This window comes from Telluria sp. ZB2R32 (assembly GCF_059685715.1).
In genome coordinates this window covers 1084180-1131471 of sequence record NZ_JCASIG010000001.1, presented here as the reverse complement: position 1 = coordinate 1131471, position 47292 = coordinate 1084180, and the positions used below count along the sequence as shown (strand labels likewise).

The 47292-nt window shown below is 65.5% G+C and carries 49 protein-coding genes, 1 rRNA gene and 1 pseudogene (1 of these 51 only partly in view); 22 read left to right on the top strand and 29 right to left on the bottom strand.

Translation table 11 applies throughout. The features are described from left to right. Positions 1-97 (top strand): 5S ribosomal RNA (rrf, locus tag AC56LG_RS04985); the annotation flags it as partial. A 132-nt stretch (positions 98-229) separates the two neighbouring features. On the opposite strand, the gene AC56LG_RS04980 is transcribed toward rrf, so the two are convergent. The 7 genes from AC56LG_RS04980 to AC56LG_RS04950 all read right to left on the bottom strand — a co-directional run bounded on the left by AC56LG_RS04980 (position 230) and on the right by AC56LG_RS04950 (position 6168). Then, positions 230-574 (bottom strand): DUF1840 domain-containing protein, encoded by a 345-nt coding sequence (locus tag AC56LG_RS04980; RefSeq protein ID WP_497164999.1) that lies wholly within the window; start codon positions 572-574, stop codon positions 230-232. 74 nt (positions 575-648) lie between these two features. After that, positions 649-2202 carry a permease-like membrane multi-spanning protein gene (locus AC56LG_RS04975; RefSeq protein ID WP_497164998.1) on the bottom strand — a complete coding sequence of 518 codons (1554 nt, stop codon included), beginning with the start codon at positions 2200-2202 and terminating at the stop codon, positions 649-651. A gap of 8 nt (positions 2203-2210) precedes the next feature. Then, complete coding sequence (locus AC56LG_RS04970; RefSeq protein ID WP_497164997.1) at positions 2211-2942, bottom strand: ABC transporter ATP-binding protein; 732 nt, start codon at positions 2940-2942, stop codon at positions 2211-2213. Further along, positions 2942-3454: a hypothetical protein gene (locus AC56LG_RS04965; protein ID WP_497164996.1), complete on the bottom strand. Its 513-nt coding sequence runs from the start codon at positions 3452-3454 to the stop codon at positions 2942-2944. Before AC56LG_RS04965 ends, AC56LG_RS04970 begins: the two co-directional genes overlap by 1 nt. Positions 3455-3490: 36 nt before the next feature. Continuing rightward, positions 3491-5020: a YifB family Mg chelatase-like AAA ATPase gene (locus AC56LG_RS04960; protein WP_497164995.1), complete on the bottom strand. Its 1530-nt coding sequence runs from the start codon at positions 5018-5020 to the stop codon at positions 3491-3493. Between the two features lie 138 nt (positions 5021-5158). Beyond that, positions 5159-5671 carry an adenine phosphoribosyltransferase gene (locus AC56LG_RS04955; RefSeq protein WP_497164994.1) on the bottom strand — a complete coding sequence of 171 codons (513 nt, stop codon included), beginning with the start codon at positions 5669-5671 and terminating at the stop codon, positions 5159-5161. A 230-nt stretch (positions 5672-5901) separates the two neighbouring features. Continuing rightward, a complete protein-coding gene (locus AC56LG_RS04950) occupies positions 5902-6168 on the bottom strand; it encodes a hypothetical protein (RefSeq protein ID WP_497164993.1) in 267 nt (88 codons plus the stop codon). A gap of 29 nt (positions 6169-6197) precedes the next feature. On the opposite strand from AC56LG_RS04950, the gene AC56LG_RS04945 reads away from it, so the two are divergent. Beyond that, entirely contained in the window at positions 6198-8765 is a 2568-nt protein-coding gene (locus AC56LG_RS04945; RefSeq protein WP_497165026.1) for a M16 family metallopeptidase, read from the top strand. Between the two features lie 61 nt (positions 8766-8826). On the opposite strand, the gene AC56LG_RS04940 is transcribed toward AC56LG_RS04945, so the two are convergent. The 4 genes from AC56LG_RS04940 to AC56LG_RS04925 all read right to left on the bottom strand — a co-directional run bounded on the left by AC56LG_RS04940 (position 8827) and on the right by AC56LG_RS04925 (position 12900). Continuing rightward, the gene (locus AC56LG_RS04940) at positions 8827-9381 is read right to left on the bottom strand and encodes a DUF2239 family protein (RefSeq protein ID WP_497164992.1); all 555 of its coding nucleotides are present in this window, start codon (positions 9379-9381) and stop codon (positions 8827-8829) included. Between the two features lie 98 nt (positions 9382-9479). Further along, positions 9480-10022, bottom strand: coding sequence for an OmpH/Skp family outer membrane protein (locus AC56LG_RS04935; RefSeq protein WP_497164991.1), 543 nt, complete (start codon positions 10020-10022; stop codon positions 9480-9482). Positions 10023-10116: 94 nt separating this feature from the next. Next, complete coding sequence (locus AC56LG_RS04930) at positions 10117-12603, bottom strand: adenosylcobalamin-dependent ribonucleoside-diphosphate reductase (protein ID WP_497164990.1); 2487 nt, start codon at positions 12601-12603, stop codon at positions 10117-10119. Between the two features lie 42 nt (positions 12604-12645). Further along, the gene (locus tag AC56LG_RS04925; RefSeq protein ID WP_136222310.1) at positions 12646-12900 is read right to left on the bottom strand and encodes an accessory factor UbiK family protein; all 255 of its coding nucleotides are present in this window, start codon (positions 12898-12900) and stop codon (positions 12646-12648) included. 244 nt (positions 12901-13144) lie between these two features. Between AC56LG_RS04925 and AC56LG_RS04920 the strand changes: the two genes are divergently transcribed. The 5 genes from AC56LG_RS04920 to AC56LG_RS04900 all read left to right on the top strand — a co-directional run bounded on the left by AC56LG_RS04920 (position 13145) and on the right by AC56LG_RS04900 (position 18153). Further along, the gene (locus AC56LG_RS04920; protein WP_497164989.1) at positions 13145-13897 is read left to right on the top strand and encodes a TorF family putative porin; all 753 of its coding nucleotides are present in this window, start codon (positions 13145-13147) and stop codon (positions 13895-13897) included. A 13-nt stretch (positions 13898-13910) separates the two neighbouring features. Then, complete coding sequence (gene glnK / locus AC56LG_RS04915; protein WP_192053152.1) at positions 13911-14249, top strand: P-II family nitrogen regulator; 339 nt, start codon at positions 13911-13913, stop codon at positions 14247-14249. A 23-nt stretch (positions 14250-14272) separates the two neighbouring features. Beyond that, a complete protein-coding gene (gene amt / locus AC56LG_RS04910; protein WP_497165025.1) occupies positions 14273-15673 on the top strand; it encodes an ammonium transporter in 1401 nt (466 codons plus the stop codon). A gap of 173 nt (positions 15674-15846) precedes the next feature. Further along, positions 15847-17148, top strand: a complete 1302-nt coding sequence (gene gshA / locus AC56LG_RS04905) for a glutamate--cysteine ligase (protein ID WP_497164988.1) — start codon at positions 15847-15849, stop codon at positions 17146-17148. A gap of 132 nt (positions 17149-17280) precedes the next feature. After that, positions 17281-18153, top strand: coding sequence for an alpha/beta hydrolase (locus AC56LG_RS04900; RefSeq protein WP_497164987.1), 873 nt, complete (start codon positions 17281-17283; stop codon positions 18151-18153). 67 nt (positions 18154-18220) lie between these two features. Here AC56LG_RS04900 and AC56LG_RS04895 read toward each other — a convergent pair whose 3' ends face one another. Next, on the bottom strand, positions 18221-18934 hold the full coding sequence (locus AC56LG_RS04895) for a class I SAM-dependent methyltransferase (RefSeq protein WP_497164986.1): 714 nt from the start codon (positions 18932-18934) through the stop codon (positions 18221-18223). 179 nt (positions 18935-19113) lie between these two features. Here AC56LG_RS04895 and gshB point away from each other — a divergent pair, with 179 nt between their 5' ends. From gshB to AC56LG_RS04855, 8 genes are all read left to right on the top strand, one after another. Continuing rightward, a complete protein-coding gene (gene gshB / locus AC56LG_RS04890; protein WP_497164985.1) occupies positions 19114-20058 on the top strand; it encodes a glutathione synthase in 945 nt (314 codons plus the stop codon). A 1-nt stretch (position 20059) separates the two neighbouring features. Continuing rightward, positions 20060-20461 carry a PTS sugar transporter subunit IIA gene (locus AC56LG_RS04885; protein ID WP_497164984.1) on the top strand — a complete coding sequence of 134 codons (402 nt, stop codon included), beginning with the start codon at positions 20060-20062 and terminating at the stop codon, positions 20459-20461. A gap of 88 nt (positions 20462-20549) precedes the next feature. Further along, positions 20550-20819: an HPr family phosphocarrier protein gene (locus tag AC56LG_RS04880; protein WP_192053164.1), complete on the top strand. Its 270-nt coding sequence runs from the start codon at positions 20550-20552 to the stop codon at positions 20817-20819. Positions 20820-20854: 35 nt separating this feature from the next. Then, positions 20855-22624, top strand: a complete 1770-nt coding sequence (gene ptsP, locus AC56LG_RS04875) for a phosphoenolpyruvate--protein phosphotransferase (RefSeq protein WP_497165024.1) — start codon at positions 20855-20857, stop codon at positions 22622-22624. Between the two features lie 25 nt (positions 22625-22649). Then, a complete protein-coding gene (gene metX, locus AC56LG_RS04870; protein ID WP_497164983.1) occupies positions 22650-23840 on the top strand; it encodes a homoserine O-succinyltransferase MetX in 1191 nt (396 codons plus the stop codon). Next, positions 23837-24451 (top strand): methionine biosynthesis protein MetW, encoded by a 615-nt coding sequence (gene metW / locus AC56LG_RS04865; protein WP_497164982.1) that lies wholly within the window; start codon positions 23837-23839, stop codon positions 24449-24451. Before metX ends, metW begins: the two co-directional genes overlap by 4 nt. A 130-nt stretch (positions 24452-24581) precedes the next feature. Beyond that, the gene (locus AC56LG_RS04860) at positions 24582-25466 is read left to right on the top strand and encodes a M48 family metallopeptidase (protein ID WP_497164981.1); all 885 of its coding nucleotides are present in this window, start codon (positions 24582-24584) and stop codon (positions 25464-25466) included. Then, entirely contained in the window at positions 25467-26390 is a 924-nt protein-coding gene (locus tag AC56LG_RS04855) for a pseudouridine synthase (protein ID WP_497164980.1), read from the top strand. It abuts the gene before it with no gap. Between the two features lie 3 nt (positions 26391-26393). Here the strand turns inward: AC56LG_RS04855 and AC56LG_RS04850 are convergent, their stop codons facing one another. Beyond that, complete coding sequence (locus tag AC56LG_RS04850; RefSeq protein WP_497164979.1) at positions 26394-27164, bottom strand: exodeoxyribonuclease III; 771 nt, start codon at positions 27162-27164, stop codon at positions 26394-26396. Positions 27165-27247: 83 nt separating this feature from the next. Between AC56LG_RS04850 and pyrE the strand changes: the two genes are divergently transcribed. Continuing rightward, the gene (gene pyrE, locus AC56LG_RS04845; protein ID WP_497164978.1) at positions 27248-27907 is read left to right on the top strand and encodes an orotate phosphoribosyltransferase; all 660 of its coding nucleotides are present in this window, start codon (positions 27248-27250) and stop codon (positions 27905-27907) included. A 39-nt stretch (positions 27908-27946) separates the two neighbouring features. On the opposite strand, the gene AC56LG_RS04840 is transcribed toward pyrE, so the two are convergent. The 9 genes and pseudogenes from AC56LG_RS04840 to gatC all read right to left on the bottom strand — a co-directional run bounded on the left by AC56LG_RS04840 (position 27947) and on the right by gatC (position 34886). Then, positions 27947-28513 (bottom strand): HipA domain-containing protein, encoded by a 567-nt coding sequence (locus tag AC56LG_RS04840; RefSeq protein WP_497164977.1) that lies wholly within the window; start codon positions 28511-28513, stop codon positions 27947-27949. A 28-nt stretch (positions 28514-28541) separates the two neighbouring features. Continuing rightward, positions 28542-28691: pseudogene (locus AC56LG_RS04835) on the bottom strand (HipA domain-containing protein); the annotation flags it as partial. 35 nt (positions 28692-28726) lie between these two features. Beyond that, positions 28727-29014, bottom strand: a complete 288-nt coding sequence (locus tag AC56LG_RS04830) for a helix-turn-helix domain-containing protein (RefSeq protein ID WP_497164976.1) — start codon at positions 29012-29014, stop codon at positions 28727-28729. Between the two features lie 144 nt (positions 29015-29158). Continuing rightward, positions 29159-30091: a phosphatidate cytidylyltransferase gene (locus AC56LG_RS04825; protein WP_497164975.1), complete on the bottom strand. Its 933-nt coding sequence runs from the start codon at positions 30089-30091 to the stop codon at positions 29159-29161. A gap of 10 nt (positions 30092-30101) precedes the next feature. After that, a complete protein-coding gene (locus tag AC56LG_RS04820) occupies positions 30102-30710 on the bottom strand; it encodes a lysophospholipid acyltransferase family protein (protein WP_497164974.1) in 609 nt (202 codons plus the stop codon). Beyond that, positions 30707-31330 (bottom strand): CDP-alcohol phosphatidyltransferase family protein, encoded by a 624-nt coding sequence (locus AC56LG_RS04815; protein WP_497164973.1) that lies wholly within the window; start codon positions 31328-31330, stop codon positions 30707-30709. The genes AC56LG_RS04820 and AC56LG_RS04815 overlap by 4 nt, the downstream gene beginning before the upstream one ends. Before the next feature lie 222 nt (positions 31331-31552). Continuing rightward, positions 31553-33013, bottom strand: a complete 1461-nt coding sequence (gatB, locus tag AC56LG_RS04810; protein ID WP_497164972.1) for an Asp-tRNA(Asn)/Glu-tRNA(Gln) amidotransferase subunit GatB — start codon at positions 33011-33013, stop codon at positions 31553-31555. Positions 33014-33045: 32 nt separating this feature from the next. Next, positions 33046-34521 carry an Asp-tRNA(Asn)/Glu-tRNA(Gln) amidotransferase subunit GatA gene (gene gatA / locus AC56LG_RS04805; RefSeq protein WP_497164971.1) on the bottom strand — a complete coding sequence of 492 codons (1476 nt, stop codon included), beginning with the start codon at positions 34519-34521 and terminating at the stop codon, positions 33046-33048. 62 nt (positions 34522-34583) lie between these two features. Then, complete coding sequence (gene gatC / locus AC56LG_RS04800) at positions 34584-34886, bottom strand: Asp-tRNA(Asn)/Glu-tRNA(Gln) amidotransferase subunit GatC (RefSeq protein ID WP_497164970.1); 303 nt, start codon at positions 34884-34886, stop codon at positions 34584-34586. 372 nt (positions 34887-35258) lie between these two features. On the opposite strand from gatC, the gene AC56LG_RS04795 reads away from it, so the two are divergent. The 6 genes from AC56LG_RS04795 to AC56LG_RS04770 all read left to right on the top strand — a co-directional run bounded on the left by AC56LG_RS04795 (position 35259) and on the right by AC56LG_RS04770 (position 42400). Further along, positions 35259-36302 (top strand): rod shape-determining protein, encoded by a 1044-nt coding sequence (locus tag AC56LG_RS04795; protein ID WP_192053190.1) that lies wholly within the window; start codon positions 35259-35261, stop codon positions 36300-36302. A 159-nt stretch (positions 36303-36461) separates the two neighbouring features. Continuing rightward, positions 36462-37649, top strand: a complete 1188-nt coding sequence (gene mreC / locus AC56LG_RS04790) for a rod shape-determining protein MreC (protein ID WP_497164969.1) — start codon at positions 36462-36464, stop codon at positions 37647-37649. After that, positions 37649-38164 (top strand): rod shape-determining protein MreD, encoded by a 516-nt coding sequence (mreD, locus tag AC56LG_RS04785; protein ID WP_497164968.1) that lies wholly within the window; start codon positions 37649-37651, stop codon positions 38162-38164. The genes mreC and mreD overlap by 1 nt, the downstream gene beginning before the upstream one ends. A 30-nt stretch (positions 38165-38194) precedes the next feature. Continuing rightward, complete coding sequence (gene mrdA, locus AC56LG_RS04780) at positions 38195-40207, top strand: penicillin-binding protein 2 (RefSeq protein WP_497164967.1); 2013 nt, start codon at positions 38195-38197, stop codon at positions 40205-40207. A 3-nt stretch (positions 40208-40210) separates the two neighbouring features. Beyond that, positions 40211-41326 carry a rod shape-determining protein RodA gene (gene rodA, locus AC56LG_RS04775; RefSeq protein WP_497164966.1) on the top strand — a complete coding sequence of 372 codons (1116 nt, stop codon included), beginning with the start codon at positions 40211-40213 and terminating at the stop codon, positions 41324-41326. A 63-nt stretch (positions 41327-41389) separates the two neighbouring features. Further along, positions 41390-42400, top strand: a complete 1011-nt coding sequence (locus AC56LG_RS04770; RefSeq protein ID WP_497164965.1) for a septal ring lytic transglycosylase RlpA family protein — start codon at positions 41390-41392, stop codon at positions 42398-42400. A gap of 176 nt (positions 42401-42576) precedes the next feature. Here AC56LG_RS04770 and AC56LG_RS04765 read toward each other — a convergent pair whose 3' ends face one another. The 7 genes in view from AC56LG_RS04765 to argS are tightly spaced (at most 35 nt apart) and all read right to left on the bottom strand, a layout consistent with a single transcriptional unit that may run on beyond the window. Beyond that, positions 42577-43323: an SPOR domain-containing protein gene (locus AC56LG_RS04765; RefSeq protein ID WP_497164964.1), complete on the bottom strand. Its 747-nt coding sequence runs from the start codon at positions 43321-43323 to the stop codon at positions 42577-42579. Beyond that, positions 43317-44090: a type III pantothenate kinase gene (locus tag AC56LG_RS04760; protein WP_497164963.1), complete on the bottom strand. Its 774-nt coding sequence runs from the start codon at positions 44088-44090 to the stop codon at positions 43317-43319. The genes AC56LG_RS04765 and AC56LG_RS04760 overlap by 7 nt, the downstream gene beginning before the upstream one ends. Continuing rightward, positions 44091-44858 carry a biotin--[acetyl-CoA-carboxylase] ligase gene (locus tag AC56LG_RS04755; protein ID WP_497164962.1) on the bottom strand — a complete coding sequence of 256 codons (768 nt, stop codon included), beginning with the start codon at positions 44856-44858 and terminating at the stop codon, positions 44091-44093. Further along, entirely contained in the window at positions 44855-45646 is a 792-nt protein-coding gene (locus tag AC56LG_RS04750) for an SDR family oxidoreductase (protein ID WP_497164961.1), read from the bottom strand. The genes AC56LG_RS04755 and AC56LG_RS04750 overlap by 4 nt, the downstream gene beginning before the upstream one ends. Beyond that, complete coding sequence (locus AC56LG_RS04745; RefSeq protein WP_497164960.1) at positions 45643-46332, bottom strand: thiol:disulfide interchange protein DsbA/DsbL; 690 nt, start codon at positions 46330-46332, stop codon at positions 45643-45645. The genes AC56LG_RS04750 and AC56LG_RS04745 overlap by 4 nt, the downstream gene beginning before the upstream one ends. 35 nt (positions 46333-46367) lie before the next feature. Then, positions 46368-47066 carry an SPOR domain-containing protein gene (locus AC56LG_RS04740; protein ID WP_497164959.1) on the bottom strand — a complete coding sequence of 233 codons (699 nt, stop codon included), beginning with the start codon at positions 47064-47066 and terminating at the stop codon, positions 46368-46370. Positions 47067-47086: 20 nt separating this feature from the next. Continuing rightward, positions 47087-47292: the 3' end of an arginine--tRNA ligase gene (gene argS, locus AC56LG_RS04735; RefSeq protein ID WP_497164958.1), read on the bottom strand. It continues 1573 nt past the right edge of the window; only the last 206 of its 1779 coding nucleotides appear in the window; the start codon falls outside the window, past its right edge; it ends in the stop codon at positions 47087-47089.

Below are 47292 nucleotides of genomic sequence, written 5' to 3'. Positions count from 1 at the left end.
AGTCGGTCCCACCCCTTCCCATCCCGAACAGGACCGTGAAACGACTTTGCGCCGATGATAGTGCTGCAACCAGTGTGAAAGTAGGTTATCGTCAGGCTAGTTATAAGAGAAAAACCCGCTCGGAGATCTGAGCGGGTTTTTTTTCGTCTGGTAGTTTGTCCCCAGAGAGTTGGATGATCAACTGCTGAGACCGCGTGGGCACAGGTGCCCACCCTACGACTACTGGAAATCAAACACCCCAGAGGATGTCGCACTTGTTGTCGCGTGCCGCACGCAGCATTTCGAGCATCGGGTAAGCCCGCGTCGAGAAGCTGACCACTTGCACTTGCTCGTGGTCCGGATCGTCGTCGTCTTCGCCCCGGTGTGCCTTGATGTCCTGCTCGACCAGTTCGGTCGGTGGATGCTTGCGGCTCTCTTCGATTTCGTGCTCGAGCAGCGTGACGGCGCGCTCGGCTTCGGCGGAGGTGATGACGCCGATTTCCGGCTCCTTGTTGAGCAGGTCAAGAATCCGCTTTGCGTGATCCTGGTACATCATCACGTCGGGATACGCCTTGCTTTTGAAAGTGATTAACATAATGCATTCTCGTGTGTTTTCATCGTAACTAAACGATAACACGAGTGCCGCCTGCGGTCATGTCGCGCACGCCGCTAGCGGGCGCGGTGGCGCAGCAGCCACGCAAGCGGAACGGTACCCAGGGCGATCGCCGCAGTCGCGCCCAGCATGCCGGCAAGCGCAATGCCGACTGGCGCTGCGCCAAGCGCACGCGGCAGCAGCAGCGCCAGAGCTGCCCACGACAGCAAACTGCACAGCTCGAGCAGGATGGTCACGATGCTGCGTTTGCCCCGATTCTTGAATTCGCCACGCGGCGTCGGACGGCCCGTCCACAGATTCACCAGCGCTGTGCTCAGGACAGCGCCACAGACGGTCGCCGCCGTGACGGCTCCTGCCAGCGGGGCACGCGTGCCGAGCCACAGCAGCGGCAGCACCACCAGCGCCAGAACCGGCACGACGGCGGCTGCCAGTTTCGCCATCCGCACCGTGCCCGATTGCGCGGGCGATGTCTGCAGCAGGTCGGGCGCGTCTTCCGCCAGCAGGATGATCCAGGACAGCGAGGCGCTGAGCGAACCGCACAGCATCGTCAGACCGCCCGCAATCGCCGCCAACTGCAGCGCGTCCTTGCGGAAGACCAGCAGGCACAAGGGCAGCAAGTACAGCAATTGCAGCAGCACTTGCGAAATGAGAAGCGGATCGCGCCGGACCAGGCGCCATTCCTTGACGATAATGAGCGCTACCAGGCTGCGTTCGAAGCGGTAGCGTACCGGCCCGGTCCGCCTGGACGAGCTTTCGCTGCCGGCCACCTGTTGCAGGCCGCGCACGAAAAACCTGTGCGTCAAGCTTACGGTCAGCACCGCGGCAAGCACGCCGAACCCGGCGATGAGGGCCGCCGGACCGGTCTCGCCCAGGGCGGCGCGTGCCGGCAGCAAAAGCGGGCTGTGCGGATCGAGCGACTGTACGGCGGCGATCACCCTGGCGATCGCCGACGGCGCCGGTCCGCCTTCTTGCGAGAGGAGAGTGCCCGCCTGCGACAGCAGGAACAGGAAGGCGCCGGCCAGCGCGCCCAGCACCTGCGCCACGACGCGGGTACGGCGCGCACCGAGCAGGCGTACGAGTACCAGCGTCAGCAGCATCGCGCCCGAGGCTGCCAGCAGCGCCAGCGCGCATAGCGCCGGATAGATTGCCACCCAGCGCAGTTGCCCCAGCACCAGGCCAACATGGGCGACCGGCGCCAGGAAGAACAGGTAGCGTCCGGCGACACCGACCGCCATCCCTGCCAGCTTGACGCCGAAGATGCTGCGCGAAGGCAGGGGCGACGACAACAGTAAATCCATGTCGCCGCGCTCGAACAATGTCTCCACGCTCCCCTTGAGCGCGCTCGAGAGCATGAAAAGAAAGGTCGTCAGCAGCATCGCGCTGGCCATGACCACGAATTGATGGGGCAGGGCACCGGTGCCGGGACCGATCTCGCGCAGCAGGAAGAAGACGCCGACGTGCAGGGCGGCCCAAGCCAGCAGGCCGCCACCCAGCACGCGCCAGTTCGGCCGCCGCGGCGCACCCGGTTTGCCGGCGGCGATCGTCGTATACCAGAACAGCCGCAGCTCGTGGCGCAGCAGCCACGACGTACTCCCGGGAGGCAGGTTCACCTCCAGGTTCACGCCGGTCCCGTCAGGCGCAGGAACATGTCCTCCAGCGTGGCGCCGGGCGTGGCCACGCGCAATTCGTCGAGCGTCCCCTGCGCGATCAGCCGGCCGTGCTGGATGATGCCGATGCGCTGCGCCAGCCGTTCCGCCACTTCGAGGATGTGGGTCGTCAGGATCACCGTGCCGCCCCCGGCCACGTGCGCCAGCAGCAAGTCCTTGACCTGGCGCGCGGCGCCGGCGTCGAGTCCGGTCAGCGGTTCGTCCAGGATCAGCAGTTCCGGCGTATGGATCAGGGCGCCGGCCAGCGCCAGCTTTTGTTTCATGCCGCGCGAAAATCCCTCGGTCAATTCATGCGCATGCTGCTCCAGGTCGAGCCAGGCCAGCAGCTCGCGCGCGCGCGGCGCGGCCACCCTGCCGTCGATCCCCCACAGGCCGGCCACGAATTCCAGGTATTCGACGGGTTTGAGCTTGCCGTACAACATCGGGTCGTCCGGCAGGTAGGCGATGCGGCGCTTGGCCGCCGCCGGGTCGGCCGCCAGGTCGATGCCGAGCACTTCGATCCGCCCCGCATCCGGCGCCACCAGGCCGGCCACCATGCGCAGGGTCGTCGTCTTGCCCGCGCCGTTCGGCCCCAGCAGGGCATAGAATTCGCCGCGTCCGACTGTGAGGTCCAGTCCGTCCACGGCGGGGCGGCCGAAGTGCTTGCGCAGCCCGGAGAGCACCAAGGCGGGGGTCTCCGTCATCACAGCAGTTTGAACGAAGAAATGAACTGATCAACGTGTTCCGGCGTCATCGCATTCGCCTTGCCCATCACGACCACCTGATAAAAACGCTTGCCATGCGCTTCGAAACGGCCGCGCAGCTTCATCGGCTGGCCATTGGCGCTGCCGACCGCATCGATGTCGAGCGCGCTGTCGGGGCCGGCCGCGGCGCTTTCGCGCGCGACCTCGGCGCCGATGTTGCGCACGAGCGCTGTCTTCATGGCGGCGACCGCGGCCCGGGCGCGCGCCGCATCGGGCGCGATGCCGGTACCGACGGCGAAGGTCACGCCTTCGACCTCGGCCGCCGTCATCGTCATGTCGACCTGCATGCCGTCCAGGTCGACGCTGCGCGTGTGCGTCGCCGGCTTGGCCGGAAACATGATCCGGTACGGCGCATCCGGACTGCTGTAGGTGCGCCAGTTATAGGTGGGATGACAGCCGGGCAGGAGCAAGGCAGCAGCCAGCGGCAGTGCACAAAATAGTCGTCTTTGCATGCATCGATGGTAGCAGGGCGCTCTCTCCTGCGCTACTCAGCGTTCGTTCAAGCCGCGCCGGTACTGCACCGCTTCGGCCATGTGGGTGCCGCCGATCGCCGACGCGCCCGCCAGGTCGGCGATCGTGCGCGCCACTTTCAATACGCGGTGATAGGCGCGCGCCGACCAGTTCATCAGCGACATGGCCGAGCGCAAAGTGCGTTCGCCCAGCGGGTCGAGCGCGCAATGGCGTTCGATCTCGTGTGTGTTCAGGCGCTGGTTCGGCTTGCCCTGTCGTTCCAGCTGCACCGCATGGGCAAGGGCGACCCGTGCGGCGATGGCGGCGCTGCTTTCGCCATCGGCGCGCGCGCTCATCGCATCGGGCGACATGGCGTTGACTTCGATCTGCATGTCGATGCGGTCGAGCAGCGGACCGGAAATGCGGTCACGGTAGCGCAGCGCGGTTTCAATGGTGCAGTGGCACTTGCCAGACGGATGGCCCTGCCAGCCGCAAGGGCAGGGGTTCATGGCGGCGATCAATTGAAAGCGCGCCGGAAAATCCGCCTGCTGCGCCGCACGCGAAATGGTGATGCGGCCCGACTCGAGCGGCTGGCGCAGCACCTCGAGCACCTTGCGGTCGAACTCGGGCAGTTCGTCCAGGAACAATACCCCGCAATGCGCCAGCGAGACTTCGCCCGGACGCGGCACGCCGCCGCCACCGACCAGGGCCACGCCCGAACTCGTATGGTGCGGACTGCGAAACGGGCGCACACGCCAGCGCTCGATCGAAAAGCTGCCGTTGAGCGATTGCACCGCGGCCGCTTCCAGCGCTTCTTCGTCCGTCATCGGCGGCAGCAAGCCGGGAAAGCGCGCTGCCAGCATGCTTTTACCGGCGCCGGGCGGCCCCATCAGCAATAGCGAATGGTTGCCCGCCGCCGCGATCTCGAGTGCCCGCTTGGCGTGCTGCTGGCCCTTGACGTCGGCAAAGTCGGGATAGCACACCGGCTGGCCGGGACGCTCGTTACGGTAGCGCTCCAGCCGCGCGCCGTCGTCGACGGCGGCGAAGTGGGCGCACACCTGCAGCAGCGTGTCGGCCGGATAGATGGCGGCGTCGGTCACCAGCGCTGCCTCGTCGGCGTTCGCGCGCGGCAGGATGAATGCGCGCTGTTTGTTTCCACTGCCGTCCGCGCCGCTGCGTCCAATCGCGAACGTCATCGCCAGCGCCCCGCGAACCGGACGCAACTGTCCGGACAGCGAGAGCTCGCCCGCGAACTCGTAGCGGTCCAGTTCCCTGGCCGGGATCTGGCCGGATGCCGCCAGGATCCCGAGCGCGATCGGCAGGTCGAAACGGCCCGACTCCTTGGGCAGGTCGGCCGGCGCCAGGTTGACGGTAATGCGCCGCGCCGGCATCTCGAAGCCGACGTTCTGCAAGGCGGCGCGCACCCGGTCTTTCGCCTCGCGCACCTCGGCATCGGGCAAGCCGACGATCGTTAACCCCGGTAGTCCGTTAGCCAGATGCACCTCGACGCTGACGGCGGGGGCTTCCATGCCGGCGAGGGCGCGGCTGCGTAAGACGGCGAGACTCATGGCACTCCTGGCGAACACGGGACTGCCAGATGGTGCGCCGCTGTCTGGACGCGTCTTTGAGCGCTGCCAATCGTGCGCGGGTTGGCGGGCGCTTGCGTGGTCGGCAATGATGGTCCAGTCAAGTGCCTGGAGCAAGTATCATACGTCGCGCAAGGTCACGACCGGCATCGTCAGCGCGCGCTTGTCCTTGAAGAAGGCGATATCGAACAGGGCCGCTGCACCGACGACCTCTTTTCCAAGCTGGCGCAGCAGCGATGCTGCCGCTTCGATGGTGCCGCCGGTGGCCAGCACGTCATCGACGATCAGCACGCGCCGGCCTTTGATGCGCTCCGGCTGGATCTCGATGGTCGCGCTGCCGTATTCGCGCCGGTAATCGATGCTGATCGCCTTGCCGGGCAATTTGCCCGCCTTGCGCGCCATGGCGAAGCCGACCTTGCGCTCGTAGGCGAGGGCGCCGGCGATCATGAATCCACGCGCGTCCATGGCAAGGATGAAGTCGAAGTGCAGGCCCTCGGTCTGCGCGTGCAAGGTATCGATGGCAAGACGCCAATGGTCGGGGTGATCGAAAATGCAGCCGACATCGATAAAATTGACACCCGGTTCCGGGTAATCCTGAAAAAATTCCAGCGGAACGCTGTCGAAGTCATTCATGTCAGGTAGATGCTCGTGTAGATAAAGCGAATGGGAGGTAACGATTATCGCCTGTCTGCGCAAACGATGCGTGACCGTGCCGTGTCGGCGCCGGAGAGCGGAACAGGCCGCGCTCCGTTCTTTATTGACTTATGGCAAGCCAAGCTTCATTGTTTAAGTTCCAAATAGGGATTGCAATGAATGGCGTTAATAAGACAAGCCGTTGCTGCACAAGGTGAATAAACGGCCGATTAACCGTTTATTGTTTGTATGTATAAATCGTCCGGGATATAAAAAGTGAAAATTCTCGTTGCATTGATGATCAGCGCCGGCATCCTGTCGCCGGCGTTCGCCGCAGGTACAGCCGCGAAGGCAGCGCCGGTCCAGGCGAAGTCCGGCATGCAAAACGGTCCGGTCAAGGTGACCTCGGTCGAAGGCATCACCGAATACCGATTGGCGAACGGCTTGCGCGTCCTGCTGTTTCCGGATGCATCGAAACCGACGCTGACGACGAACATGGTCTACATGGTCGGTTCGCGTCACGAGAATTACGGCGAGACCGGCATGGCGCACTTGCTGGGAACACCTGCTGTTCAAGCCGACCGGGAATTTCGGCGTCAAAAAGGGTACGCAGAGTCCGGTCGAAGTGCTCAACAGCCTCGGCGCCGATTTCAACGGCACGACCTGGTACGACCGCACCAATTACTACGCCACCTTCCCGGCCAGCGACGACAACCTGCGCACCATGCTGGCGCTGGAAGCGGACCGCATGGTCAATGCGCCGATTTCGCAGGATGACCTGTGGAATACCAGGACCAACAAAGGCGAGATGACGGTCGTGCGCAACGAGTTCGAGATCGGCGAGAGCGATCCGATCAGCGTCACCACCGAGCGCCTGCAGGCCGTCGCCTACGACTGGCACAATTACGGCAAGTCGACCATCGGCGCCCGTTCCGACATCGAGCAAGTGAACATCCCGCGCCTGCGCGCTTTCTACAAGCAGTACTACCAACCGGACAACGCCTTGCTGATCGTCGCCGGCCGCTTCGACGAGGCCAAGGTGCTGGCGCAAGTGAACACCCTGTTCGGCAAGATCCCGAAACCGTCGCGCGTGATCCAGCCGACCTATACGCTTGAACCGACCCAGGACGGCGAACGTTCCGTCACGGTGCGCCGCGCCGGCGGCACCCAGTTCGTCGGCGCCGGCTACCACGTCGCGCCGAGCGGACACGCGGATGCGGCGGCGCTCGAGGTACTGGCGCGCGTGCTGGCCGATGCGCCGTCGGGCCGCCTGCACAAGGCACTGGTGGAAACCAGGCTGGCGACCCGTCTCGACGTTTCCGCGGTCAGCAACCTCGAACCCGGCTATCGTATCTTCGGCGCCGTGGTGCCGAAGGAGCAGCCGCTGGCGCCGGCCCAGGACGCGCTGCTCAAGGTGCTGGAAGACTTGAAGTCCCATCCGGTCACCGAAGAAGAAGTGGCGCGTGCACGCCAGGCGATCGGCAAGAACATCGAACTGGCGATGAACAACAGCGCACGCCTGACGATCGGCCTGACCGAAGCGATGGCGGCGGGCGACTGGCGCCTGTTCTTCGTCAACCGCGATCAGGTCGAAGCGGTCGACGCCAAGGCCGTGCAGGCCGCTGCCGAGAAATACCTCAAGGCCTCGAACCGCACGCTGGGCGTATTCGTGCCGACCGATGCGCCGGACCGTACCGTGGTGCCGGGAACGGTCGACATCGCCGCCGTCGTCAACGGCTACAAGGGCCGGGCGGTCGTGGCGCAGGGTGAAGTGTTCGATCCAAGCCCGGCCAACATCGAAGCGCGCACCCGGCGCTTCCAGCTGGCCGGCGGCCTGAAGGGAGCGCTGCTGCCGAAGAAGACCAAGGGCGGCCTCGTCACCGCGACGATCCGGCTGCGCTTCGGTACCGAAGAAAGCCTGCGCAACAAGGCGACCGCCGGCAGTTTTGCGGCCGGCCTGCTGAGCTACGGCACCCAGGACAAGTCGCGCCAGCAGTTGAAGGACATGTTCGACAAGCTCAAGGCCCAGCCCAGCATTTCCGGCGGCGCCGAAGGCATTACCGCGACGGTGACCACCACGCGCGAAAACCTGCCGGCCGCGATGGACCTCATGGCCGAGGTGCTCAGGAAGCCCGCGTTTGCGCCGGCCGAATTCGGCGAATTCCAGCGCGCGAACATCAATGCGACCGAGCAGGCGATTCCGGAACCAAATCCGCAGGCCAGCGTCGCACTCTCGCGCCTGCTCGACACGACGCTACAAGGGCACGTCAAGCATGCGCTGACGCTGCCGGAAAAACTGGCGGCGCAACAGGCGGTCACGGTCGCCGAGGTCAAGGCATTCCACGCCGCCTTCTATGGCGCCGACAACGCCACCTTTGCCGCCGTGGGCGATTTCGATGCGGCCGCGCTCGAGGCCCAGGTGGGGCACCTGTACGGCGGCTGGGACGCGCAGCAGAAGTACGTGCGCGTCCCCGGCACCATCAAGCCGGTCGCCGGCCAGAAGGTGGCGCTGGAGACGCCGGACAAGGCCAGCAGCCTGCTGCTGGCAGTTCACCCGATGCCCCTGAAGAACGACGCGAAAGCCTATCCCGCGCTGGTCATGGCCGACTACATGCTGGGCGGCGGCGCGCTGCGTTCGCGCCTGGCCGACCGCATCCGCCAGAAGGAGGGCCTGTCGTATGGCGTCGGCTCGCAGCTGAGCATTCCGACGCGCGACCCTGCCGGCATCTGGATGGCGTACGCCATGAGCGCGCCGCAAAACACCGCGAAAGTCGAAGCCGTCCTGCGCGAAGAACTGCAGCGCGCGGTGAGCGAAGGCTTTACCGAAGCCGAACTGGTGGAAGCGAAGAAGGGTTGGCTGCAGGCCGAGGAAGTGTCGCGTACCTCCGACGAGGCGCTTGCCGGCGCCTTGTCCGAATACTTGTCGCTGGACCGGACCATGGCCTTCGATGCCGCAGTGGAGAACCAGGTGCGCAAGCTGACGCTCGCGCAGGTGAACGAGGCGATGCGCCAATTCATCAAGCCGGCGGACATCTCGTTCGTGACGGCAGGTGATTTTGCCAAGGCGGCCAAGGAGGCCAGCGGCGTCAAGTAACACCGCGGCGCAGTGCGCATGGAAACGCCCGGTACTCGCACGAGCCGGGCTTTTTTTTATGTCAGCTGGCGAACGCCGGCCCTGCCAGTTCCAGCAGGTGATCCCGCACTCCCACCGGCCACTCCGCCACCAGGCCCGCAAAGCGCGCGCCATCGCCCGCGAACAGCGCCCGCGATGCTTCCTCGAACCCCGCCGCATCCCCCATCAGCTCATGCATGAAGCGGTAGGCCGCATCGCGCGCTTCGCGCATCGTGTCGGCGTCGCGCGCATCGCGCGAGGCGTGTTCGACCAGTTTGCGCAGCGCCACCGAAGCGCCGCCGGGCTGCTTCGCCAGCCATTCCCAATGGCGTGGCAGCAGCGTCACCTCGCGCGGCACCACGCCCAGCTTGGGGCGGCCGGCGCTGCGCACGGGCGCGCGCGGAATGCGCTGCAAGACCTCTTCTTCGGTACCGGTGAAATTGATCTCGACGGGACGGCTGGTCGCCGCATCGAGCAGCGCGATCGAACGGTCGGTGCCGCCGTCGAGTGCCGCCTTGACGGCGCGCACGACGGCGACGAGTTCGCCCCTGGCCAGTAGTTCGGTTCCGGCAAAGGCGATGCAGTAACTCGGCAGCATGGGATTCTCCTGGAGAAGGCGCGCCGGACTGGCACGCATGCGGAGATATTACCCGGATAAAAATATGAGCGCAATAAGATCCGGGTAAAATGATGCCGTCAGCGGTCCAGCAATGTTTCCACCTTGTCAGTGACGTCGATCTGCGGCCGGTGCCAGATCGTGCGCGTCAGGACCACGTCCACACCCTGGCGGGCGGGCAGGGTCAGTACGATGTCGTGGATGCGCATGGCAAGCGCGGTACGCTCGGCATGCGTGCGTTCGGCAAAATCGTCCTTGATCCGCTCCTGGGCGCGGCGCACGGTGCGTTCGAGTTCGCCCACCGCGCGCGAACGGACCAGTTGTTCGCGGTCGTCGAGGCGCGGCGCATCCTGGGCCAGCTTTTCCGACATCTCGCGCAGTTGGCGCAGCTGGGCCTGGATCTGCTGGCGCCGCGGCGCGAATTCGGCTTCGATCCTGGCGGAGGCGCTGCGCGCGCGTTTCGACTCGACCAGCAGACGTTCGACGTCCACCACGACGATGCGCGCTTCGAGCGCGCGGCCGGTGTCCTGGGCACTGGCCGGTGCGGCGCCTGCCAGGCCGAGCGCAAGGCCGAGCGCAGGACAAAGCGCAATTCGGTGCGCATACGTCACATACTTGTTCAATGGATTTCCTTCGGTTGTGGGCCGGCCGCGCGCGCACTGCCGCGCAGCCGGATTCACGATGGTATCACCGCACCGGCCCGGCCGGAACGACAACTCAGCCGCATTCGCCCACATATTGGCAGTTGTCGCAGCGCGTACACCCCTCGCTCTTGCGCAGCGCGCGGGCGCCGCATTCCGGGCATTTGGCGCCAAGCGCCCGCGGCGCGGCGGCGGGAATAGATGCGGCGTCGTACGGCGCGGCTTCACTCGCAACGTCGCGCACGGCCAGCTGGCGCGCCAGCTGCGCCACCGGCACGCCGTTGCCCTGGCTGTCGAGGAAGCCACGCCCAATCAGGATCCGCTGCAGCATGAAGCCGACCGCCGCCGCCTCCGAATCGTGGAACACGGGGACCCGGGTGCCGTCTTCGCGCGTGAGGAAACCGCAGCGCACCGGTCCCTTTTCCCAGACCACGTCGCGCATGTCGGCCAGCGCTTTCGCGATCGGTCCGCCGGCGCGCGCCAGCATCGACAGCAGGCGCATCGAGGAAGTGATCCACTGCTGGCCGTCGCTGCGCTGGTTGGCCGGCATGAAGAATTCGAAGGGGCGCTCGATCGTCACCGGCACGCCGTCGGCCATGCCCTCGACGCGGATGAAGCTCACCGTCAGGTACAGGGTCTTGCGGCCTTCCTGGGTCGCGTATTCAATCTTCGAGGTGACCGAATCGAGTTCTCCCAGCGGCCGCCCTTCGAAGCGCTTCCTCAGCGGGTCTTCGTCGGGGCAGGCAGGGTCGCCGGTCGTCGCCTCGGTCGACGGACTGGCGCCGAGCACGCTGCCCAGCACCGTGTTCGGGCGGTAGGTCGCCAGGCCTTTCAAGCCGGCGCGCCAGGCTTTCAGGTACAGGCCGCGGAAGTCGTCATACGGGTAATCAACCGGCACGTTCACCGTCTTCGAGATCGACGTGTCGATGAAGGGCTGCACGGCTTCGAGCATGCGCAGGTGGTCATCGGCGCGCATCTGCAGTGCGGTGACGAAAGCGGGCGGCAGCGCGCCCTCCGGCGTCGCTTCGGGATGCATGCGCCGGTACAGGCGCCAGGCGTGGTCTTGCACCTCGTAGGCGCGCATCGCATCGTCGGGCATGCGCTTCCTGCGTTGATAAGTCCAGGAATAGGCAGGCTCGATGCCGTTCGAGGCATTGTCGGCAAAGGCAAGGGCAATGGTGCCGGTCGGCGCGATCGACAGCAGGTGTGAATTGCGGATGCCGTGGATGCGGATGGCGTCGCGCAGCGCGGACGGCAGGCGCGAAACGAACGCGCCTTCCAGGTAGCGCGCGGCGTCGAACAGGGGAAAGGCGCCTTTTTCGCACGCCAGTTCGTTCGATGCCGCATAGGCGGCATCGCGCAGGTTTTCCGCGATCTGCGCGGCCAGCGCGCGGCCCTCGGGCGCGTCGTAGCGTAGCCCCAGCATCACCAGTGTGCTGCCCAGGCCGAGGAAGCCAAGGCCGATGCGGCGCTTGGCGCGTGCTTCCGCCGCCTGCTGCGGCAGCGGCCATTCGGTGGCGTCGAGTACCAGGTCGAGCATGCGTACCGCGATGGTGGCCACTTCGCGCATGCGTTCGAGGTCGAAGCGGGCCCCGGGCGTGAACGGCTGGTCGACGAAGCAGGTGAGATTCACCGAGCCGAGATCGCAGCAGCCATAGGCCGGCAGCGGCTGCTCGCCGCAGGGATTGGTGGCGCGCAGCTGTTCGCAGTACCAGAGGTTGTTTTCGGCGTTCATGCGGTCGATGAACAGCACGCCCGGCTCGGCATGGTCGTAGGTCGACGCCATGATGCTGTCCCATAGCGTTGTCGCGCGCACCTCGCGCCAGACCCACAAGCCATCCTCGCGTCGGTGGGCGCCGGCGGCCACCAGCTCTTCCCCCGGCTCGGCGCGGTGCACGAGGGAGAAACTAGCGTCCGCTTCCAGCGCCTCCATGAAGGCGTCGCTTACCCCCACCGAGATATTGAAATTCGAGAGGCCGCCGCGGTCCTTGGCCGCAATAAACCGTTCGATGTCGGGATGGTCGATGCGCAGCACGCCCATCTGGGCGCCGCGCCGGGCGCCGGCCGATTCGACGGTGCGGCAGGAAGCGTCGAACAGTTCCATGTACGACACCGGGCCGGACGCGCGCGAGCGGGTCCCATGCACGACGGCGCCCAAGGGGCGGATGGCGCTGAAGTCGTAGCCGACGCCGCCGCCGCGGCGCATCGTTTCCGCGGCTTCCGCCAACGCCGTGTAGATGCCGGGCAAGCCGTCTTCGACGCCGGTGACGGAGTCGCCGACCGGCTGGACGAAACAGTTGATAAGGGTGGCTTTTAAATCGAGGCCGGCGGCGGAGTTGATGCGGCCACCGGGCACGAAGCCATGCTCCATGGCCCACAGGAAGCGCCCGGACCATTCGGCGCGCCGCTGCGGCGCCTCGTGCGCGGCGAGGGCGTGGGCTACGCGCCGGCGCACGTCGGCCACCGAGGTTTCATCGCCTTTTGCGTATTTCTCGCGCAGTACGTCGATCGATACCTCTTGCGCGGGCAAGTCCGTGCCGATCAGTTTTTCTTTTGCATTCATGGCGCCGCTTTCGTTGAGCACTACAGCATGCGCCGGGAGCGCTTACACCTTCGGAGCCGTCTCCGTCAGCCGCGCTTCCAGCTCGGCCACGCGCAGCTCGAGCGCTTCGAGCTTGGCGCGCGTCTTGGCCAGCACCTGGGCCTGGATATCGAATTCCTCGCGGGTCACCAGGTCGAGCTTGGAAAAGCCCTGGGTCATCATCGCCTTGACGTTGCGCTCGATGTCCTTGGCGGGCGAGCTTTCCATCGCCTGGTTGATCTTGCCTTGCAAGTCGTTGAAGAAATTATTCATGTCCATCAGTCCTGGTCAGCGAGGCGGCGCACCACGGTGGTGCGCGGCGACCTCGTTTAGTGCGTGACGGCGTGTCTTGCCCGCAGTACGCACGAATTTGTGGTGATTAGCACCAAAAATGGGGCAAGTACGCAAGAAATCAAGCACATGCGACACCCCGATAAGCTGGCACGCATTCTGCTACAGGATGAATAAAGCTGCAACTCAGGCACCGGAGACATTACATCCATCCACATCCAGGGGAATCGTCATGAAGAGCAAGTTAGCAGGAAGTGCAGCAACGGGGAGCGCGTTCATGATTGCGCTGGCAATGATGGGGAGCGTACAGGCACAGGAAGCGCCTGCAGCCGAGCATACGGTCAGCTACAACGCCACGCTCACCAACGAGTACCGCTACCGCGGCCTGTCGCAGACCCGCTTCGACCCGGCCTTGCAGGGCGGCGCCGACTATACCCATACCCCGACCGGCCTGTACGTCGGCACCTGGCTGTCCACCATCAAGTGGACCAAGGACCTGGGTGGCGACGGCGACGTCGAAGTCGACGTCTACGCCGGCAAGCGCGGCCAGATCAACGAGTACGTCAGCTACGACGTCGGCGGCCTGTACTACTGGTACCCGTCGAACGACCTCAATCCTAATGCGAACACCTTCGAGCTGTACGGCCAGATCGGCATCGGCCCGGCCTACCTGAAATACTCGCACGCGACCACCAACCTGTTCGGCACCGTCGACAGCAAGCAGAGCGGCTACCTCGACTTCGGCGCCAACCTGCCGATCGAAGCGGTCGAGGGCCTGGTGCTGAACATGCACGTCGGCCGCCAGCGCGTGAAGAACAACAGCGCCTTGTCCTATAACGATTACAAGCTCGGCTTCACCAAGGACTTCGGCTTCGCCAGCGTGGCCGTGGCCTGGGTCAAGGCCGACACCGAGGCCTATTTCGTTCCCGATGGACGCAACCAGGGCCGTTCGGCAGCGGTCGTGTCCATCTCAAAAACTTTCTGAAAGAGGCAATGCGATGAAACTGATTACCGCCATTATCAAGCCCTTCAAGCTCGACGAGGTGCGTGAGGCGCTGTCGGAAATTAACGTGCAGGGCATGACGGTCACCGAAGTGAAAGGCTTCGGACGCCAGAAGGGCCATACCGAGCTCTACCGCGGCGCCGAATACGTGGTCGACTTCCTCCCGAAAATCAAGATCGAAGCGGCCGTCGACGATGCCGTCATCGACCAGGTGATCGACGCCATCCAGGGCGCCGCGCGCACCGGCAAGATCGGCGACGGCAAGATCTTCGTGTCCGACCTCAACCAGGTCATCCGTATCCGTACCGGCGAGACCGGCAACGACGCACTGTAAGGGGATTTCCAATGAAACCAATGATGCACAAAATCCTCGCCCCCGCGCTGGGGCTCGCGCTTGGGCTTACCCTTGCATTGCCGGCCATGGCCGCGCCTTCCATCAACAAGGGCGATACCGCCTGGATGTTCGTCGCCACCCTGCTGGTGATCATGATGTCGATCCCGGGCCTGGCGCTGTTCTACGGCGGCCTGGTACGTGCCAAGAACATGCTGTCGGTGCTGCTGCAAGTGTTCATGGTGTTCTCGCTGATCATCGTGCTGTGGTGCCTGTATGGCTATTCGCTGGCATTCACGGGCGGCAGCGCCTTTATCGGCGGCTTCGACCGCGCCTTCCTGAACGGGATCTACGATCCGGTGGCCGGCGTGTTCAGCATGGCCGGCACCTTCAGCAAGGAGACGATGATCCCCGAATTCATCTTCGTCGCCTTCCAGGGAACCTTTGCCGCCATCACCTGCGCCCTGATCGTCGGCGCCTTTGCCGAGCGCGCGCGCTTCTCGGCGGTGCTGGTGTTCATCGTGCTGTGGTTTACCTTCGGTTACTTGCCGGTGGCGCACATGGTCTGGTTCTGGGCTGGTCCTGACGCGATCACCGATGCGGCATCGCTGGCCGCCGTTACCGACGCCGCCGGCTGGCTGTGGCAGAAGGGCGCGCTCGACTTCGCGGGCGGCACCGTGGTCCACATCAATGCGGCGGTGGCCGGCCTGGTCGGCGCCTACGTGATCGGCAAGCGCGTCGGCTACGGCCGCGAATCGATGGCGCCCCACTCGATGACCATGACCATGATCGGCGCTTCGCTGCTGTGGGTGGGCTGGTTCGGCTTCAACGCCGGTTCGGCGCTGGAAGCCGGCGACGTCGCCGCGCTCGCCTTCATCAACACGCTGCTGGCGACCGCCGCCGCCACCGTCGCCTGGACCATGGGCGAATGGATCACCAAGGGCAAACCGTCGATGCTGGGCGCCGCGTCGGGCGCCGTCTCGGGCCTGGTGGCGATCACCCCGGCCTGCGGCTTCGTCGGCCCGATGGGCGCGCTGGTGATCGGCCTGGTCGGCGGCATCGTCTGCCTGTGGGGCGTGAATGGCCTCAAGCGCATGCTGCGCGTCGACGATTCGCTCGACGTGTTCGGCGTGCACGGTGTCGGCGGCATCGTCGGCGCCTTGCTGACCGGCGTGTTCGCTTCGCCGCAACTGGGCGGGCAGGGCGTCTGGGATTACGTCGCCAACAAGGCCTCGCCCGACTACTCGATCGGCCACCAGGTCTGGGTGCAGGCCCAGGCGGTGGGCGTGACCATCATCTGGTCGGCCGTGATTGCCTTCGTGGCCTTCAAACTCGTCGATCTCGTGATCGGACTGCGCGTGCCGGAAGAGCAGGAACGCGAGGGCCTGGATATTACCAGCCACGGCGAATCGGCGTACCATGCGTAACACCGCGACCCGATCTGCATGAAAGAGGCGCCCTGCGGGGCGCTTTTTTTATTCTTCGTGCGCTGCAGCATTGCCTTTAAAATGGTGAAAATTGCCCCAAATAAGGGCATCCATTCCCAAGAAGCCCGTTTTTAAAGCTCCGCTTTTAAAGCCCAACAAGGACGCCCACTTTCATGGTTCCGCACCTCGCTACCGCCCTGACCGGCCCGCTGCTCGATTTAGAAAAAAAGATCCTCGACGCCACCCCCGCGATCGAGCGCTGGTTCCGCCTCGAGTGGCAGGAGCATACGCCGCCGTTTTACTGCTCGGTCGACCTGCGCAACGCCGGTTATAAGCTGGCGCCGGTCGACACCAATCTGTTTCCGGGCGGCTTCAACAACCTGGCCAGCGAGATGCTGCCGCTGACCGTGCAGGCGGCGATGGCGGCGATCGACAAGTATTGTCCAGACGCGCGCAACCTGCTCCTGATCCCGGAAACGCAGACGCGCAACCCGCATTACCTGCAAAACGTGGCGCGCCTGATGCAGATCTTCCGCCAGACCGGCCTGCATGTGCGCCTGGGTTCGCTGTCCCCTGAAGTCACCCAGCCGACGCCGCTGGCGCTGCCGGACGGGAACATGCTGGTGGTCGAACCGCTGGTGCGTTCGCCCAACGGCCGCCGCCTGGGCCTGGCCGACTTCGATCCGTGCACCATTTTGCTCAACAACGATCTGTCGGCCGGCATCCCGTCGATCCTGGAAAACGTCCACGAACAGTCGCTGCTGCCGCCGGTCCACGCCGGCTGGGCAATCCGCCGCAAGAGCAATCACCTGAAAGCCTTTGACGAAGTGGCGAAGAAGTTCGGCAAGCTGATCGACATCGATCCGTGGCTGGTCAACCCGCTGCATGCGAAAGTCGGCGACGTCGACCTCGAGCACGACCAGGGCACCGAAGCCCTGGCCGACGCCGTCTCGGCGCTGCTCTCGAAGATCAAGAAGAAGTACAAGGAATACGGCATGAAGGAACAAAAGCCCTTCGTGATCGTGAAGCCGGACGCCGGTACCTATGGCATGGGCATCATGACGATCAAGGACGCCAGCGAAGTGCGCGACCTGACGCTCAAGCAGCGCGCCAAGATGTCGGTAGTCAAGGATGGACTGGCTGTTACCGACCTGATCGTGCAGGAAGGCGTGCCGACCTTTGAAAAAATCGACGACGCGGTGGCCGAACCGGTGGTCTGCATGATCGACCGCTACGTGGTCGGCGGTTTTTATCGCGTGCACGCCGAGCGCGGCATCGACCAGAACCTGAACGCGCCGGGCTCGCAGTACGTGCCGCTCGCGTTTGCCCAGCAGCACGCGGTGCCGGACCTGAAAGCGAAACCGGGAACGGCGGCGCCGAACCGGTTTTATGTGTACGGCGTCGTGGCGCGCCTGGGCTTGCTGGCGGCCTCGCTGGAAATGGAACGGACGGATCCGAATCCAGAGGTTTATTAAGCCTCGGGCAGGGCAACACGAACAAGGGACCGGCCAGGGCCCTTTTTTACGCCAAAGGCAGGCCGTGAAGCGATAATACTTGTTCAATATTTCGCTCGGCAATTGCGCCAGGCTTCAACTGAGGGAGTGCGCATGCGCCGCCTGTCGATTCTTTTACTGGGCCTCTTGATGGGCGGTGCGGTCCTGTCGTGGTTGGCCGGATCGACTCTGGTCGCGCCGACGCAGCACCTGGTGCCGCGGCCGGCCGGTTTGCAGGCCGACAAGGTGCAGATCGAACGCGGTAATGGACCGCCCGTTGCCGGCTGGTTCCTGCGCGGCAGCGGCAAGGGCGCCATCTTGCTGTTGCACGGCATTCGCGCCGACCGGCGCCAGATGCTGGGGCGCGCGCGCTTCCTCGCCACGTCCGGCTACAGCGTGTTGCTGATCGACTTGCCGGGCCATGGCGAAAGCGTTGCACCGGCGATTACCTTTGGATTGCGCGAAGCGGACGGCGTGCAGGCGGCGCTGGCGTTCTTGCGCGAGCAGACACCGGGAGAGCCGCTCGGCTTGATCGGCGTCTCGCTCGGGGCTGCCTCGTTCATGCTATGTAAAACCTGCCTACAAGTGGACGCTGTCGTGCTCGAGTCGATGTATCCCACCATCGAGGAAGCGGTCGAAGACCGGCTGCGCCAGCGTGCCGGCGTGCTTGCCATGCCGCTGTCGCGGCAGTTGCCGCTGCGCCTGGACATCAATCAGCAGCAATTGCGGCCGATCGATGCCATGCCCGGATTGCGGATGCCGGTCATGGTGGCGGCGGGTGAGCGCGATCTGCATACGACGATCGAGGAGACCCGGCGTATCTTCGCGGGTGCAGCCCAGCCCAAAGCACTGTGGGAAGTTCCAGGCGCGGCTCACGTCGATCTGCACGCTTATGCGCCACGTGAGTATGAAGAGCGCATCGGGCGCTTCTTAGCGCATAGTTTTCGTAGGAGCACTGTGGCGAAGAAGGAGTCGGCTTCGTCTTAAGAAAGACTCAGCCAACACAGTGCAGACGTCACGCGTGGGCACAGGGTCCTGCGCGGCCCGGCCCACCCTACCGCTCTTTTTGCGCCATGTACATGAAATGCGAACGCAGCGGCGGCGCCAGGGCTGCCAACGTTTCGCTCACCAGCGCCGGCAGGCCGGCCAGTGCGCGGCCGATGGGCGGGGCCAGCAGCAAGGTCTGGTACTGCTGGCGGTGTCCCGGCCAATAACTGTCGAGCTCAGTGCGCGTGACCTTGCGCACGTGCGGGTTGCGCGGGTTGTTGTAGCGGAAGTCGAACACCAGGCACCAGCCGCCGGGTTTCAGTACGCGCCACATGTCGGCTGCGAGCTGCTGGCGCAGTTCGGGGTCGAGGATCGAGGAGAGCACGGTGTGCGCGCTGACGAGGTCGGCGCTGGCCGCCGGCAGCGCATTCAGGGCGCCGCAGTGCCAGTGCACGCCGGGCGCTGAACGCGGCTGGGCGAGGTCGAGCCGGTCTTGCTGGAGCTCGGTCCCGGTGAGATTGGCCGGCGTCGCCCCCCAGTCGATCAGCTGGCGCAGGAAGCCGCCGGTGCCGCAGCCGACGTCGACGGCGCGGATCTTGCCGAGATCGGTACCGACGGTGCCGGCAAGCAGGCGCGACAACACGCGTAGGCGCATGGCGTGCTGGACCACGATGTCGGGCCGGTGCCAGGCGTAGCGCGCCAGCGCCGCGCCGCCGTGCCAGCCGCGGTACACGCTGGCGATGCGGTCTTGTTCCGCTTGTTGGTCGAGTTGAGCAGTCATGCGTCCATCGTCGCCCAGGCAATCGCGCTTCGGTTTGCGCGCGCTCAGGCGTCCACGCGATCATGCACAATTTGCTCACAAGCACTATGTGCGTGTGGAAAAGATTGGCACGGCCCGGCCGGCCGCGCGCATTCGGGATTCCGGCTAAAATCGAGGGCATTACCCAGACAGGACCCTTCATGAAAATCGCCTTCCTCGCCGATCCGCTCTCCGGTTTCAAGATCTACAAGGACTCGACCTTCGCCATGATGCGCGAAGCGGCGCGGCGCGGCCACGAGCTCTATTTCTTCGAGCAGCGCCACATGGCGCTCGAGCAGGGCGTGGTCAGCGCCGAAGTGGCGCGCATCCACCTGACCGGCGAGCAGGACGTGTGGTACCGCGCCGATGAGGCGGTCGATACGCGCCTGTCGGAATTCGACGCCATCATCGAGCGCAAGGACCCGCCGTTCGACATGGAATATGTCTACGGCACCTATTTGCTCGAGTTGGCCGAAAAGCAGGGTGCGCGCGTCTTCAACCGCCCGTCGGCGATCCGCGACCACAACGAAAAGCTGGCGATCGGCCAGTTCAGCCAGTTCACCTCGCCGACCCTGGTCACGTCCTCGGAAAAGCGCCTGCGCGCCTTCCATGCCGAGCACGGCGACGTGATCTTCAAGCCGCTCGACGGCATGGGCGGCACCGGCATCTTCCGGGTGAAGGCCGATGCGATGAACCTGGGCGCCATCATCGAAACACTGAGCGACAACGGAAAGCGCACCATCATGGTGCAAAAATACATTCCCGAGATCGTCAAAGGCGACAAGCGCATCCTTGTCATCGGCGGCAAGCCGGTGCCGTTCGCGCTGGCGCGCATTCCGCAGGGCACCGAAGTGCGCGGCAACCTGGCCGCCGGCGGCATCGGCGTGGCCCAGCCGATCACCGAGCGCGACCGCGAGATCGCCGAGGCGCTGGGGCCGATGCTGGCCGAGCGTGGCCTGTTACTGGTAGGATTGGACGTGATCGGCGATTTCCTGACCGAGGTGAATGTCACCAGCCCGACCTGCTTCCAGGAGATCACCGACCAGACCGGCTTCGACGTTGCGGCGATGTTCATCGATGCCGTCGAGTCGGCAACAGGAAAATGACATGGTAGGTATTTTGCTCCTGACCCACGCACCACTGGGCCAGGCATTCATCGCGGCGGCGGCCCACGTGTTTCGCGGGCCGACCGAGCGTTTTGAGGCGATCGACGTCGCCGCCGACGAAGACACGCACGCCGTCAACGTCCGCGCGCGCGAGGCGATCGCACGCCTCGACGACGGCGATGGCGTGCTGGTGATCACCGACATCAAGGGTGGTACGCCATCGAATTGCTGCAATTCGCTGGCGATCGCCGGCCGCGTGGAAGTCATCGCCGGCATCAGCCTGCCGATGCTGCTGCGTGCAATCACCTACCGGCGCGACACGCTCGACGTGGTGGTGGAAATGGCGCTGGCGGGTGCCCAGAATGGCGCGGTGCGGGTCGATAACCGCATCCGCGTCGGTTGAACAGGCGTAGTTGAAGCTGCGTAGTTCGAGCTGATATACAGGAGCGGACGGGTGCCGCGGTTCTGACGATTGAAAAGAAAACGAGAACATGATTCAACAAGAACTTGAAATTATCAACAAACTGGGCTTGCACGCCCGCGCCTCCGCCAAATTCACCCAGCTGGCCGCGAAGTACAAAAGCGAAGTCTGGCTCACCCGTAATGGCCGCCGCATCAACGCCAAGTCGATCATGGGCGTCATGATGCTGGCCGCCGGCAAGGGCGCCAAAGTCACGCTCGAAGCCGATGGCCCGGACGAGGGCGATGCACTGGCCGCCCTCGCGGGCCTGGTCAACGACAAGTTCGGCGAAGGCGAGTAATGCCGGAATCGGGCCGCTACCGTTCGGGACCCTCGATGGCGTCGTTCACGCTCCATGGCATCCCCGTCTCGCGCGGGATCGCGATCGGGCGCGCGCACCTGCTCACGCCCGCCGCGCTCGACGTCAAGCACTACCTGGTGCAGGTCGAGCAGGTCGAGGCCGAAGTCAAGCGCCTGCAGGATGCGATCGCCGAAGTGCACCGCAACCTGCAGGAACTGTGGACCGACCTGCCAAAGGACGCGCCGACCGAACTGGGCGCGTTCATCGACGTCCACGCCCTGATCCTGTCCGATCCGATGATCTCCGAAGCACCGCTCGACATCATCCGTAGCCGCCACTACAACGCCGAGTGGGCGCTGGTGACGCAGATCGACGAGTTATCCGCCCAGTTCGACGAGATCGAAGACCCTTATCTGCGCGAGCGCAAGCACGACATCCAGCAGGTCGCCGAGCGGGTGCTGAAGGTGTTGATGGGTACCGCCCTGTCGGTGCCGCCGGTGCTGGCCGGCGACGACGGCTACGCGCCGCAGATGGTCGTCGTCGCGCACGACATCTCGCCGGCCGACATGCTGGCCTTCCGCGACCGCGGCGGCGAATCGCGTTCCTTCATCGGTTTCGTCACCGACGTCGGCGGCCAGAACTCGCACACCGCGATCGTCGCGCGCTCGCTCGACATCCCGGCGGCGGTCGGCATGAGCCAGGCTTCGCGCCTGATCGAGCAGGACGACTGGATCATCGTCGACGGCGACGCCGGCGTGGTGATCTGCAATCCGAGCCCGCTGGTGATGGAGCAGTACCGCGCGCGCCAGCTGGCACTGACCAAGGCGCGCAAGCGCCTGCAAAAGCTCAAGAAGACGCCGGCCGTGACCAGGGACGGCACGGCGATCAAGCTGATGGCGAACATCGAACTGCCCGACGACTGCCCGCATGCGCTGGAGGCCGGCGCCACCGGCATCGGCCTGTTCCGCTCCGAATTCCTGTTCATGGGCCGCGGCGCGCCAGGTTTGAAGGTGCCGGACGAGGACGAACAGTTCGAGCAGTACCGGCGCGCCGTGGTGGCGATGAAGGGCCGCACGGTAACGATCCGCACGCTCGACGTCGGCGCCGACAAGCCGCTCGACCCGACCGAACACACGGCGCTCAATCCCGCGCTGGGCCTGCGCGCGATCCGCTACTGCCTGGCCGAGCCGCAGCTGTTCCTGACCCAGCTGCGCGCGATCCTGCGCGCGTCCTGCTTCGGCAAGGTGCGCATCCTGATCCCGATGCTGGCGCACGCCTTCGAGATCGACCAGACCCTGAACATGCTCGAGCAGGCCAAGGCCCAGCTGCGCGAACAGAACATCAAGTTCGACGAAGCGGTGGAAGTGGGCGCCATGATCGAGATCCCGGCCGCCGCGCTGGCGCTGCCGATGTTCGTGCGGCGCATGAATTTCCTCTCGATCGGCACGAATGACCTTATCCAATATACGCTGGCGATCGACCGCGTCGACTACGAAGTGGCGCACCTGTACGATCCGCTCCACCCGGCGATCCTGCAGCTGATCGGCATGACGATCGCCGCCGGCCAGAAGGCGGGCATCGACGTCGCCGTCTGCGGCGAGATGGCGGGCGACATCAAGCTGACGCGCCTGCTGCTGGGCATGGGCCTGCGCGAATTCTCGATGCATCCGGCCCAGCTGCTGGCGGTGAAGCAGGAAATCCTGAATGCCGACCTGGCGCAGATCGCACCGCGCATGCGCCGCATCATGCGCTCGATGGAACCGGGCGACATCGCCGAAGCGGTCGAACAACTGCAACTCACGTAATCACGTCTTATAAAAGGCGGCCAGGATGCAGAAGGCGGCCGCCGAACACAGTCAAGAAAGTCTCATGGGATCCATTGGAATCGTTTCACCGTCAGCGATGCATTTCGCCGAGCCGCTGCGCCTGCAAAGCGGCGCCCAGCTCGGCGACTACACGCTGATGTATGAAACCTACGGCACGCTCAACGCCGCGCGCTCGAACGCGGTGCTGGTCTGCCATGCACTGAACGCTTCGCACCACGTCGCCGGCAGCTATGCCGACGCGCCGAAAAACCTCGGCTGGTGGGACAACATGGTCGGGCCCGGCAAGCCGCTCGACACCGACCGCTTCTTCGTCATCGGCGTCAACAACCTCGGCTCCTGCTTCGGCTCGACCGGCCCGATGCACACCAACCCGGCCACTGGCAAGCCGTATGGCGCGGCGTTTCCGCTGCTGACGGTCGAGGACTGGGTCAGCGCCCAGGCGCGCCTGGCCGACCGCCTCGGCATCGAACAGTTCGCCGCCGTCATGGGTGGCTCGCTCGGCGGCATGCAGGCGCTCTCGTGGGCCATCATGTTCCCCGAACGCCTGCGCCACTGCATCGTCATCGCCTCGACGCCGAAGCTGTCGGCCCAGAACATCGCCTTCAACGACGTCGCGCGCCAGGCCATCCTCACCGACCCGGACTACCACGGCGGCGATTTTTACGAACACGGCACGGTGCCGAAGAACGGGTTGAAGGTGGCGCGCATGGTCGGCCACATCACCTATTTGTCGAACGACGACATGGCGGAAAAATTCGGGCGCAAGCTGCGCAACGCCGCCGAGAATAACGACTACAAATTCGACTTCGGCATCGACTTCGAGATCGAATCCTACCTGCGCTACCAGGGCGATAAATTCTCCGAATACTTCGACGCCAATACTTACCTCCTGATCACCAAGGCGCTCGACTACTTCGACCCGGCGCGCGAGCACGGCGGCGACCTGACGAAAGCGCTGGCCACCACGCGCGCGCAGTTCCTGATCGCCTCGTTCACCACCGACTGGCGCTTCTCGCCGGAGCGCAGCCGCGAGATCGTCGAGGCCCTCATTTCCAACCGGCGCCAGGTGACCTACGCCGAGATCGACGCGCCGCACGGGCACGACGCCTTCCTGCTGGAGGACGCGCGCTACATGGGCGTGGTGCGCGCCTATTACGACCGCATCTGGGAACAAACGGCAGGGGAGGCGGCATGAAATTCGAAGACCTGACCACGCTGCGACCCGACCTCGCCTTCATCGCGCACTGGGTCGGCGACGGCGCCCACGTGCTGGACGTCGGCTGCGGCGACGGCGCCATGCTGCGCTACCTGGAAAAGGGCAAGCGCTGCACCGGCTACGGCATCGAGATCGCCGACGACAAGGTACTGGAAAGCACCCGCCGCGGCATCAACGTCATCCAGCACGACATGGAAGCGGGCCTGGGCCTGTTCGGCGACAATTCGTTCGACACGGTGCTGTGCCTGTCCTCGCTGCAGATGATGCAGCACGTGGAAGCGCTGCTGCGCGACATCGTGCGCGTGGGGTCAGAGGCCATCGTCTCGTTCCCGAATTTTGCGTACTGGCCGCACCGGGTGGCTTTGCTGAAAGGCCGGATGCCGGTTTCGCGCTCGCTGCCCTACCAGTGGTACGACACGCCGAACGTGCGCTGCGCAACCATCTACGATTTCAAGGAGCTGGCGGAAGAGTGCGGGCTCGAGGTGATCGAATACGTGGCGCTGGCGGAGGGCAAGCCGGTGACCTTCCTGCCGAATCTGCGTGGGAGCCTGGCGGTGTTCAGGCTGCGCAAGAAGGCAAAGCGCGGCTGAGCGGAAGCTGGTTGAACGCGTGGACGAGTCCCCCGTCCACGCGTTCGAACATGCGCGCCCTTATCGTGCGTACAAAACCGCCCATTTCTGCGACGATGCTGTTGACAAAACATCACACCCCGCTACCGACATGAACAAACTCAAACACCTCGCCGCCGCCATTGCCATGCTCGCCGCCCTCGGCACGGCGCACGCCCAGAAGGAGCAAGTCGTCCAGGATGGCATCGCCGTCAAGCCACTCTCGCGCGTGCGCGTGATCGTGCCGGAAGAGCAGCTCAACGCGCAGGCGGCCCAGCAGTACCAGGCGATGATGTCCGAAGCCCAGCAAAAGGGCGCGCTGGTGCCGGCGACCGATCCGCAGGTCAAGCGCCTGCGCAGCGTCGCCCAGCGCATCATCCCGCACACGCCGCGCTGGAATGCCTCGGCCAAAGGTTGGCAGTGGCAAGTCAACCTGTTCGACCAGCCGCAGGTCAACGCCTTTTGCATGCCGGGCGGGCGCATCGGCTTCTTCACCGGCATCATCAACCAGCTGAAACTCACCGACGACGAAATGGCCGCCATCATGGGCCACGAAATCGCCCACGCGCTGCGCGAGCATGGCCGCGAGCGCGCCGCCAAGTCCGGCATCACCTCGGTGGTCGCGCGCGGCGCCGGCGCCATCGGCGCGGCCATCTTCGGCATCGACCCGAGCATCACCAACACCGTCACCGGCATGATCGGCCAGGGCGTGGTGCTGAAATTCTCGCGCGACGAAGAGCGCGAAGCCGACCTGGTCGGCCTCGACATCGCGGCGCGCGCCGGCTACGACCCGCGCGCCGGCATCGCCCTGTGGCGCAAGATGGCGATGCTGAACAAGGGCGCGCCGCCGGAATTCCTGTCGACCCACCCGGGCGGCGAAACCCGGATCAGGGACATGGAAGAGCACATGAACGTGCTGCTGCCGCTGTACGCGCGCAGCAAGGGCACCACGGTGAAGCAGTTGCCGCCTTACCGTACCAACGTCGCATTACGTTAAATGGGTCGCCAGGCAGAAGCCAACGCCTACGTCCCGCTGCCGGTGCGCGCCGGCGTCGCGCCCAGCTACCTGTGGCTGACCGAAACGCGCGCCGGCGGCATGCTGCGTTTTCTCGCCGAGCGTTTTCCCGACGTGACGCCGGCATCGTGGGCCGCACGCCTGGGGCGTGGCGAGGTGGTCGATGCCAGCGGCACGCCTTTACAAGCGGACAGCCATGTCCGCCAAGGCATGCGCATCTGGTATTACCGCGAACTCGACGAAGCGGAAACGCCGATCCCGTTCAAGGAACGCATCCTGTTCCAGGACGCGCACCTGCTGATCGTCGACAAGCCGCATTTCCTGCCGATGATCCCGACAGGGCGCTTCCTGCACGAGACGCTGCTGGTGCGCTTGAAGGCGCAGCTGGAACTGCCGCACCTGACCCCGATCCACCGCCTCGACCGCGAAACGGCGGGCGTTGTGATCTTTTCGCACAACCTCGAGACGCGCGGCAAATACCAGTCGATGTTCCAGAAGCGGGTGGTCAACAAGGTGTACGAGGCGCTGGCCGGGCCGATCGCGGGGCGCGATTTTCCCTTTACCTACCGCAGCCGCATGCAGGACGCGGCGCAGTTTTTCGTCAGCGAAGAAGTGCCGGGCGAGCCGAATTCGGAAACGCTGATCGAACTGGTCGAGCGCCGCGGCGACGTCGTGCGCTACCGCCTGCATCCGCACACGGGCCGCAAGCACCAGCTGCGCCTGCACCTGTCCTCGCTCGGCGCGCCGATCCTGAACGACGCCTTTTATCCGGTGGCGCTGCCCTGCAAGGGCGACGATTTTTCGGCGCCGCTGCAACTGCTGGCGCGGTCGATCAGTTTCGACGATCCGTTGACGGGCCAGAAGCGCACGTTCGAGAGCGAACGCACGCTGGACTGGCCCGCATGACAATTACAGGTGGTAGTCGATGATCAATGGCGCGTGATCGGAAAAACGCTCGTCCTTGTACACCGACACCGTATGCGCCTTGGCCGCGATGCCCGGCGTCGCCACATGGTAGTCGATGCGCCAGCCGACGTTCTTTGCCCATGACTGGCCGCGGTTGCTCCACCAGGTGTAGTCCGCCGCTTCCGGCGCCACGGTGCGGTGCACGTCGACCAGGCCGAGTTCGTCGAACAGACGCGTCATCCAGGCGCGTTCTTCCGGCAGGAAGCCCGAGTTCTTCTGGTTGCTCTTCCAGTTCTTGAGGTCGATCTCCTTGTGAGCGATGTTCCAGTCGCCGCAGATGACGACTTCGCGTCCTTCGGCCTTCAGCTCCTGCAGGTGCGGCAGGAACACTTCCATGAAGCGGAACTTGGCCAGCTGGCGCTCGGGCGAGGACGAGCCCGACGGCGCGTACAGCGAGATCACGGTCAGGTTGCCGAAATCGCAGCGCGTATAGCGGCCTTCGGCGTCGAATTCCTGGCAGCCGAAGCCGATGCGCCTGGTATCCGGGGCCAGGCGGCTATACACGCCGGTGCCCGAATAGCCCTTCTTTTCGGCGTAGTGGAAATGGCCGTGGTAGCCGTGCGGACGCAGAAAATCCTCGGTCATGTCGGCTTCCTGGGCTTTCAGTTCCTGCACGCAGATGAAGTCGGCGTCGACGGTGGCGAGCCAGTTGAAAAAACCTTTTTTGTGGGCCGAACGGATGCCGTTCAGGTTGGCGGAAATAATTCGTGGCATGGAAATAAAAGAGGGAAGGGAAGGCGGGCACGTCGCCCGGCGGCTGGATTAAAATACAGCCACTTTTTTAATGTGGGGTCATCGTGAACAATTTGCGCCAACAGTTTATCGCTTTTTCGGTCTCGACGGGAGTGCTCAAGTTCGGCGAGTTCACCACCAAGGCCGGGCGCCAGTCGCCGTATTTTTTCAACGCCGGCCTGTTCCACGACGGCGCCACCCTGGGTCAGCTGGCCCAGTTCTATGCCCAGACCCTGCTCGATGCCGGCGTCGAATTCGACATGCTGTTCGGCCCGGCCTACAAGGGCATCACGCTGGCATCAAGCACCGCCGTCGCCCTGGCCGGCAAGGGCCGCAACACCTCGTACGCCTACAACCGCAAGGAAGCCAAGGACCATGGCGAAGGCGGCACCATCGTCGGCGCCGGCTTGAAAGGGAAAGTCGTGATCGTCGACGACGTGATCTCGGCCGGTACCTCGGTGCGCGAATCGGTCGCGATGATCCGCGCCGCCGGCGCCGAACCGGCCGCCGTGCTGATCGCCCTCGACCGCATGGAGCGCTCGGGCAAGGACGATGCGTTGTCGAACGGCTCGGCGGTGCAGCAGGTGGCGCAGGAATTCGGCATTCCCGTCATCTCGATCGCCAACCTGGACGACCTGTTTACCTACCTGTCGGGCGAGTCCGGCGCCGAACTGGGCCAGCACAAGGAAGCGGTAGCCGCCTACCGGACGCGCTACGGGGTCTGAGGCGACCGCGCGTCCGGGCGCGCTCTGCCTGGCGCCGGGTCAAAGAAGCCCTGCAGGAATCGTCGCCGCTTCGCGCGCCAGGCTCGCCAGGCGCGCCGCCTGCCGGCCGATGAACGCGGCGACCTGCATTACGAATGCGCGTTCATCTTCCCGGTAATCGGTTGAACGTGCCAATTCGTCAGCCGCGTCAATGGCCGCTTTGGCAAGACGCTGCGCCTCGCGACGCATCAGTTTGCGGTCGATGCCGCATCGTGCGGCAAAGTCGGCGAGGGCAAATGGCGTGACCTCGTGCAGGGTGAACGCATCGCCGAATGCCATGGCCAGATCGGTGTCGCAATGGGTGTACTGGACCACGCTGACCAGGTCGTACCAGGGCGCCGGTTCGAGATAAGTGCCAGGACCGATAAAGAACGAAAAATTCTTGCCATGCGCATCGCTGTTCCCGATCAGGAACTGAAAGAGCGCCCAGCGCAGCATCGTCAGTTTGGCGACGGCCTTGTTGCCCGTCAGCTCGCCAAGCCCGAACAGGCGCTCGAAACTCATGCCGTCCCGAATGTCGCGTACCGCGGGTTCTTTTCCGAGATTGCGCTCGTACTTCCAGGGCATGCCCTTCCGGCAGCAAATGTTCGATGAAGCGCTTGATCGAGCGCGCGTCGTAGTCGCGCGCAGGCGTTTGCAGCGGCAAGGATGGCGACAGCGGAAAGGCGCCTGGATCGTCGAGCCAGTGAGCCGCATAGAGCAGTGACCAGGTATCGGCGCGTGGATCATGCCCGATGTGCGCCATCGGCACCTCACCGGCAAAGACGTCGAGCGCGACATTCACGGAATTGCTCCGGGTTCAGGTGGCGCAGGTGCAAGACCTGCTTGTCGTACCCAGACATGCTCCTTGGGGACGACCAGCAGCGCCAGGCCCAGGCCATCGAGAATGGTCAGTGCTTTGTCCAGGCGCACGCTGCCTTGGCCGTTTTCCAGCCGCGACATCAAGTCGACCGAGACGCCGAGCAATGCTGCAGCGTCGTCGATACGTAGCTGCAGCGCGCGGCGGCGCCGGCGTACGAGAGGCCCGAGTGCCTCGGGACTTGTGAGAACGGCCAGGGTAGCATCCATGATCTTCCTGTTTCGGAAATTCAGAAATAGAACGAGTATAAGACGCAATCGATCGCTATTTCTTAAATTCCGAAATTAGGCATTTGTTATCTGAATTATCCTGGTAATTTCTGGAAGTCCGAAACAACTGGATGAATGGGGAAGTCACGGCGTCCAGATCCAGCGCACGATATGAAAGAACACCGGCGCCGCGAAACCCAGCGAGTCGAGGCGGTCCATGTAGCCGCCATGGCCGGCGATGCCCGTGCCCCAGTCCTTGGCCGCGAGCGAGCGCTTCACCGCCGACATCACCAGGCCGCCCAGCGCGCCGCAGACGACGATCAGCGCGGCCAGGCCCGCCGCCTGCACGAAGCCGAAGGGCGTAACGAAATGCAGCAGGCCGCCGATGAGGGTCGTGGCCAGTCCGCCGCCGAGCAGGCCTTCCCAGGTTTTGGAGGGGCTGACGATGGGCGCCAGCCTGGTGCGCCCGAACAGCTTGCCGAACACGTATTGCAGCACGTCGCTGATCTGCACGATGAAGGTGAAGAAGAACAGCAACTGGGCATTGTGGCCTTCGAATCCGGGGATATCGAGCATCAGGAGGGCCGGTGCGTGGCTGACGCCGTACACGCAGACCATCACGGCGAACAGGATGCGCGCGTTACGCGATAAAAAATCCTCGGTGTCCTGGCTCAGGGCGCTGGCCGCCGAGATCAGGGCAAAAATATAGACCGGGACGAAGACGGCGAACAGGCCGTACCACTCTTCGACCAGCAGCCAGTACTGTCCCGGCAGGGCGACGAAGAAGGCGATGAACAGCGGCCAGTAGTCGCTCTTGCGGGTGGGCGTGAGGGTGAGGAATTCGCGCAGTGCCATCAGCGAGGCGAAGCCGAACACGACGATGGTCGCGTAGCGGCCCAGCACCAGCGCCGAGAACAGCACCGCGACCATGGCCCACCAGGCCTTGATCCGCATGTTCATGTTGCGCACGGTCTCGTTGGCGCCGCCGTATTTCACGTGCAGGGCGAAGCCGGTGGTCGACGCGAGGATCAGGATGCCGAGCAGGATCTGGCCGGTCTTGAGAAATTCGGGTGTCATGCGGACCTCGTCAAAAAGTGCCGGCGAGCCGGCACACGCGTGCGTGGGCGCGCGCGAGGAACACGTCCTTGTCCTCGCCCTGGTCGTTGAAGATCGGCTCGCCGAAATGCGCGCGGCACAGCAGCGGCAGCGGGAAGGGCGCGCCCTTGGGGAGCGCCCGGTGCAGGTTTTCCTGATACACCGGCACCAGCGCCAGCGTGGGCCTGCTTTTCGTCAGGTGGTACAGGCCGGATTTGAAAGGGCCCGGCAGCTCGGCCTGCAGGCGCGTCCCTTCCGGGAACACGATCAGCGAATGGCCGGCGTCGAGCGCGGCCTCAAGCGGCGCCAGCGCATCGCGTCCACCGGCGCTGCGGTCGATCATGACGACGTCCAGCAGGCGCCTGGCCACGTAGCGGCGCAGGGCCGAGGCGTTCCAGTAGTCGGCGCCGGCGACCGGACGCGTGCGGTTGCGTAGCGGGCCGGGCAGGGCGGCCAGCAGGCCGGTGGTGTCGAGGTGGCTGGTATGGTTCGAGAAGAAGACGCACTGGCCGGGCGGCTGCGCATCGAAAAAGGGCTTGCCGCCGATGATCAGCTTTTGCAGCCCGAGCAGGGCGTCGCGCTGGATGTGGAAGATGCTCATGGCGCGTTCCCCTTCTTCAACTGCGCGCACAGGTGGCGCGTGCGGGTGACGCAGGTCAGCAGGCTGAGGACCGCGATCAGCGCCAGGCCGGCGAGCAGCGTGTGCGTGCCGAAGGGCAGGAAGGGCGCCGCGACGCAGCAGGCGGTGAGCACGGCCATGCGCTGCTGCTTGGCCATCGGACCGCGGAAATCGTGGCCCAGGCCGCAGGCGGCGCCGAACACGCGCACATACGCCGTGAGCGCGGCGGCGAGCGCGGCCAGCCAGCCCAGGCTCGGCATGGCCACCGCATAGCCGGCCGCGACCAGTAGCAGGGAATCGGCAATCCGGTCGGGGAATTCGTTGTAGACGGCGCCCAGCGCGGTCGCCTTGCCGTGTTCGACCGCGACCATGCCGTCGAACAGGTTGCACAGCAGGCGCAGCTGGATGCAGGCGGCCGCCGCGATCAGAGTCCAGCCGCCTGCCAGCAGGCTGGCGGCGCCGAAGGCGGCAAACACGACGCTGGCAACCGAGATCTGGTTCGGGGTGATGCCCAGTTGCGCCAGCGCGCGGGCAATGCGCTGGAACAGCAGGTTGCCGCGCACTTTCAGGGGCCGGCGGTCTGACTCGGAAGAGCTTGTCATGGTCGGGTTTCCGTGGAAAACACGCTTGATGTTACCACAGAGAAATTGCACATGATGCATTTATTGCATGCATTTATTGCATGCATTTTGTGGGGTGGGCGGTCGTGCCCACGCGGTAATACGTGTCCTCGAGATCGTCGAGCACGACATCGGAGCTGGTACGTATCACTACGAACGAAAAAAAACCGGAGCACGCTCCGGTTTTTTCTGAGACAGCCTGTATCAGCCCGCCAGCTTCTTCTTCAGCAGCTCCGTCACCTGTGCCGGATTCGCCTTGCCCTTCGAGGCCTTCATGGTCTGGCCGATCAGCGCGTTGATCGCCGCTTCCTTGCCGGCACGGTACTGCTCGACCGATTTCGCATTCGCCGCCAGCACTTCGTCGACGATGGCTTCCAGCGCGCCCGTGTCCGAGATCTGCTTCAGGCCCTTTTGCTCGATCACGAGGTCGGCCAGGTTTTCGTCCAGCGACTTCGCTTCCCACATCGCCGCGAACACCTCTTTACCGGCCTTGTTCGAGATGGTGCCGTCGGCGATCCGCTTGATGAGCAGCGCCAGCTGCGACGCTTCCACCGGCGAGGCGGTGATCTCGACGCCTTCGCGGTTCAGGGTCGACGACACGTCGCCCATCATCCAGTTGGCGATCGCTTTCGCGTTTTCCTTGCCGGCTTTCGCCACCACGGCTTCGTAGTAGTTGGCCATCGCCTGCGACGAGGTCAGGATCAGGCTGTCGTATTCAGGCAGGCCGTAGTCGCCGGTGAAGCGACGGCGCATGGCTTCCGGCAGTTCCGGCATATCGGCGCGCACGCGCTCGATCCAGTCTTCCGAAATCGTCAGGGGCGGCAGGTCCGGGTCGGGGAAGTAGCGGTAGTCCTGCGCATCCTCTTTCGAGCGCATGGCGCGGGTTTCCTTCTTGTCCGGGTCCCACAGGCGCGTGGCCTGCTGCACCTTGCCGCCGTCTTCGATCAGCTCGATCTGGCGCCGCACTTCGTAGTGGATCGCTTCTTCCATGAAGCGGAACGAGTTCAGGTTCTTGATCTCGCAGCGGGTGCCGAATTCCTGCTGGCCGAGCGGGCGCACCGAGACGTTGACGTCGCAGCGGAACGACCCTTCCTGCATGTTGCCGTCGCAGACACCGAGCCACATCACCAGGCCGTGCAGTGCTTTCGCATAAGCCACCGCCTCGTTCGCGCTGCGCATCTCCGGCTCGGAAACGATCTCGAGCAGCGGCGTGCCGGCGCGGTTCAGGTCGATGCCGGTCATGCCGGCGTAATCCTCGTGCAGCGATTTACCGGCATCTTCCTCGAGGTGGGCGCGGGTCAGGTTGACGGTTTTCGTCTCCAGCTTGCCGTCCTTCTCGTAGCCGAAGGTGATCGTGCCGCCTTGCACCACCGGATCTTCGAACTGGCTGATCTGGTAGCCCTTCGGCAGGTCGGGATAAAAATAGTTTTTGCGGGCGAAGACGGATTGCGGAGCGATTTTCGCGCCCACGGCCAGGCCGAAGCGGATCGCGCGCTCGACGGCGCCCTTGTTCATCACGGGCAGCACGCCCGGCAGCGCCAGGTCGACCGGGCTGGCCTGCGTGTTCGGCGCGGCGCCGAACTGGATCGCGCTGCCGCTGAAGATTTTCGAATTGGTCGTGAGCTGGACGTGGTTCTCAAGACCGATGACGACTTCCCATTGCATGGTGTTCTCTCTTTTCTGTTCGGGCGTGGACGTTAGACCCCGACCGGGGCGCGTTGGTGCCAGTCGGTCGCCAGCTGGTACTGGTGGGCGACGTTCAGCAGCTTCGCTTCGGCGAAATAATTGCCGATGATTTGCAGGCCGACCGGACGCTTGTCGTTCTTCTCGCCGCTGCCGAAGCCGCACGGGATCGACATGCCGGGCAGGCCGGCCAGGCTGGTCGACAGGGTAAAGATGTCGGCTAAATAATTGGCGACCGGGTCATTTGCTTTCGAGCCGAGATCCCAGGCGACGGTCGGCGCGACCGGGCCCATGATCACGTCGCACTTGTCGGCAAAGGCTGCCTGGAAGTCGTCGGCGATCAGGCGGCGGATCTTTTGCGCTTGCACGTAATAGGCGTCGTAGTAGCCATGGCAGAGCACATAGGTGCCGACCATGATGCGGCGCTGGACTTCGCGGCCGAAACCTTCGGCGCGCGTTTTCTTGTACATGTCGGCCAGGTCCTTGTACGCGCTGGCGCGGTGGCCGTAGCGCACGCCGTCGAAGCGCGACAGGTTCGACGACGCTTCCGCCGGGGCGATGATGTAGTAGGTCGGGATCGACAGCGCCGTTTTCGGCAGGGAGATATCCACCAGCGTTGCGCCCAGCCTCACGAACTGCTCGAGCGCGGCGCGCACGGCGCTTTCCACGTCGGCGGCCAGGCCTTCGCCGAAGTATTCCTGCGGCACGCCGATGCGCAAGCCATTCAGGGGCTTGTCGAGGTCGCGCGCAAAGTCTTCGTGCAGGTTGCCCTGCTCGGGGCTCAGGCTGGTCGAGTCGCGCTCGTCGTGGCCGACCATTTCGTTCAGCAGCAGGGCGCAGTCCTCGGCCGTTTGCGCCATTGGGCCACCCTGGTCGAGCGAGGAGGCGAAGGCGATCATGCCGAAGCGCGAGACGCGGCCGTAGGTCGGCTTGATGCCGGTAACGCCGCAGAAGGCGGCCGGCTGGCGGATCGAGCCGCCGGTGTCGGTGGCGGTCGCGGCCGGCGCCAGGCGCGCGGCGATCGCGGCGGCCGAGCCGCCCGAGGAGCCGCCCGGCACCGCCAGCGCGTCCCACGGATTTTTTACCGGGCCGAAGGCGGAGCTCTCGTTGGCCGAGCCCATCGCGAATTCGTCGCAATTGACCTTGCCGAGCGTGACCATGCCGGCGGCATTGAAGCGATCGACGACGGTGGCGTCGAACGGGCTGACGTAATTGGCCAGCATCTTCGAGCCGGCAGTCGTGCGCCAGCCGCGCGTGACGAAGATATCCTTATGGGCGATCGGCACGCCGGTCAGCGGGCCGGCCGTGCCCTCGGCGAGGCGCACGTCGGCGGCGGCCGCCTGGGCCAGCGACAGGGCCGGGTCGACGTGCAGGAAGGCGTTGTGTCCGCTCGCGGCGATGCGGTCGAGGAAGTGCTGGGTCAGCTCGGTGCTCGACACCTGCTTCGAATGCAGCAGCGCCGACAGTTCTTTGATGGTCTTGTTATGCATGGTGCCTAAATCTCGTGAATGCGTGTTCGGGGCGGCGGGCGAAGGTATTGCGAAGTGACGGCTTACTCGATCACTTTCGGCACCAGGTACAGGCCGTCCTGGGCTTTCGGCGCGGGCGCCTGGTAGTCGTCGCGGCGGTTTTCTTCCGTGACCACGTCTTCGCGCAGACGCAGCGGTAGCGACGACAGGATCGCGGCCAGCGGGTGCGACAGGGGCGCGACGCTGCTCGTATCGACCGCCTGCATCTGTTCGGCCAGGGCGAAGATGCCGTTCAATTCGCCCAGCGCGGTCTCGGCGTGGGCGTCGTCCATATCGAGCTGCGCCAGGTTGGCGATCCGTTTTACGTCTGAAAGAGTCAGGGACATGGCAAAAAGGCGGCGCGGGCCGCGTTCAAAAATGGGGTTGGGCGGGATAGCGGAATGACAATGCAATCGCCGCAGCAGGGCTGTTGAACAGCGTGCTACGGTCGATAAAACCTTGCTAATACCGTCGATCTCGCTCGGGAACTGGGGGGTAAAACCCTCTGTATTCAGCGTGTAATGGGCAAATAATCGGTAAATTATAAGGTAGAATGGCGGGCTAATGCGTGGTCGGCGCCGAATGAGCGCGGCCACTGCAGCCGGTACCTGCGTGACGCAGGCACTACACAGCACAAGACCGCCGGGCGCAGGCAGGGCCGACGCGGCGAGGATTCCCGATCAATTCGTTTAGGCGCGGCTTCGCGCATCAGGACATACATGTTTGGTTCTTTACGCAGTTATTTTTCGAACGACCTGGCCATCGACCTGGGTACCGCCAATACGCTGATCTATGTGCGCGGCCAGGGCATCGTGCTGGACGAGCCATCGGTCGTTGCGATCCGCCAGCAGGGCGGTCCGAACGGCAAGAAGACGATCCAGGCGGTCGGCAAGAAGGCCAAGCAGATGCTGGGCAAGGTGCCGGGCAATATCGAGGCGATTCGCCCGATGAAGGATGGCGTCATCGCCGACTTCACTGTCACCGAAGAAATGCTCAAGCAGTTCATCCGCATGGTGCACGATTCGAAATTCTTCCGTCCGTCGCCGCGCATCATCATCTGCGTGCCTTGCGGTTCGACCCAGGTCGAGCGCCGCGCGATCCGTGAATCGGCGCTCGGCGCCGGCGCCTCGCAGGTCTACCTGATCGAGGAGCCGATGGCCGCGGCGCTTGGCGCCGGCTTGCCGGTATCGGATGCGACCGGCTCGATGGTGGTCGACATCGGCGGCGGCACCACCGAAGTCGGCATCATCTCGCTGGGCGGCATGGTCTATAAAGGTTCGGTGCGCGTCGGCGGCGACAAGTTCGATGAAGCCATCGTCAACTACATCCGCCGCAACTACGGCATGTTGATCGGCGAACAGACCGCCGAAGCGATCAAGAAGGCCATCGGTTCGGCCTTTCCGGGTTCGGAAGTGAAAGAGATGGAAGTCAAGGGCCGCAACCTGTCCGAAGGCATCCCGCGCGCGTTCACGATCTCGAGCAACGAGATCCTCGAAGCGCTGACCGACCCGCTCAACAACATCGTTTCGGCGGTGAAGAACGCGCTCGAGCAGACCCCCCCCGAACTGGGCGCCGACATCGCCGAAAAGGGCATGATGCTGACCGGCGGCGGCGCACTGCTGCGCGACCTCGATCGCCTGCTGATGGAAGAAACCGGCCTGCCGGTGCTGGTGGCCGAAGACCCGTTGACCTGCGTGGTGCGCGGTTCGGGCATGGCACTGGATCACAATGACAAGCTGGGCTCGATCTTCTCGTACGAGTAAGCCGAGCGTGTGAAAAACCTGCATGGCTTGCCCTGAAGGTTTTTCATATGCTCGACAGCCCGCTGGTGCACGACCCTGGGCAGTCGACCGGTGCAATGCCGGTCGCCTGCCTGCGCTGATTTCTGCGGCTGATTCGTTCGGCCGTCAACATTGAAATTCATGGATTACAGTCCTCCGCCGCTTTTCAAACAGGGCGCCCCCGCGCGGGTGAAGGTGACGGTGTTCGCACTGGTCTCGCTGGTGCTGCTGGTGGTCGACGCGCGCATGCATGTGTTGAATACCGTGCGCCAGGTGGCCGCCACCGTGCTCTATCCGCTGCAGATGGCCGCGCTCATGCCGCGCGATGCGGTGGCCAGCATGGGCGGCTATTTTTCCTCGCTCTCGAGCCTGCAGGCAGAGGTGCGCGAGCTCAAGAACCACCAGGTGGCGCAAGCCCAGGCGATGCAGCAGGCCCAGCTCCAGATGGCCGAGAACGTCCACCTGCGGCGCCTGCTCGACGCGCGCGAGCACCTGCCGGTGCAATCGATCATGGGCGAAATCCTCTACGACGCACGCGACCCGTCGACCCGGCGCATCGTGCTCGACCGCGGTTCGCGCAACGGCGTGCAGCTCGGCCTGCCGGTGATCGACAATGCCGGCGTCATCGGCCAGGTCACGCGCGTGTTCCCGTTCACGTCCGAAGTCACCCTGCTGACCGACAAGGAGCAAGCCATTCCGGTGCAGGTGCTGCGTTCCGGCCTGCGCAGCATCGCCTATGGGCGCGGCCGCTCGGGCCTGCTCGACCTGCGCTTCGTCGCGCCCGACGCCGACATCCAGGTCGGCGACGTGATCGTCACATCCGGCCTGGACGGCATGTACCCGGCCGGCCTGGCCGTGGCCAAGGTGGTGCAGGTCGAGAAGGTCGCGGCCGGCGCCTTTGGCCGCGTCATCTGCCAGCCGCTCGGCGGCGTCGACCGCAACCGCCAGCTCCTGATCGTGATGTCGTCGGCAGCGCGCCCGCCGCGTCCGGAGGCCGCGCCGGCGGCGCCCGCGCACGGCGCCAGCCGCCGCAACCTGCCGAAGATGGACCCGGTGCCGGCGCCACCGCTGCCGGCCGCGCCGCTGCCGGCGCAGGGCTTGCCGACGCAGCCGGGCGCCAATACGCCCGCAGGTACCGGCGCCGGCGCGCAGCCGGCGCCGAATGCGCCAGCCACCACTGCACCGGCTGCGCCGGCCGCGAATCCGCCGGCCGCAACCGGCACGCCGCCCGCGGCCCCGGCGACAACGCGCGCCGCGCGCCCGGCCACGCCGCCCACGGCCGCCGTTACCGTACCGGCTGCGCCGGTACCCCGCAAGGAGGGCGCTTGATGTCCGCACGACCGAATTACATCCTGCTGCCGGTCAGCCCGCTGTTCATCGCGTTCAGCCTGACCTGCGCCTTCATGCTCAACCTGCTGCCCTGGGGCCAGTGGATCGGCGCGCCCGACTTCGTGGCGCTGGTGCTGGTCTTCTGGGGCATCCACCAGCCGCGCAAGGTCGGCATCGGCGTCGCCTTCGGCATGGGCCTCTTGATGGACGTGCACGACGCCACGCTGCTGGGCGAGAACGCGCTGGCCTATACGCTGCTGTCATACGTCGCGACGATGATCCACCGCCGCGTGCTGTGGTTCCCGGTGCTGACCCAGGCCATGCACGTGTTTCCGCTGCTGCTGCTGGCGCAGGCGATCCAGGCCTTCGTGCATTTCTTCGCCACCGGACGGTTTACCGGCTGGTCGCATTTCATCGAGAGCGCGGTTGCCGTCGTCCTGTGGCCCTTGATTACCTGGCTGCTGCTGGCGCCCCAGCGCCGCGCGGTCGACCTCGACCATACCCGGCCGATTTGATAGGCCTCCGCCGCTGAGTACAGCAAGTAGATGACCGAAATTAAAGACAGTGACCGCGAGATCCACCACTTCCGCCTGCGCCTGACGGTGCTGCTGGGACTGGTGTTCGTCTGCTTCGGCATCCTGGTGGCGCGCTTCGTCTGGCTGCAGGTGGTCCAGCACGACAAGTACCACGCCCAGGCCGAGGACAACCGCATCGCGCTGGTGCCGATCGTGCCCAACCGCGGCCTGATCGTCGACCGCAACGGCGTGGTCCTGGCGCGTAACTACTCGGCCTATACGCTCGAGATCACGCCCTCGAAACTGCAGGCCAGCATGGATTCGGTGATCGACGAACTGGCCAAGCTGGTCAGCATCGAGCCGAAGGACCGCAAGCGTTTCAAGCGCCTGATGGAGGAGTCGCGCAGCTTCGCCAGCGTGCCGCTGCGCACCCGCCTGACCGACGACGAAGTGGCGCGTTTTACAGCGCAGCGCTTCCGCTTTCCGGGCGTGGAAGTACAGGCGCGCCTGTTCCGCCAGTATCCGCTGGGCGAAGTCGCCTCGCACGTGGTCGGCTACATCGGCCGCATCAACCAGCGCGAATCGGACGCCCTGGCCGAGAGCGACGACGCCGCCAACTACAACGGCACCGACCACATCGGCAAGGAAGGGCTGGAAAAGAAGTACGAGCGCTACCTGCACGGCACCACCGGCTACGAACAGGTCGAGCGTTCGGCGGGCGGGCGCGCGATCCGCACGCTGTCGCGCCGTCCGCCGGTCCCGGGCAGCAACCTGATCCTGTCGATCGACATCGAACTGCAAAAGGTGGTCGAGGAAGCCTTCGGCGACCAGCGCGGCGCCTTTGTCGCGATCGAACCGGCCACCGGCGACGTGCTCGCCTATGTGTCGCGTCCGGGCTTCGATCCGAACCTGTTCGTCGACGGCATCGATACGCAAAGCTGGAACGAACTGAATACCTCGCTCGACAAGCCGCTGATGAACCGGCCGCTGTCGGGCACCTATCCACCCGGCTCGACCTTCAAACCGTTCATGTCGCTGGCGGCGCTCGAACTGGGACTGCGCAAGCCGTCGGACGCGATCCGCGACGCCGGCTTCTTCATGCTCGGCGGGCACCGCTTCAACGACGACAAGCCGGGCGGCCACGGCTACGTCGACATGTACCGCTCGATCGCCGAATCCTGCGACACGTATTACTACCAGCTCGGCAACGAGATGGGGATCGACCGTCTGTCCGACTTCATGCGTCCGTTCGGCTTCGGCGTGCCGACCGGGATCGACCTCGAACACGAAAAGACCGGCGTGCTGCCCTCGAAAGAGTGGAAGGCGAACCGCTTCAAGCGCAACCGCGCGGCCCAGAAATGGGTCGGCGGCGACACCATCTCGGTCTCGATCGGCCAGGGTTTCAACAACTACACGATGATCCAGCTGGCGCACGCGGTGGCCAACCTGGCCAACAACGGCGTGGTCATGAAGCCGCACCTGGTCAAGCTGATCGAAGACGGCGCCACGCGCGAGCGCACGCTGACGGTGCCCAAGGAAAGCCGGCGCATCCCGCTCAAGCAGGCCAACATCGACTTCATCAAGAGCGCGATGGTGGGCGTGACCCAGGAAGCCTACGGCACCGGCCGCCGCGCCTTTGCCAATGCCGGCTATATTTCCGGCGGCAAGACCGGCACGGCGCAGGTGATCGGCCTGAAAGGGCAGAAGTACAACGCGCATGCGATCGACGAGCGGCACCGCGACAATGCGCTCTACACCGCGTTCGCGCCGGCCGACAGGCCGACCATCGCGATTGCGCTGGTGGTCGAGAACGCCGGCTTCGGCGCGGCCTCGGCGGCGCCGATCGCGAGAAAAGCACTTGACTATTACCTGCTCGGCAAACGGCCGACGCCACCGAAGGTCGACGACCGCGCCGGCAAGAAGACCGTCGTCGCCGGCACCGCCGCGGCGCCTGCGCGCGCGACCGTCGCGCCGGCTGCGCCCGCCACCGTGCCGGTCGCCGGGTCGCCCGCACTGACGGCGCCCGTCATCACCAAGGAGTAAGCCATGGCCTATTATCCGGAGCGGCGCTCCCTGAGCCGCCGGCTCAAGCCGTATTTCACCGTCTTCGACTGGCCGCTGGCGATGATCCTGTTCATGCTCGCCACCACCAGCGTCATCACCATGTCGTCGGCCGGTACCGAATTCCCCGGCCGGCTCGAGGCGCAGATGCGCAACTTCATCCTCGCCTTCGGCATCATGTGGGTGGCCTCGCTGATTCCGCCGCAGACCCTGATGCGCCTGGCGGTGCCGATCTATACCTTCGGCGTCACCCTGCTGATCGCGGTGGCCATGTTCGGCATCATCAAGAAGGGCGCGCGGCGCTGGCTACACGTCGGCGTCGACATCCAGCCGTCCGAAATCATGAAGATCGCCACGCCGCTGATGATCGCCTGGTACTTCCAGCAGCGCGCCAAGGTCGGGGACTGGAAATCCTTCCTGGTGGCCGGCGTGCTGCTGCTGATTCCGTTCGCCCTGATCGCGAAACAGCCCGACCTCGGTACCGCGCTGCTGGTCGGCGCCTCCGGCTTCTACGTCATCTTCCTGGCCGGCCTGTCGTGGAAGGTGCTGGTCGGACTCGCGATCGCGGCCGCGGCCGGCATGCCGGTCGCCTGGTCGATGCTGCACGATTACCAGCGCGAACGCGTCATGACGCTGATCGACCCGACCTCCGATCCGCTGGGCAAAGGCTTCCACATCATCCAGTCCGTGATCGCAATCGGTTCCGGCGGCGTGACCGGCAAGGGATACCACCAGGGCACGCAAGTACAGCTCGAATTCGTACCCGAACAGACGACCGACTTCGTGTTCTCCGTGTATTCGGAAGAATTTGGGCTGGTCGGGAACCTATTTCTTTTGGTAATCTATCTATTACTGATCGGGCGCGGCGCGATGATTGCCGCGAACGCCCCGAACATGTTTTCGCGCCTGCTGGCCGGCGCGATCACGATGATTTTCTTTACGTATGCCTTTGTCAACATGGGAATGGTGAGCGGGATCCTGCCTGTCGTGGGAGTTCCGCTTCCTTTCATGAGCTATGGCGGTACCGCGTTCATCACGCTCGGCCTCGGCGCTGGTATATTGATGAGCATACAACGTCACCGGAAACTGGTGCAGACCTGATAGGAGGAGGATGCGATGACCGCTCCGAGACTACTCCCAGCGGTCATTGCCTTAGCGGCATTGTTGACCGGATGCGGATCGACCGGCGAACATAAAAAGCTGGCCCCGCTGCCCTGGAACCATAAAATCACCGCCAAGCATGGCGACGTGGCGCTGCCGGCGGCCGGCTCCGGTCGCGGCGGCTACTACAAGGACGACGGCCCGGGGCTGAACATCCCGCCCGGCCTGGAACTGGTGCCTGACGCCATCGTGCGCGCCGAGCCGTATGCGAAATGGGCGAACCGCCCGTATTCCGTCTTCGGCCAGACCTACAATCCGATCCTGCACGAGGAACCGTTCAACCAGCGCGGCGTGGCCAGCTGGTATGGCGTGAAATTCCACGGCCAGCGCACCTCGTCGGGCGAACCCTACGACATGTACAAGATGACGGCCGCGCATCCGACGCTGCCGATCCCGTCCTATGTGCGCATCACCAGCGTCGCCACCGGCAATTCGGTGGTGGTGCGCATCAACGACCGCGGCCCGTTCCACGCCAGCCGCATCGTCGACGTCTCGTACACGGCAGCATTGAAACTCGGCCTGCTGGGCAAGGGCAGCCACGAAGTCGAACTCGAACGCCTGTTCCCGGAGGATCCGAGCCGCCTGGCCACGCTGCGCCGCGCCGCGACCTCGCTGGCGCAGGCACTGACACCTGCGGCTCCCGCGGCGCCGGCACAGTCGCTGAACGTCACGCCGCCGCCGCCGGACATCGCCGCGCTGATGCTGGAAGACCGCGTGCAGTCCGACAGCGCGGCCGCGGTGCAGGCGCTGCCTGCACGCCAGGGACTGGCGACCTCGAACGCGGTGTCCGGCTTTTACCTGCAGCTGGGCGCCTACAGCCGCGCCGACAAGGCCCGGGAAATGAGCCGCCAGCTGGCCGACGCCGGCGTCGCCATCGGCAACCTGGAAGTGGCGCCGGCGGGCAGCGTGCACCGGCTGTACGGCGGCCCGTTCGGGTCGCGCGCCGAGGCGCAGCAGGCGGCGCGGGCGCTGCCGTCGGCGTTGGGGTTGAAGCCGATCGTGGTAAAGCGCTAGAGGATCTGCGGCAGTGGCGTAACGTAGGGTGGGCACTTGTGCCCACGCGGTACGGCGCTTGATCCAAGCTTGCTATCGATCTCGCAAACCGTGGTGATGCGCCGTACGTGGTTCGAGCGGAAGCCGCATGGCATCCACCCGTGAGGCCGCGTGGGCACAAGTGCCCACCCTACGGTTCAACGGCAGATGTGTAAAACCGCCGCCGCCATCCCGCGCCCGGCCTCGACGATCCGGCCGCGGATCGACGTGTCGATGTTCCGGAAGCGGTACGCGAAGCGCTGTGACTGCGGCCCGCGCGGCAGGATGCGCACGTTGGCGACGCCCTGTTTCGCCAGCCGCGCCTGCTCGCTGCGCGCCGCCGCCTCGGTCTTGAACACGCCCAGCGAAATCGCCCAGCGCAAGGGCGAGTCGCCCTGCATCACAAAGGAATTGGTGACGCCGCGCTCGCGCAAATCGGCCGTGCGGCGGTCCGCGCCTTCCTTGCCGCCCTGCGGCGGCAGGTAGACCATGTAGCTGCTCACTTCCTGGAACGGCACCGTCAGACGGGTCTGGCGGGCGCCCAGGTCGAGGGCGGCCAGGCGCGTTTCGAAGCGGCGCGCGTCGAAGGCGGTAAAGGCGTCGGTCTCGACACAGGGTACGGCGGGCGAGGCTGGGGCCGCTGCTGGTGCCAGTTCGGGTTCAGCGGGTACTTCGGCCGCGGCGGTGGTGTCGGTGGCTGCCTCGGCGGCGGCAGCAGTGGTGGCCGCATCCGCGAGCGCCTGCGCCTCGGCGCCGCTCAGCAGCACCAGCTTGTCGGCGGCCAGCTGGTTGCGCAAGCGCGCCGGCTCGCGCACGTCGCCGTCCGGACTACCCAGGAAGCCGCGTCCATACGCGAACAGCAGCGCGTTCGCGCACAACAAAGCCCAGAATACGAATCTCAACAAGTGCTGTCCCCCATTCGCGTTGCGGCCAGGGCCACCGCGTGCAGCCCGACCAGCACGATATTATCGACCAGGCGGTGCGCACAGGTGAGCGCCGGCGCGATATACGGCGCGGCGCCACCCGACAGGATGCACAGTACGCCGCCGTGGGCCGCATCGTGTGCCGCACCGTGTGCATCGACCGCGCGCTCGATCGCGCCGGCCTGGGCCGACAGGCAGCCGGAGACGATGGCGTCGTTCGTATTGTCGGCGAACTGCGGCGGCGGCGCGGCGCCCGGCGTCGCCTGCGGCAGCTGGGCCGTGTTCTTCGCCAGCGCGCCGGCCATCAGGGCCAGGCCGGGCAGGATCATGCCGCCGACGAAGCGGCCCTCGCTTGATACCGCATCGACCGTGGTCGCGGTGCCGGCCGTGGCGACCACCAGCGCCTGACCTGGCGCCAGCGCGCGCGCGCCGATGGCGGCGGCGAAGCGGTCGCAGCCCAGCCGCTCCGGTTCGCGGTAGCCGTTGACCAGTCCCGCGCGCTGCGCACTCGAGGCGAACCATTCGGTGGCGATCGGCGCGAGCAGGGCGGCCAGGCGCTCGCGCAGGGCGGCGCCGGCCACGTTCGAGACCAGCGCATGGGTGACGCCCTGGCCGTGCCAGGCGGCCGCCGCGGCGTCGAGGTCGGCGTGCAGGGCGGCGCCATGCGTATGCCACTCGCCGGCGGCGGCGCCGGGCGCCGCCAGTGCCCATTTCACGCGCGTATTGCCGGCATCGATCAGCAGCAGCATTTACAGACCCTTCACGCGCAGCGACACGTCGCCGGCCAGCACGGCGATGCGGCCCTCGCCCGTGTCGAGCAGCAGGCGGCCGGCATCGTCGACGCCGGCGGCGCTGCCTTCATGCAGCACGGTGCCGCCGTCGAGGACGGTCACCAGTTCGCCCTGCCAGGCATGGCGCCGGTTCCAGCGCGCGGCGAAGGCGGCAAAGCCAGCGCGCTCGAATTCGCCCAAGGCGCCGGCCAGGCCGTCCAGCAGCGCGGCCAGCAGGGCATTGCGGTCCATTCGCGCCAGCCAGGGCAGCGAGGCCACGCTGCGCCCGATCTGCGCTTCGAGTTCGTCCGGCATCACCAGGTTCAGGCCGATGCCGATCACGGCCCAGACGCCACCCTGCGGCGCCGCCTGCGTCTCGATCAGGATGCCGGCCAGCTTGTCACCGTCGCGCAGCACGTCGTTCGGCCATTTCAGCCCGACCTGCACGCCGAGGCCGTCGAGCGTTTCGGCGAGGGCGACGCCGACCGCCAGCGGCAAACCGGTCAGGCGCGGCAGGCCGCCTTCGAAACGCCAGGCCAGCGAAAAGGTGAGCGAACCTGCGCTCGACGACAGCCAGCTACGGCCCGCGCGTCCGCGCCCGGCGGTCTGGTTGCGGGCGACCAGCAGCAGCGGCGCCTGCAAGGAGGCGGCGCGCGCCAGCAGGTCGGCGTTGGTCGAGCCGGTTTCCTCGACCACTTCGACGTCGATACCGGCGCCGGACAGCGCGACGATCGCGGCGCCGTTCATGCGGCCTCCTTGCGCGGTTTCGTCGGCGCCTTTGCAAACAGCAGGTCGAACACGACGTTCGGCAGCGCGCGCAGCAGCTTGGCGGCGACGCCCATCTGCCAGGGCAGCACGCGGTAGCTGGCGCCGCGCGCGATCGCGCGCACCGCGCTGGCGGCGAAGCGCTCGGCCGGCATCAGGAAGGGCATCGGAAAAGGATTGTTGCGGGTCATGGGAGTATCGATATAGCCGGGCGCGATGGTCACGACGCGAATGCCGGAGGATTGTAGTTCGAGGCGCAGCGATTCGCAGTAGGTGTGCACCGCGGCCTTGGAAGCGCAATACGCGCCGGCGCCGCGCATGCCGCGCACGCCGGCGACGCTGCCGATCGCCACCAGGCGGCGCCTGCCGGTTTGCGCCTTCATCGGCGCGATGAAGGGCGCGAAGGTGGCGACGGTGGCGCCGACGTTGGTGGCGAAGACGGACTCGAACACGGCCAGGTCTTCAGGGCGCTCGGTGAGGGTACCGTGCGAGATGCCGGCGCAGGCGATGACGATGTCGGCGCCGCCGGCAGTGTGCAGGAAGTCGCGCGCGGCCGCCGCCAGCGCCGCATGGTCGCGCACGTCGAGCGCATAGCTGCGGTGGCGTTCGGGGTGGGGCAGGGACGACACTAGCGCGGCAAGCACCTCGCCGCGCCGCGCCACCAGGCCGACGGTGGCGCCGCGCGCCGCGTATTCGCGCGCCAGCGCCGCGCCGATGCCGCTCGAGGCGCCGGTGATGAAGACCCGGTCGGCTCCAGCGGCCGCGGTCATTTCTTGTCCGCTTTAGCCGCTTTGGCTTTCTCCACCAATGCGTCCATTACCTGCAGGGCGACCTGCTGCTGTTCCAGTTCGGACTGCGCGCCATGGTTGTGCGATTCGTCCGGGTTCGCCATCGATGGCGAAGTGACGAAGCGGCCGTCGACGGCGACGAATGGCCAGTGGTCGACCTTGTAGTCGTTCATCATGGCGGCGGCGCGGCGCACGCGCGACTGCACGCCCATCGAACGGTAGGCGTCCGTGAAGCGGGTACGGTCGATGCCGGCCTTGGCCGCCCACTCGACTACTTCGTCGTCGTCGGTGAAGCGCACGCCCTGCTGGTGCATGGCGGCGAACACCTTGCTGTGGTACTGCTCGGTCAGGCCGAGCGCTTCGAGCGTGGCGAACAGGCGCAGTTGCGGCAAAGCGCGCTGGCCGGCGGCCACGTGGACGCGCTTGAAGGCGATGTTGTCGCCCTGTTTTTTCACCCATGCAGCCAGCACCGGCTCGAACACGTTGCAGTGCGGGCAGGAGTAAGCGAAGAACTCGATGACTTCGACCTGCTTGCCGGCCGGGGTGTCCATCTTTTGCGGCAGCACCTTGTAGTGCACGCCTTCTTTCGGAGCGGCGGGTGCGGCGGAGACGATGCCGCCCAGGGTCAGCAGGGCAGCGGCACAGATTGCACGGCGAAGCAGTTGCATCGAGTTTTCCTTGTGGGTTGAGGGTAACTGCGGGGTTACTTCTGATTGCGGACGATGGCGACGTCGATGCCGCTGTCGAGCAGTTTGGCACGCGCCTTGTTCACGGCTTCCACCTGGCTGAACGGGCCCAGGCGTACGCGGTGCAGGGTACCGCTGTCGCTGGCGCGGTCGGTGATCGCCGCTTCGAAGCCGAGCAGGGCCAGCTTGGCGCGGGTGTTCTCGGCGTCCGACATTTCGCGGAAGGCGCCCGCCTGCAGGTAATAGATGTACTTGTCGTCGCCACCGGCGGTTTGTGCAGCCGGTGCGGCAGGCGCGCCCGCGGGCGCTGCCGCCGGTGCCGGTGCCGCCGGCGCGGCCGGTTTCGGTTCGCTGGCGGCGGTCATGCCGGCGATTGCCTGGCCGAGCGGATCGGCGTCGGTCGCGGCAGCCGGCGCCGGTGGTGGCGGGGCTGCGGCGGCCGCCGCCTTTTTCGCTTCGCGCTCGGCCAGCTGTTTTGCCGCTTCGCGCGCGGCGTCGCGGTTGCCGTACATCGGCTTGTTCGGGTCGTTCGCCAGGCTCGGCTCGAGGTCGGCCGGACGGCCCATCTTGTTCGAACGGTCGGTGAAGGGCGAGGCGCCCTTGGTGATCATCAGCGCGACCACGACGGCGATGCCCAGGCCGATGATCAGGCCGATGATGATGCCGGTCAGGGTGCTGCCGCGCTGGCGCGAAGGGAGACGAAGGGATGCGGTCATGGTCGCTTGTGCTAGGGGAGTTACGCTTCTGGAGCGGCTTGTGTTGCATCCTGCGCTTCGGCCGGCGCGCGTTCCATCTTGTTCGGCGCCGAGACGCCGATCAGGGCCAGGCCGTTGCGCAGCACCTGGCGCGTGGCGGTGGCCAGGGCCAGGCGCGCCAGCTTCAAAGCCTCGTCGTCGTCGAGCAGCCACTTGTGCGCGAAATAATAGCTGTGCAGTTCACCGG

Excerpts from the sequence above, each read along its gene's own strand:
- AC56LG_RS04970 (WP_497164997.1), bottom strand. The coding sequence starts at position 2,942 with ATGACGGAGACCCCCGCCTTGGTGCTCTCCGGGCTGCGCAAGCACTTC.
- gshA (WP_497164988.1), top strand. The coding sequence starts at position 15,847 with ATGGTTCCGCACCTCGCTACCGCCCTGACCGGCCCGCTGCTCGATTTA.
- AC56LG_RS04760 (WP_497164963.1), bottom strand. The coding sequence starts at position 44,090 with ATGCTGCTGCTGATCGATGCCGGCAATACGCGCGTGAAATGGGCACTG.
- ptsP (WP_497165024.1), top strand. The coding sequence starts at position 20,855 with ATGGCGTCGTTCACGCTCCATGGCATCCCCGTCTCGCGCGGGATCGCG.
- AC56LG_RS04940 (WP_497164992.1), bottom strand. The coding sequence starts at position 9,381 with ATGCTGCCGAGTTACTGCATCGCCTTTGCCGGAACCGAACTACTGGCC.
- glnK (WP_192053152.1), top strand. The coding sequence starts at position 13,911 with ATGAAACTGATTACCGCCATTATCAAGCCCTTCAAGCTCGACGAGGTG.
- AC56LG_RS04795 (WP_192053190.1), top strand. The coding sequence starts at position 35,259 with ATGTTTGGTTCTTTACGCAGTTATTTTTCGAACGACCTGGCCATCGAC.
- AC56LG_RS04920 (WP_497164989.1), top strand. The coding sequence starts at position 13,145 with ATGAAGAGCAAGTTAGCAGGAAGTGCAGCAACGGGGAGCGCGTTCATG.
- AC56LG_RS04855 (WP_497164980.1), top strand. The coding sequence starts at position 25,467 with ATGGGTCGCCAGGCAGAAGCCAACGCCTACGTCCCGCTGCCGGTGCGC.
- AC56LG_RS04745 (WP_497164960.1), bottom strand. The coding sequence starts at position 46,332 with ATGCAACTGCTTCGCCGTGCAATCTGTGCCGCTGCCCTGCTGACCCTG.
- AC56LG_RS04900 (WP_497164987.1), top strand. The coding sequence starts at position 17,281 with ATGCGCCGCCTGTCGATTCTTTTACTGGGCCTCTTGATGGGCGGTGCG.
- AC56LG_RS04830 (WP_497164976.1), bottom strand. The coding sequence starts at position 29,014 with ATGGATGCTACCCTGGCCGTTCTCACAAGTCCCGAGGCACTCGGGCCT.
- mreD (WP_497164968.1), top strand. The coding sequence starts at position 37,649 with ATGTCCGCACGACCGAATTACATCCTGCTGCCGGTCAGCCCGCTGTTC.
- AC56LG_RS04955 (WP_497164994.1), bottom strand. The coding sequence starts at position 5,671 with ATGAATGACTTCGACAGCGTTCCGCTGGAATTTTTTCAGGATTACCCG.
- AC56LG_RS04965 (WP_497164996.1), bottom strand. The coding sequence starts at position 3,454 with ATGCAAAGACGACTATTTTGTGCACTGCCGCTGGCTGCTGCCTTGCTC.
- AC56LG_RS04850 (WP_497164979.1), bottom strand. The coding sequence starts at position 27,164 with ATGCCACGAATTATTTCCGCCAACCTGAACGGCATCCGTTCGGCCCAC.
- amt (WP_497165025.1), top strand. The coding sequence starts at position 14,273 with ATGCACAAAATCCTCGCCCCCGCGCTGGGGCTCGCGCTTGGGCTTACC.
- AC56LG_RS04980 (WP_497164999.1), bottom strand. The coding sequence starts at position 574 with ATGTTAATCACTTTCAAAAGCAAGGCGTATCCCGACGTGATGATGTAC.
- mreC (WP_497164969.1), top strand. The coding sequence starts at position 36,462 with ATGGATTACAGTCCTCCGCCGCTTTTCAAACAGGGCGCCCCCGCGCGG.
- AC56LG_RS04825 (WP_497164975.1), bottom strand. The coding sequence starts at position 30,091 with ATGACACCCGAATTTCTCAAGACCGGCCAGATCCTGCTCGGCATCCTG.
- metX (WP_497164983.1), top strand. The coding sequence starts at position 22,650 with ATGCAGAAGGCGGCCGCCGAACACAGTCAAGAAAGTCTCATGGGATCC.
- AC56LG_RS04815 (WP_497164973.1), bottom strand. The coding sequence starts at position 31,330 with ATGACAAGCTCTTCCGAGTCAGACCGCCGGCCCCTGAAAGTGCGCGGC.
- AC56LG_RS04750 (WP_497164961.1), bottom strand. The coding sequence starts at position 45,646 with ATGACCGCGGCCGCTGGAGCCGACCGGGTCTTCATCACCGGCGCCTCG.
- AC56LG_RS04960 (WP_497164995.1), bottom strand. The coding sequence starts at position 5,020 with ATGAGTCTCGCCGTCTTACGCAGCCGCGCCCTCGCCGGCATGGAAGCC.
- metW (WP_497164982.1), top strand. The coding sequence starts at position 23,837 with ATGAAATTCGAAGACCTGACCACGCTGCGACCCGACCTCGCCTTCATC.
- AC56LG_RS04925 (WP_136222310.1), bottom strand. The coding sequence starts at position 12,900 with ATGGACATGAATAATTTCTTCAACGACTTGCAAGGCAAGATCAACCAG.
- AC56LG_RS04950 (WP_497164993.1), bottom strand. The coding sequence starts at position 6,168 with ATGTTCGTCGTCAGCGTCGGTTTCGATGCATCCGGAAACAGCAGGACG.
- AC56LG_RS04930 (WP_497164990.1), bottom strand. The coding sequence starts at position 12,603 with ATGAATGCAAAAGAAAAACTGATCGGCACGGACTTGCCCGCGCAAGAG.
- mrdA (WP_497164967.1), top strand. The coding sequence starts at position 38,195 with ATGACCGAAATTAAAGACAGTGACCGCGAGATCCACCACTTCCGCCTG.
- AC56LG_RS04880 (WP_192053164.1), top strand. The coding sequence starts at position 20,550 with ATGATTCAACAAGAACTTGAAATTATCAACAAACTGGGCTTGCACGCC.
- AC56LG_RS04860 (WP_497164981.1), top strand. The coding sequence starts at position 24,582 with ATGAACAAACTCAAACACCTCGCCGCCGCCATTGCCATGCTCGCCGCC.
- AC56LG_RS04820 (WP_497164974.1), bottom strand. The coding sequence starts at position 30,710 with ATGAGCATCTTCCACATCCAGCGCGACGCCCTGCTCGGGCTGCAAAAG.
- gatB (WP_497164972.1), bottom strand. The coding sequence starts at position 33,013 with ATGCAATGGGAAGTCGTCATCGGTCTTGAGAACCACGTCCAGCTCACG.
- AC56LG_RS04885 (WP_497164984.1), top strand. The coding sequence starts at position 20,060 with ATGGTAGGTATTTTGCTCCTGACCCACGCACCACTGGGCCAGGCATTC.
- gatA (WP_497164971.1), bottom strand. The coding sequence starts at position 34,521 with ATGCATAACAAGACCATCAAAGAACTGTCGGCGCTGCTGCATTCGAAG.
- gshB (WP_497164985.1), top strand. The coding sequence starts at position 19,114 with ATGAAAATCGCCTTCCTCGCCGATCCGCTCTCCGGTTTCAAGATCTAC.
- AC56LG_RS04755 (WP_497164962.1), bottom strand. The coding sequence starts at position 44,858 with ATGAACGGCGCCGCGATCGTCGCGCTGTCCGGCGCCGGTATCGACGTC.
- AC56LG_RS04840 (WP_497164977.1), bottom strand. The coding sequence starts at position 28,513 with ATGCCCTGGAAGTACGAGCGCAATCTCGGAAAAGAACCCGCGGTACGC.
- AC56LG_RS04740 (WP_497164959.1), bottom strand. The coding sequence starts at position 47,066 with ATGACCGCATCCCTTCGTCTCCCTTCGCGCCAGCGCGGCAGCACCCTG.
- AC56LG_RS04895 (WP_497164986.1), bottom strand. The coding sequence starts at position 18,934 with ATGACTGCTCAACTCGACCAACAAGCGGAACAAGACCGCATCGCCAGC.
- gatC (WP_497164970.1), bottom strand. The coding sequence starts at position 34,886 with ATGTCCCTGACTCTTTCAGACGTAAAACGGATCGCCAACCTGGCGCAG.
- rodA (WP_497164966.1), top strand. The coding sequence starts at position 40,211 with ATGGCCTATTATCCGGAGCGGCGCTCCCTGAGCCGCCGGCTCAAGCCG.